Origin of the sequence: Nocardia colli, assembly GCF_008704205.1 — a bacterium.
GTDB lineage: Bacteria > Actinomycetota > Actinomycetes > Mycobacteriales > Mycobacteriaceae > Nocardia > Nocardia colli.
Window position 1 is genome coordinate 115,343 of sequence record NZ_VXLC01000025.1, and the last position, 57,570, is coordinate 172,912.

The 57,570-nt window shown below is 67.3% G+C and carries 32 protein-coding genes (1 of these 32 running past the window's edge); 21 read left to right on the plus strand and 11 right to left on the minus strand.

Annotated features, from left to right (window positions below):
* A protein-coding gene (locus F3087_RS37155) for an FAD-dependent oxidoreductase (protein ID WP_150406810.1) crosses the window boundary here: on the plus strand, positions 1-872 show its 3' end. Its footprint begins 1,081 nt before the window's first position; only the last 872 of its 1,953 coding nucleotides appear in the window; the start codon falls outside the window, past its left edge; it ends in the stop codon at positions 870-872.
* Here the strand turns inward: F3087_RS37155 and F3087_RS37160 are convergent.
* Together F3087_RS37160 and F3087_RS37165 are read right to left on the minus strand one after the other, a co-directional pair.
* Positions 869-1,867, minus strand: coding sequence for an endonuclease/exonuclease/phosphatase family protein (locus F3087_RS37160; protein WP_150406811.1), 999 nt, complete (start codon positions 1,865-1,867; stop codon positions 869-871). The genes F3087_RS37155 and F3087_RS37160 overlap by 4 nt on opposite strands.
* A 7-nt stretch (positions 1,868-1,874) precedes the next feature.
* Positions 1,875-2,762: an MBL fold metallo-hydrolase gene (locus F3087_RS37165; RefSeq protein WP_150406812.1), complete on the minus strand. Its 888-nt coding sequence runs from the start codon at positions 2,760-2,762 to the stop codon at positions 1,875-1,877.
* A gap of 111 nt (positions 2,763-2,873) precedes the next feature.
* Here F3087_RS37165 and F3087_RS37170 point away from each other — a divergent pair, with 111 nt between their 5' ends.
* The 5 genes from F3087_RS37170 (at position 2,874) to F3087_RS37190 (ending at position 12,002) form a co-directional block, all read left to right on the plus strand.
* Positions 2,874-3,539, plus strand: coding sequence for a TetR/AcrR family transcriptional regulator (locus F3087_RS37170; RefSeq protein WP_150406813.1), 666 nt, complete (start codon positions 2,874-2,876; stop codon positions 3,537-3,539).
* A gap of 213 nt (positions 3,540-3,752) precedes the next feature.
* On the plus strand, positions 3,753-4,139 hold the full coding sequence (locus tag F3087_RS37175) for an SseB family protein (RefSeq protein ID WP_150406814.1): 387 nt from the start codon (positions 3,753-3,755) through the stop codon (positions 4,137-4,139).
* A gap of 20 nt (positions 4,140-4,159) precedes the next feature.
* Positions 4,160-4,780: a hypothetical protein gene (locus F3087_RS37180; protein WP_150406815.1), complete on the plus strand. Its 621-nt coding sequence runs from the start codon at positions 4,160-4,162 to the stop codon at positions 4,778-4,780.
* A 2-nt stretch (positions 4,781-4,782) separates the two neighbouring features.
* Entirely contained in the window at positions 4,783-11,589 is a 6,807-nt protein-coding gene (locus tag F3087_RS37185) for a putative T7SS-secreted protein (RefSeq protein WP_150406816.1), read from the plus strand.
* Positions 11,586-12,002 carry a hypothetical protein gene (locus F3087_RS37190; protein ID WP_150406817.1) on the plus strand — a complete coding sequence of 139 codons (417 nt, stop codon included), beginning with the start codon at positions 11,586-11,588 and terminating at the stop codon, positions 12,000-12,002. Before F3087_RS37185 ends, F3087_RS37190 begins: the two co-directional genes overlap by 4 nt.
* Before the next feature lie 94 nt (positions 12,003-12,096).
* On the opposite strand, the gene F3087_RS37195 is transcribed toward F3087_RS37190, so the two are convergent.
* Positions 12,097-13,425 (minus strand): DoxX family protein, encoded by a 1,329-nt coding sequence (locus F3087_RS37195; protein ID WP_150406855.1) that lies wholly within the window; start codon positions 13,423-13,425, stop codon positions 12,097-12,099.
* Positions 13,425-14,030 (minus strand): M15 family metallopeptidase, encoded by a 606-nt coding sequence (locus tag F3087_RS37200; protein ID WP_150406818.1) that lies wholly within the window; start codon positions 14,028-14,030, stop codon positions 13,425-13,427. Before F3087_RS37200 ends, F3087_RS37195 begins: the two co-directional genes overlap by 1 nt.
* A gap of 89 nt (positions 14,031-14,119) precedes the next feature.
* On the opposite strand from F3087_RS37200, the gene F3087_RS37205 reads away from it, so the two are divergent.
* Genes F3087_RS37205 through F3087_RS37215 form a run of 3 tightly spaced genes read left to right on the plus strand, consistent with a single transcriptional unit; the run spans position 14,120 to position 16,792 of the window.
* Positions 14,120-14,803 carry a response regulator transcription factor gene (locus tag F3087_RS37205; RefSeq protein WP_150406819.1) on the plus strand — a complete coding sequence of 228 codons (684 nt, stop codon included), beginning with the start codon at positions 14,120-14,122 and terminating at the stop codon, positions 14,801-14,803.
* Positions 14,796-15,908, plus strand: a complete 1,113-nt coding sequence (locus F3087_RS37210) for a sensor histidine kinase (protein ID WP_150406820.1) — start codon at positions 14,796-14,798, stop codon at positions 15,906-15,908. Before F3087_RS37205 ends, F3087_RS37210 begins: the two co-directional genes overlap by 8 nt.
* Positions 15,905-16,792, plus strand: coding sequence for an LLM class flavin-dependent oxidoreductase (locus tag F3087_RS37215; protein WP_150406821.1), 888 nt, complete (start codon positions 15,905-15,907; stop codon positions 16,790-16,792). The genes F3087_RS37210 and F3087_RS37215 overlap by 4 nt, the downstream gene beginning before the upstream one ends.
* Positions 16,793-16,815: 23 nt before the next feature.
* Here F3087_RS37215 and F3087_RS37220 read toward each other — a convergent pair whose 3' ends face one another.
* Both F3087_RS37220 and F3087_RS37225 read right to left on the minus strand, forming a co-directional pair.
* Positions 16,816-17,685 (minus strand): MmyB family transcriptional regulator, encoded by an 870-nt coding sequence (locus F3087_RS37220; protein WP_150406822.1) that lies wholly within the window; start codon positions 17,683-17,685, stop codon positions 16,816-16,818.
* 95 nt (positions 17,686-17,780) lie between these two features.
* Entirely contained in the window at positions 17,781-18,353 is a 573-nt protein-coding gene (locus F3087_RS37225; protein WP_150406823.1) for a TetR/AcrR family transcriptional regulator, read from the minus strand.
* An 86-nt stretch (positions 18,354-18,439) separates the two neighbouring features.
* Between F3087_RS37225 and F3087_RS37230 the strand changes: the two genes are divergently transcribed.
* The 5 genes from F3087_RS37230 (at position 18,440) to F3087_RS37250 (ending at position 23,110) form a co-directional block, all read left to right on the plus strand.
* Complete coding sequence (locus F3087_RS37230; protein WP_150406824.1) at positions 18,440-19,333, plus strand: NADP-dependent oxidoreductase; 894 nt, start codon at positions 18,440-18,442, stop codon at positions 19,331-19,333.
* A 75-nt stretch (positions 19,334-19,408) separates the two neighbouring features.
* A complete protein-coding gene (locus tag F3087_RS37235) occupies positions 19,409-21,166 on the plus strand; it encodes a CocE/NonD family hydrolase (protein ID WP_150406825.1) in 1,758 nt (585 codons plus the stop codon).
* Positions 21,167-21,194: 28 nt separating this feature from the next.
* Complete coding sequence (locus F3087_RS37240) at positions 21,195-21,536, plus strand: putative quinol monooxygenase (protein WP_191094332.1); 342 nt, start codon at positions 21,195-21,197, stop codon at positions 21,534-21,536.
* 210 nt (positions 21,537-21,746) lie between these two features.
* Positions 21,747-22,550, plus strand: a complete 804-nt coding sequence (locus F3087_RS37245) for a BPL-N domain-containing protein (RefSeq protein WP_223885640.1) — start codon at positions 21,747-21,749, stop codon at positions 22,548-22,550.
* Between the two features lie 110 nt (positions 22,551-22,660).
* Entirely contained in the window at positions 22,661-23,110 is a 450-nt protein-coding gene (locus F3087_RS37250; RefSeq protein ID WP_150406827.1) for a DUF6299 family protein, read from the plus strand.
* 14 nt (positions 23,111-23,124) lie between these two features.
* On the opposite strand, the gene F3087_RS37255 is transcribed toward F3087_RS37250, so the two are convergent.
* Both F3087_RS37255 and F3087_RS37260 read right to left on the minus strand, forming a co-directional pair.
* Positions 23,125-32,154, minus strand: coding sequence for a non-ribosomal peptide synthetase (locus F3087_RS37255; RefSeq protein WP_150406828.1), 9,030 nt, complete (start codon positions 32,152-32,154; stop codon positions 23,125-23,127).
* A complete protein-coding gene (locus F3087_RS37260) occupies positions 32,154-36,017 on the minus strand; it encodes a non-ribosomal peptide synthetase (protein ID WP_150406829.1) in 3,864 nt (1,287 codons plus the stop codon). Before F3087_RS37260 ends, F3087_RS37255 begins: the two co-directional genes overlap by 1 nt.
* A gap of 253 nt (positions 36,018-36,270) precedes the next feature.
* Here F3087_RS37260 and F3087_RS37265 point away from each other — a divergent pair, with 253 nt between their 5' ends.
* Genes F3087_RS37265 through F3087_RS37275 form a run of 3 tightly spaced genes read left to right on the plus strand, consistent with a single transcriptional unit; the run spans position 36,271 to position 38,884 of the window.
* A complete protein-coding gene (locus F3087_RS37265) occupies positions 36,271-37,326 on the plus strand; it encodes a GSCFA domain-containing protein (protein ID WP_150406830.1) in 1,056 nt (351 codons plus the stop codon).
* Positions 37,289-37,984 (plus strand): hypothetical protein, encoded by a 696-nt coding sequence (locus tag F3087_RS37270; RefSeq protein WP_191094333.1) that lies wholly within the window; start codon positions 37,289-37,291, stop codon positions 37,982-37,984. The genes F3087_RS37265 and F3087_RS37270 overlap by 38 nt, the downstream gene beginning before the upstream one ends.
* A gap of 27 nt (positions 37,985-38,011) precedes the next feature.
* Entirely contained in the window at positions 38,012-38,884 is an 873-nt protein-coding gene (locus F3087_RS37275; protein ID WP_150406831.1) for a TauD/TfdA dioxygenase family protein, read from the plus strand.
* Here F3087_RS37275 and F3087_RS37280 read toward each other — a convergent pair.
* Entirely contained in the window at positions 38,859-39,455 is a 597-nt protein-coding gene (locus F3087_RS37280) for a SpcZ (protein ID WP_150406832.1), read from the minus strand. The two genes, F3087_RS37275 and F3087_RS37280, sit on opposite strands and share 26 nt — an antisense overlap.
* 382 nt (positions 39,456-39,837) lie before the next feature.
* Between F3087_RS37280 and hppD the strand changes: the two genes are divergently transcribed.
* From hppD to F3087_RS37300, 4 genes are read left to right on the plus strand one after another with little or no spacing between them, the layout of a single operon-like run.
* Positions 39,838-40,938: a 4-hydroxyphenylpyruvate dioxygenase gene (gene hppD, locus F3087_RS37285; RefSeq protein WP_150406833.1), complete on the plus strand. Its 1,101-nt coding sequence runs from the start codon at positions 39,838-39,840 to the stop codon at positions 40,936-40,938.
* Positions 40,935-42,044 (plus strand): alpha-hydroxy acid oxidase, encoded by a 1,110-nt coding sequence (locus tag F3087_RS37290; protein ID WP_150406834.1) that lies wholly within the window; start codon positions 40,935-40,937, stop codon positions 42,042-42,044. The genes hppD and F3087_RS37290 overlap by 4 nt, the downstream gene beginning before the upstream one ends.
* Positions 42,041-43,618 carry an aminotransferase class I/II-fold pyridoxal phosphate-dependent enzyme gene (locus F3087_RS37295; protein ID WP_150406835.1) on the plus strand — a complete coding sequence of 526 codons (1,578 nt, stop codon included), beginning with the start codon at positions 42,041-42,043 and terminating at the stop codon, positions 43,616-43,618. Before F3087_RS37290 ends, F3087_RS37295 begins: the two co-directional genes overlap by 4 nt.
* Positions 43,618-45,138, plus strand: a complete 1,521-nt coding sequence (locus tag F3087_RS37300; RefSeq protein ID WP_150406836.1) for an AMP-binding protein — start codon at positions 43,618-43,620, stop codon at positions 45,136-45,138. Before F3087_RS37295 ends, F3087_RS37300 begins: the two co-directional genes overlap by 1 nt.
* Positions 45,139-45,169: 31 nt before the next feature.
* Here F3087_RS37300 and F3087_RS37305 read toward each other — a convergent pair whose 3' ends face one another.
* Both F3087_RS37305 and F3087_RS37310 read right to left on the minus strand, forming a co-directional pair.
* The gene (locus F3087_RS37305) at positions 45,170-45,595 is read right to left on the minus strand and encodes a hypothetical protein (RefSeq protein WP_150406837.1); all 426 of its coding nucleotides are present in this window, start codon (positions 45,593-45,595) and stop codon (positions 45,170-45,172) included.
* Between the two features lie 8 nt (positions 45,596-45,603).
* A partial coding sequence (locus F3087_RS37310) for a non-ribosomal peptide synthetase (protein ID WP_150406838.1) occupies positions 45,604-57,570 on the minus strand: 11,967 nt, incomplete at its 5' end.

Genomic DNA, 57,570 nt, shown 5'->3' on the forward strand with positions numbered 1-57,570 from the left:
AGGTGAACAACGGCCGTGCCGAAGGCATTTCGGCGATCACCGAGTCCGGCGCGCAGATCGAGGTGCGGGCCCGCGCGGTGGTCGTCGCCGCAGGCGCGGTGCAGACACCGGCGCTGCTGCGCCGATCCGGTTTACGCAACGAGAACATCGGACGCCACCTGCGCCTGCATCCAGCCGCCGCGGTGTTCGGCGTCTTCGACGAGGAGGTGCGAGGCTGGGAGGGCGCACTACAAGGGCGTATCTCCCGTCAGCACGCGAATCTCGACGGCAACGGCTACGGCGTCATCTACGAGACGGGCCCGGTCCATCCGGGCCTGGCCCTCGGCTTCATGGGCTGGCGCGGCGCGGACGCGCACCGCCGCACCCTGCTCGACTTCGCGCACACCACCCCGATCGGCGTCATCACCCGCGACCGCGACTCGGGCACCGTCGCCGTCGACAAAACCGGCGAGCCGATCGTCAACTACCGCCTGTCCGACTATGACGCCGCCCACCTGAACACCGGAATCGAAGGCGCCGCAAGCATTCTCGAAGCGGCGGGCGCTCGTCGCATCTTCTCGGGCCATCAGGCAGGCGTGGACTACGAACCCGGCCGCCGCGGTTCGCACGCCGACTTCGCCGCCGCCTGCCGCGACGCGGGCTACGGACCGGGCCAGTGCGCGATGGGCGCCCTGCACATCATGGGCTCGGCCCGCATGGGCGGTTCTCCGCAACTCTCGGCCACCAACCCCGACGGCGCGACCTGGGAGGTCGCCAATATCGTTGTCGCCGACGGCTCTTGCTTCCCCACCGCGTCCGGCGTCAACCCGATGGTCTCGATCGAGGCGATCGCCTATATGAACGCGAAGCGGCTGGCAGCTCAGTTGACCTAGTCGGCGAGTTCGTACGTGGCGAGAATGCCTTTGTGGTCGCTGCACCACCGCGCGGGCGAGGCGGCGAAATTGTCCTCGGTGGGTTCCTCGTGGCGAGTGCCGCGCACGATGGTTCCGCGGGGCCCGACGATGCCGACGGTGGACAGGGTCAATGCGGTCCCGCGAGCGAAGACGAAGTCGACGCGGTCACGTTCGTCGGCCTCAGGGGCCCAAGCGAGTTCGGAAACATCCACCTCGACGTTGTCCGAGGGCCAGGTGAGTCCGGGGTGGGTAACCGGATCGGGATACGTCGATCGGTAGGCATCGATGAAACCGGCTTCGTGCAGGAGCCGAGTGGACTCCCAGGCCACCACCACACCGTTGTGGTCGAACATGTTCGCGGTAGCGGGTGTCCAATCCAGCTCCGAGGGTTCGTTCAAGTCACCGGCCATGATGACCGAAGCCCCTTGTGCGGCCTCGGTTTTCGCGTCGGCGAGAAAGCCGCCGATGACGTCGGGGCGTCCCGAGGCCGCGTTGACGCGCTGGATCACCGCAGAGTCGGTCACCGGGCCGCCCGGCAGCTTCTCGAAGTTGTACTCGGCGAACTCATCCGGTTGCGGGACCCCCGGGCCGTAACCCCGGGGCAGGTTGCAGGCGTACCAGCGAAACTCCAGATGCGCCGAGTAGACGGTGAGCCGCCGTCCGCCGATGTCCAACCGCGCCTTGACCATCCATCGCAGATCGGCACTGTCCTCGACCGGAAACACGGTCAGAATGCCCGTGTCGTGCGAGCTGACCGCGTTGAATTCGTGCCCGCGCCGGGCCAATTCGGCCGCGACCGCCGTGGTTGCCTCGGTCGCCTCCGACAGCAGCACGATCGAGGCCCGAGTCTCGACTATGAGGTCGGCGATCAACTCGGTGCCGTGCGAGACCTTGCTACCGCTGTGCCACACGTTCAAGGCGAGCACCCGGAACTCCCGTACCGGCGAACCCGAGTCGTCAGCGTTTCGCGTCATCGAACCATCATGGCTGCAGAGTCCGCTCTGGGGCGTGCACCGGCAACGTGTCGTAGCCGGATGAGTGAGCTGGTGCGAAGCGATCGAACTCGACGGGGTCGTGCGCGCAGAAGATGTCCGCCTCGCCGGTGGTGGCGAGTTCGCGCAGACGTTCGACGTTGTGCAGGCGGTTGGATCTGTTGGACTGCATGGCGTATTGGAAGACTTTGAATCCGAGCGGGCAGGTCGGATCGGCGGCGAGTTGACCGTGGAAGTCGTAGGAATCACCGGCGTGCAGCAACCAGCGCGGGCCCTCGGTGGCGCCGGTGTCGATCGCGACACCGGCGTGGCCGCGGGTGTGGCCGTCCAGTGGGACGAGCAGGATTTCGGCGGGCAGGCCGGGTAATTCGCGCACGGCACGGAATCCGAACCAGTCGGCGCCCTCGGCCCGATGCTCGACCCAGTTCGGGCCGTGCGCCCAGGACGCGCCCGCGTAGCGCCGCCGTTCCATGAACGTGAGCGGCCTGCGCGCCGCTTCGAGTTCGTCCGCGTTGACGTGCACCGTCGCGTGCGGGAAATCCGGTAGGCCGCCGGTGTGGTCGATGTCGAGATGGGTCATCACGATGTGCCCGACATCGCGGGCCGAATAGCCGAGTCGTTCGATCTGCCGGATCGCGGTTTCCTCGGGATCCAGCACCGGATGGACACCCAGGACGAACTCGGCGCCGAGAGTTTCCTTCGGTCGCGCGATGTCGTTGGTGCCGATGCCGGTATCGACCAGCACGAGTTGATCCTCGGTTTCGATCAGCAGGCAATGGCAGACGCATTTCCCGCGGCCGAACAGCGAACCGGTCCCATTGACCAGTCGCGGTGACGGTGGACGCAGTGTTCCGCAGTTGAGGTGATGTATCCGCATTGATACTCCTGCCGTTGACGGGCGTTTCAGTTTCCCCAGCATGCCCGACCCTTTCAGCAAAGTCTAGAAAATCTTCCAGACTCCAGCTTCCGAACGGCTAACATCAACGTCATGGCCCCTGCCGATCCGAATCGCGCCTCCACCGCCCGCACCCGGCGGCATCGCGCCGCGGGCGCGGCCCGCCGTGACGCGCTGGTCCAGGCCACGGTCGCGGTGGTAGCCGAGCAGGGCATGGCCGGCGTCACCCACCGCGCGGTGACCGAGCGCGCCGGAGTACCCCTGGCCACGATCAGCTACTTCTTCGAATCGATCGACGCGCTCGCCGAAGAGGCACTGCGCGTCTTCATCGCCGAGCGAGTGCGGGTGCTGACCGCGCTCAGCGACGCGCTCGCGACAACCGACCACGACATCGCCGACCTGGCCACGCTGTTCGCCGACGCCGCGGCGGCGGATCGCACCCAGAGCATGGCCATGATCGAGGCGGTGCTGCACGCAGGTCGTCATCCCGGACACCGCACCGCAGTCGCCGCGGCGCTGGACGCGCTACGGCAGGTCGCGGTCACCACGCTCCGCGCCGCCGGAGCGAACGACCCCGAGACCACAGCCGAATCCTTCGTCGCCCTGATCGACGGCTTCGCCCTGCACGCCCTCGCCGCAGAAACCCAGCAGGTCGATCGAATCGCCCTCCGCCGCGCCATCCAGGCCCTGTTCCTCGGCGAACTCGTCGCGGCAGGCCGAATCGAAGACGCCACACACCTGGCCGCGCAATCGACTTAGACCGGCGGCGCGCCCCCAGTTCCATTGGCATCGGCGATGCCCGAGAATTGCCGAAAGCTGTGTCAACCGGTCTTGCAGCCCAGCTGAGAATGACTGTGCCACAAAAACTATGGGCACTTCGGAGAATTTCCAGCGCACCCGGAGCGCTGATGGGTATGCGTACAATATTGGGTTAACCGTTCCGCAGGCAATGCTGAGGGGAAGGTCCGGGGGATGTCTGATACCGACGGCCGGGGAGCTCTGCGCAGTGAAATCGCGGCGTTCTATGCCGGTTTCGGTCAGTCCGACGCCTTGCAGGCCGCATTTCGGCAGGCGGCGCTGTTCGTGCCGGTGACCGAGGAGGAGCGCGTCACCATTTCCCAGCTGGGTGGCGTCGATTGGCTGTGTGCCTTCACCAGCATCGAGGAATACGCCCGCTACATGATGGCGCGCGGCTATCTGACCGAGAACGGCATCGGGGCCGACCGCGAGTATCGGTATCACACGCTCGCGGGGTGGCGGTTGCTCGAATACGCCGAGTCCCGGGAGCAGCCGACCGGCATCACGGTCGACATCGTCGGGTCGGCCCCGATGGCATTTCCGCCGGAAGTGACCGAGTAACAAAAGAATCGAGGGGGCACATGGCACAGCAGGTGAAAGTCGACCCGGCGGTTCTCCAGCAGGCCGCGAAAGGAATCGAATCCACCATCGGCGAGCTGTCGAACATGGGCATCGGCGAAACCGGGAATATGGGCCGCGGGTTCTCGCTGCTGACCATGTCGACGCTGGAGGCGGGCAAGCAGACGGTCCAGAAAACCTTCGAGGAGTTCACCGAGCGGTGGTCGTGGGGCGTGCGCGCGCTGGTGCAGGCCGGCAACTCGATCGCCATGAGCCTCGGGCTGGCGGCCGGACGCTATCACGAGATGGACACCAAGCTGCAGGACCTGGGCAAGAAGATGTGGACGCACCTGGCGGGTAACCCACACCTCACCGATGAACAGATCACCAGCCGGTCATGGGGAGATACGTTCTCCGACAACGCGTTCAACCACATCCGCAACGCCGACTACAGCATGGCGTCGTTCGACAAGGCGAACCAGAAGATACAGACGAATTGGAAAGTGATCGAAGCGGTCGGCCCGCAGGCGTACGCGAACCTGTCCCCCATCACCGGCAGCCTGATCACCGGTGAGACACCCGGCTGGAACACCGGCGCGGCGCAGAAGGCGGCCGACATCATGAAGGAGTCGGGGGGACAGTAACTTTGGGGTTCTGGGACATCGTCGACAGTATCGGCGAAGCGATCGAGGATGGCGTCGAAGCGGTTGTCGAAGGGGCCGGCCAGGTCATCGACGACACGCTGGACTTCGTCGCCGACGGCGCGAAAGCGATCGGCCTGGACGGCATCGCCGAGGGATTGGATGATCTAGGCGACAATATCGCCTCGGCCACCGGCGGCGACGTCGAAGAGGAAGAGCTCGGCGAGACGGAAGATCCGAAGGAACTGATCCGCGGCGACCCGTCCGAAATCCACTCCACCGCAGAGACATTGCAGAAGATGGCCGCCGCCGTCGAAGCCACTGGCCAGGCGCTCAAGCAGATCGACGCCGCCGAATGGGTCGGCGAGGGCGCGGACGCGTTCAACGCGGTCTACGACAAGCAGCCCAAGCTGTGGTTCGACTGCGCCGACGCGTTCACCTCGGCGGCGATGGCGATGCGGGCCTGGCACAACGAGGTCAAAACCGCACAGGACAAGGCCGCCGACGCCATCGACAAATGGAAGGCCGCGGACGCGGAGGAGCGCAGGCAGAAGAACTGGTGGAACTCGCTCACCGGCGAGCAGCAGGCACAGACCACGCTGGTCGACACCTGGACCCCGATGCGCAATGATGCGCGAGAGATATTGCGCGGCGCGCGAACTCAGCGCGACAACGGTGCGTCCATCGCGGTGAGCGCCTTCACCGCCGCCACCGAAAAAGCACCGAAGGAGCCGCCTTTCAGCGACCGCTGGATGGCCAACGTCTCGGATCTGTACGGGGTGCTCGAACACGGGGCATTGAACTTCACCTCGGGCCTGCTCACCAGTTTCACCGGGCTCGTGCAGTTCGTGCGCCAGGTCAACCCGACCGACATCTACAACCTGACCCATCCGGCCGAATACGCGGCCGGTCTGTCCGATCTAGCGACGGGATTGGTTGTCGCAGCGGCAGATCCGGGCGCGACGGTATCGGCGATACTGTCCGACGCCAGGAAGAACCCGTTCGAATTCCTCGGTGCGTTGACCGGTGACGCGCTACTCACCGCGGCCACCGGCGGTGGCGGCAGCGCCAAGACCGCGATCAACGCGCTGCGGAAGATCAAAGATGCCAGCCGGCTCACCCGCATTGCCGACGATGTCGGTGACGTCGGACGCCACCTGCCCCGCTCCGCCCCGCGCCCGACGCCGACGCACGAACCGCCCGGCACCCCTTCGCATCTGTCGATGGAGACGTCGCAGCATCCCGCCCCGACGACTGTCGACAACGGGCACACACCCACCAATTCGCACCCGATCCAGGCGAACAGCCATCCAGAGGCACCGGCGACGAGGGCTGAGCCGAGTCCGAATCGACCGGAGTCCAGCCCGACTCAGCACACGCCCGAACAAGCGCCCACGCAACACGCGCCCGAACATCACGCGCCCGAGCCCGCGCCGACACATCACACACCTGACCCCGCGCCGACTCGACACGCGGATCCCGATCCGACACCGGCGCCGCACGCGGATCCATCGCCTGGCCCGAGTTCGCATGCCGATCCCTCGCCGACGCCGAACCAGCATGTGGATCCCGCGCCCGACCGTTCGCCCGCCCCACACCCGGACCCGGACCCGGCGTCTTCGCCGCACACCAGGCCGGACCCGGAACCGGCGTCTCGTCCGAACCCCGATCCCGATCCCGATCCGACGCGCACCGATCCGCGCCCGGAGGCGGCGAATCCGGCAGCGCACGTGGACAACACCCCGTCGCCGCACGCCGGGCCGGAACACGCGCCGAGCCCGCGGAGTGAGGTCGATTCGACACCGGCCCCGCATGCTGATGCGCCTGCACGTCCCGAAGGGACCACCGCTCCGCATACAACTCCCGAGACGACATCGCCACACACCAATCCCGACACAACGTCGCCACACACCAATCCCGACGCGACGTCGCCGCACACGAATCCTGAGGCGACACCCTCCGCGCGCGCGGACGCGGACCGCACTCCGAGCACACGCGTGGATCCCGACTCCGCTCCGGCGTCACACAACCAGCCTGATGGGGCAGCGCCGGGTCGCCCGCACACGCCCGAGGGACAACCCGCCGCCACTCGCCAACCCGATCCGGTCCCCGCATGGCATGGGAATCCCGCGCCCCATGTCGATAGCCCAGCACCTCACACCCGGCCGGACGCAACACCGGGAGCGCGCCCCCAATCAGATCCCACACCCGCGAACCGTCCACACTCCGACGCCCCGCGCTCCGATCCCGCGGCCCGCCCACAGCCCGATCGAGCACCCGCGGCACGCACGAATCCGGATCCGACACCCACGACGCGTTCCCATCCCGACAGGGCCCCGACAGCCCGACCACAGCGCGACCCGGTACCGGCAGGCCGCGCCGACCCGCATTCGTCGCCTTCTGCCCGCACACAACCACATTCGCCATCGCACACACGTCCAGACCACCCACCGCAGCGCCCACATACCGACCCGCCGACCCGCGCCCACCCGAACGAACCGCAGCGTCATCCGGACTCGCCGACCAGCCGCCGTCCGGATGCCGACGCGAATCCGCGAGCGCCACATCATGATCCGGACCGTGCAGCCGATCGCAGGGATGGCGACCGTCCACATGGACCGGATGATCCGCCGCGAGATCGTCATCCGGATCGAGATCACGAGACAGACCACGAGCGCCGGACGGACCGCGATCGCGGTCCGGACCGGGATCGCGGACCAGAGCACGACCGCACGCCTGACAACCACCGCGAACACCAGCCAGACCACGAGCGCCGACCGCATGATCGCCAGCCTGACCGTGATCGTGGACCAGACCGGGATCGCCGACCCGAGCACGACCGCCAACCGGATCACGAACGTAAACCCGACCACGATCGCAAACCAGATCGCGACCACAAGCCCGACCACGACCGCGAACCAGACCGCGACCACAAGCACGATCGCAATCACAAGCCCGACCACGATCGTGACCCGGAGCGCGACCACCGATCTGATCATGACCGCGAACCGAATCGCGATCCCGACCACGATCGCCGACATGACCACGACCGAGACCACCCGACGGCACAGGACCGAGCCGACGCCGACCGCAACGCCCACGATCACGCGCGCGAATCCGGCCCCGAAACCGATCGGACGCCGGAACAGAAGACCTGTTCCGAAGACCCCGTCGACATCAGCACCGGCGAATTCCTGCTTCCTGAAACAGATCTCGACCTACCCGGCGTCCTCTCGCTGACATTGCTGCGCGCTTACCACTCGAACTACCGATTCGGTCGCTGGTTCGGCCCGTCGTGGTCCAGCACCTTGGACGCGCGGATCGTCGTCGAAGAGGCCGGTGTCACGTTCATCGGCGAGAACGCGATGATGCTCGCCTACCCGCATGCCGAGGTCGGCGTTCCCGTGCACCCACTGTCCGAGGGCCAGCAATGGTCACTGACCCGCACCGACGCCGGCGGCTATCGCGTACGGGATCAACGCCGAGAGCTGATCTGGCACTTCGCCCCCGAGCTCGGATTAGACGGCATCGAAGCCAGATTCGGCAACTACGCGGTCTCGGCCATTACCGACCGACACCACAATCGCCTCCGTTTCCACTACGACGCCGACGGTGTCCCGGTCGGCGTCACGCACTCGGGCGGATACCGCGTCCGCATCGACTCCGACCGCGCCCGGATCACCGGCCTCTCCCTCATCACCGACGACCCGGATATCGGCGAGTTCGCTACGCCCATACTGGAATTCACCTACGACGACACGAATCTGATCGCGGTCACCGACGCCGACGGCGCCACCACCCGCTACACCTACGATGCCGACCACCGGATGACGTCCTGGACCGACTCCAACGGCAACCAAATGGTCAACACCTACGACGAGTCCGGCCGCGTCGTCTTCCAACGCGGCACCGCCGGAATCCTCAACTGCGACTACGACTATCTCCCCCTCCCCGACGGCTCCGGCCGCCTCACCACCATCACCGACTCACTCGGCGCCACCACCTCCCACGGCTTCGACCGCGAACTCCAGCTGCGCGACATCATCGACCCGACCGGCGGCCGCACGCACATCGACTACAACGCCGACCGCAGACCACTGGCCATCACCGATCCCGACGGAGCCGTTACTCGCTACGTATACAACGCTGCGGGCGACCGATCGAAAATCATTCGACCCGACGGGAATTCGATCGAGATCGAATATCTCTGGCGCAACCGCCCCAGCACGATCACCTCGCCCGACGGTTCCGTCTCGCGTCGCGAATGGACCGAGGACGGCGACCTCGCCGCCGCCATCGACCCCGCCGACAACCGCACCGAATTCACCTACCATCCCAACGGCGCTCTGGCCACCATCGTCGGATCCAACGGCGCCCGCACCGCTATGGAGGTGGACGCGGCCGGTCTCCTGGTCCAAATCACCCAACCCGACGGCGCGGTAACCCACATCCGGCGCGATGCAGCAGGGCGCCCGACACACATCATCGATCCGCTCGGCTCAGTGACCCGCTTCGAATGGTCCGCCGCCGGAAAGCTACTCCGCAGAACGGATCCCGACGACCACACCGAATCGTGGGCCTACGACGGTGAAGGCAACACTCTCGCCCACACCGACCGCGCGGGTGGGTCGACCCGGTTCGCTTACGGCGCTTTCGATCTCCTGCACTCCCGCACCGATCCCGACGGCTCGATCACCCGGTACACCTGGGACAACGAACGCCGCATCACCGCCGTCCACAACCCGATCGACCAAAGCTGGACCTACGAATACGACAGTGCCGGAAGGTTGGTCGCCGAAACCGACTACGCCGGAACCACAACCCGATACACCTTCGACCGAGCCGGCCGAATCGGCGCGATCACCCCGGCCACCGGCACAACTCGGCACCAACGCCACGACATCCTCGGTCGCCTCACCGAGATCACCGCCGGGGACGCCTGGATCCGTTACACCTATGATCCGGTGGGACGCGTCCTATCTGCGGTCAACGGCGTCGGTGCCGACCCCACCCACTCGCTCGAATTCGCCTACACCACAACCGGAAGCGTGGCCGCTGAGCAGCTCGATACCCGGGCGCCGATGGTGTTCGAGCACGATCAGCGCGGCCACCTGGTCCGCCGGACCACCCCCTCCGGATCCGTAGCCACCTGGCATCATGACGTCTCCGGTCGCCTGGATCATTTCAGCGCCGACGAGCATGACGTCACCTTCGACTACGATCCACTCGGCCGGCTGACCAGCTGGCGCATCGGCGAGCTGGCGGTGACCCGTGGTATCACCACAGTCGGCCAGGTAGCCCACCAAGAGGTGACTGCGTTTCCTGCCAGGTCCCTGTCCCTCGGATCCGGCATGTCCGCTCGACCCGCCCCGCATCTACTCCGTCGCGACGACTTCACCTACCGCCCAGACGGATACCTCACCGCACACACCGTGGTCCGCTCGCAGACCGACGTCCTACAGCGCGACTACAGCCTCGACGCCGCCGGTCGGGTCACCACCGTTTCCACCAACGGCACGCCCACCGAGCGCTATGCCTACAACGCTCTCAGCAACATCACCGACTCCACCACTCCCGCGTCCGGCGTCCACCCGACTTCGACACCCGTTGCCGCACGGCCTCTCCCGGCGCAGGACGGCCGCCGCGAATATCGCGACAACCTCCTCATCCGCGACGGCCGAACGCGCTACCGCTACGACCGAGCCGGTCGGCTGATCCGCAAAACCACCGTCCGACTGTCCCGCAAACCCGACGTCTGGCACTACCGCTACAACGCCTTCGATGAACTCACCGACGTCTGGACCCCGGACCGCCAATGGTGGCACTACACCTACGACGCCCTCGGCCGTCGCACCACCAAACAGCACCTCGCCACCGACGGCACCATCCTCGAGCGCATCGATTACCTATGGGACGGCCTACATCTCATCGAACAGGCCACCAGCACCTCGACCACACGCTGGCAGTACCAGCCTGGCTCACACACACCGCTCACCCAAACCACCGACGGGGCCATGATCGACCGCGAGTTCTATGCGATCATCACCGACCTCGTCGGCGCCCCTACCGAACTGATAGATCCCGCCACCGCCCACCCCGCGGCAACCGCAGGCGCCGACCTCTGGGGCCGGACCGAGTGGCACGGCAAAACAAGCTCCCCGCTACGGTTTCCGGGGCAAATCCATGACCCCGAAACCGGGCTGCACTACAACATGTTCAGGTACTACAACCCGGACACCGGTCAATACCTCACACCCGACCCACTCGGCCTCGCCCCGTCACCCAATCCCTATGCCTATCCCAGCAATCCGCTCAGGTTCATCGACCCGCTCGGTCTGACACCGACCGCGTGCGAGCGGCTGGCCAACTTCGATCGACAGGTCACGCCCGGGGAGCTCGAACGTGCGCCGGCCCCATACCCGGGCGGCGACATCGGGCACGCACTCGAACGACACGGCGTCACCCCGGAGGTCCAGGCGTCCATCCTCAACAACCCGGATCGGGTCTTCAGCGGACGGTACGAGGGTAAACACAAAATCACCGGTGAGCCCTATACGCGCGACGTCGATGTCTACTACCAGGCAGGAACGAACGAATACACCAGGGGTTCGGTGGTGATCACCGAGGCAGGTAACAAGAGGTCCGTCATCACTGCCTATGGTTTGATCGACAAAAGGAAGCCAAAGGTGCGGGGAGCCAAGCTGGAAAACTGGGCGGGCCACCCGAATTACGTCGAGATCCGCACAACTGACGGCGCCCACGAAGTGGTGTATCCCAACCGGGAGCTCTGGGAAAGGAACGGCTGGCCATGACGATCGACAACGGCGCCGAGGACGACCCAGCACCCGGCCGGTGGAGGTCGGCGATCGATGCCCTCGCCGAGAGTCTCGCCCGCCACCTCGGCGAGCCGGTGACCGTGGTCAACACCACCGAGATCGAGCAGGGGTTCTCCTGTCTCGTCCGGGGAGCTGAGCCGTCCGGGCCATCCCTTCAGCTGGCGTGGGAGGGGGTACTCGGCATGGGATACAGCGATGGACAGCCGGACATCAGCGTAGTGCTTTTCCTGTACAGCCGAGGCCGTCGCCTACGGCTCGACGACCAGTCCGGCAGTTATCTCGAGATCGTCTACGAGGGCCCGTTCGACGGCTCCGGAACCTGGCGTGATCTGGGCTGGCTACAGGACGACCTCGGCGAGTTCGAGGGCTACGACAGCTACGGCGACTGACCGACCATTGCGACCGCAGGATCGGCCGTAGCGGGCGGGAATACTCGACTCGCTCCTTCCCGCCTCGACCATGGTCAGCATGACCACGACGTCGCTAGCGGAAGTACGGATAGTCCTGCACCCAGTGGAATCCGCGGCTGCGCAAGGTGAAGCTGTTCAGATCCATGCGTTGCAGGGTGATCGTGACCGGATGGTCGTTCAGGTTTCCGCGGAGTAGCAACTGGTCGGCGGTGGGTCGTTCGGTGGACAGCATCGCGAAGGGTGTTGGGCGTCCGGAATTTTCGTCGGCTACGAGTTCAAGTTGTCCGTTGGGCAGGAAGTCGGCGCGCACGGGTACCAGTTCGCCGTTCATGCGTTGGTAGGTCGCCGCTTTCGGGTCGTCGAAAACTAGCCGCTGCCAACGGTTCTGGTCGGTGGTCAGCGGTGGCACCGATTGTCCGTCGAGGGTGAAGTCGCGTACGTCCCAGATTCCGTACAGCTGGGACTTGGGACTGGCGGGGCCGTACTGGTCTTGCCAGACCACCCAGCGGTCATAGCCGCAACCCAGAGCGACCCAGATACCCAGGGCCACTTGAATCCACAGCGCGATGCGATTCTTCCGGCCGTCGGCGAACAGCGCGGATTGGGTCAGCGGCGCGCAGTCACGTTGCCGCACAAACACATCGACCAGGCGCCGCAGGTACGGGGCGAGCAGGACCACGCTGATCAGCAGCAGATGGGAGGCGAGCACCTTCTCGGGTATGTCGAACGTCAGGTTCGTCAGCAGAACCTGAGCCATACTCGCCAGGCTCACCACCGCGCCCAGCACCGCGGTCCTGGGCACGAACAGCAGCAACCCGGCGACGACTTCCACTGCGCCGAGCGCCATTTCGTACGGATAGGAGCTGCCGATCTGCAACCACAGCACCGACGCCGGACTGAAATCGCCGTACGGCTGCAACAACTGCGCCAGCGTCGGGCCGGGCATCTGGGTGGGGATCAGCTTGGCGAACCCGAACGACAACATCATTCCGCCCAGGCACAACCGCAGGAACAGCAGGAACCAAGCCAGCAGGCGGGGATGAGACGCACGGCGGTCCAAGGCCGTCCACACCGCGGTGACCACCACCGCGACAACCAGGAGGCAGAGCAGCAGCACCCACACAGCCGCCTGGTCGCCGGCTCCGGAATCGTCGTGCTGCACCGCGTCGATCCCGAAGAACGTTCTGCCCACCCAGCCGGTCACGGGGTCGGTCATGGACATGTCCCACGGACTGACGTATCTGCGGACCCAGCGGCCGAGGATGCCGAGCAGTGCGAACGGAATATAGGTGAGGAGCAGGCACCAGAGGCCGAGATAGACGAAACAGAATCGGAACGCACTCTGCGCCAACGGATTCCAGACAGCAGGCGTCGTGGTTCCGGCGGCAAGCGTATCCGTGATCACTGCTGCATCCTCGGGTCCTGCGTGGGGTCGGCATACCGGGCCGGGCAGCCGCGATGGTTGGCCTCGGGACGTAATTCGTAGTGCCAGGGTTCGTTGGCATAGATCTGGCATAACCCGTATTCGGCACCGTGACTGGACAACCACGCCGCGGCCTCGGAGGGACCGATGTCGACCGCCTCCCCCGATACATGCGCAGACGTGTTCGGCGTGGCCACCCATCGGGCGGCCTCCCGCTCCGATCCGTACTTCGAGACCGCCGCGCGCAGTAGCTGCTGCTGGTACTCCGGCGAGCGCCAGCCACTGTTGACGACGAACTCGAGCCCGTCGTCCGCCGCATCCGTCGCCGCTCGGCGCAGCGCATCGAGCAGATCGGGGTCGAGGTTGGCCACGGACGGAACTCCGTCATCGAAGACCGTCACGCCGGCCGGGACCGCACCGTCGTCGACAAGCGGACCGGGCTCGTCGCCGAACCGCGCGACCAAGGAGGATAGCGAGGGCGACGACTGGTAGACAACGACGCCGACGAGCGTCGCGCTGACAACTACGACGGCAGCAAGGACACTCGACCGCAGCCGGCGAGTCGCTGTTTCGCTGTGATTCATGCTTTCAGTCAAGGCAGCGCGGCGTTGCCGTCCTGTATGCGATTTTCGATACGCCGACGATATGTCCCAGCTGGGAGAATCGAGGCCCTATGCGTGTGCTGATCGTCGAGGACGAACCTTATCTGGCCGAAGCCATCCGCGACGGCCTGCGCTTGGACGCGATCGCGGCCGACATCGCCGGTGACGGCGACACCGCGCTGGAACTGCTGAGCATCAACGCCTATGACATCGCTGTTCTCGACCGGGACATTCCCGGGCCGTCCGGCGACGAGATCGCCGAACACATCGTCGCCTCCGGCAGCGGCATGCCGATCCTGATGCTCACCGCCGCCGACCGGTTCGACGACAAGGCCACCGGGTTCGGGCTCGGCGCCGACGACTACCTCACGAAACCCTTCGACCTCCGGGAACTGGTGCTCCGGCTCAGGGCACTCGACCGAAGGCGCGCCAACAATCGGCCACCGGTGCGGGAGATCGCCGGCCTGCGGCTGGATCCGTTCCGCCGCGAGGTCTATCGCGACGGCCGCTATGTCGCGCTGACCCGGAAGCAGTTCGCCGTGCTCGAAGTTCTGGTCGCGGCCGAAGGTGGCGTGATCAGCGCCGAAGAGCTGCTGGAGCGGGCGTGGGACGAGAACGCGGATCCGTTCACCAACGCCGTGCGCATCACGGTCTCGGCGCTGCGCAAACGGCTCGGCGAACCCTGGGTCATCGCGACCGTGCCCGGCGCCGGGTACCGCATCGACACCGGACGTGCGGAAGGATCCGATGGATAGGCAGCCCGGGTTGAGCGTTCGGCTCAAACTCACCCTCAGCTACGCCGGGTTCATCACTCTGGTCGGCGGCTTGCTGTCGATCGCCGTGTGCGTGTTCTACCTGTGGTATCTGCCCGAGGGGTGGATCAATACCAGCGGCAATTTCTGGATCGACCGCTCCGCCCTGTTCCGCGCCTTCGCGCCGTTCGTGGCCACCGTGCTGGCATTTCTGCTGGTGATCGGCTTGGTGGGCGGATGGCTGCTGGCCGGTTGGATGCTCGCCCCGCTGACCCGCATCACCGCCGCCACCCGGATGGCGGCGAACGGCTCACTCTCGCACCGGATCCGGCTCCCGGGCCGCAGCGACGAGTTCCGCGAACTCGCCGACGCCTTCGACACCATGCTCACCCGGCTCGAGGCGCACGTCACCGAGCAGCAGCGGTTCGCCGCCAACGCCTCGCACGAGCTGCGCACTCCGCTGGCGATCACGCAGACGCTGCTCGACGTGGCCCGCAACGATCCGACCCACGATCCGGATGAACTCGCCGCCCGCCTGCACGCGGTCAACGCCAGGGCGATCGACCTCACCGAGGCGTTGCTGCTGCTCAGCCGCGCCGACCGACGAGCGTTCACGCCCGAACACGTCGACCTGTCCCTGATCGCCGAAGAAGCCACCGAAACCCTGCTCCCCCTGGCGGAACGGCACGGCGTCACGCTCGAGACGTCCGGCGACATCACCCGCACCCTCGGCTCGCACGCCCTGCTGTTGCAGCTGACGATGAACCTCGTGCACAACGCGATCGTGCACAACCTGCCGGAGCGGGGCATCGCGTGGGTCATGACCAGTGCCTCCCCGGAAGCCGTGCTGCTCACGGTCGAGAACACCGGTGACACCCTCACTCCGCAACTGGTATCCACGCTGGTCGAGCCGTTTCAGCGCGGTACCGAACGCGTCCGCACCCATCACGCGGGTGTCGGGCTCGGCCTGGCCATCGTCGACAGCATCACCCGAGCCCACGGCGGCACGCTCACCCTCACGCCCCGCCCGGCGGGCGGGCTACGCGTGACGGTCCAGCTACCGGTGCCGCGAATCGCGGCCGAGCGAACTGGCATGATCGCGATGTGAGTTTACGCTTCGGTATTCAGTTGGCGCCGACCGCGACCGAGCTGCCGCAGTTGCGCGCGCTGGCCAAGGTCGCGGACCGGGAGGGCCTGGACCTGCTCGGCATCCAGGATCATCCGTACTCGGGCGGACTGGCCGACACGTTCGCCGTGATCGCCACCGTGCTGGCCGAAACCGAACGGCTGCGGGTGTTTCCGGATGTGGCCAGCCTCCCGTTGCGCGGGCCGGCGATGCTCGGCAAGCAGGCCGCGACGCTGGATCTGCTCAGCGGCGGCCGATTCGAACTCGCCTTGGGCGCGGGCGCGTTCTGGCCGGCGATCGGCGCCATGGGCGGCCCGGTGCGGTCGAATCCCGAAGCGCTGCAAGCACTCGAGGAAGCCACCGAGATCATCCGCGCCATGTGGCTGCCCGGGTCGAAGGCGAAAGTCCATGGCACGCACTACACCGTGCACGGCGTGCAGTCCGGTCCCGCGCCCGCACATCCGGTCGGGATCTGGTTCGGCAGCGTCGGTCCCAAGGCCAACGCCCTCACCGGCCGCATCGCCGACGGCTGGGCCGCCCCCATCCCGCACTACCTGCCATACGAGAAATGGCAAGCGACACAAGACATCATCTCCGCCGCCGCCACCGACGCCGGCCGCAACCCGGCCGACATCACCCGCATGGCCCAGCTCGTCGGAACGATCACCGACACCCCGGGACCGGTCACCCTGCGCGGCGAAGAACCCATCCGCACCGACGCCCCCGGCTGGGCCGCCATCCTCGCCGACCTGGCCAACGAAACCGGCTTCGACACCTTCACCTACTGGCCCGAATCCCCCGACGACACCCAACTCCGCCGCTGGATCGGCGACGTAGTCCCCGCCACCCGAACCTTGTGCGCCTGAAGGCATTCGAGGCCTGGCGGTCGTTAGCGTTGCTTCTCCTGGCTGGCCGCCCACGACGCCAACAGGGCTAGGCCGTCTGCGGTCGCCGTGCCGGCGGGTGCGGTGTAGACGTTCAGGAGCAGGCCGGGGTCGGCGGGCAACTCCATCGACTCGACGTCCAGGTCGAGCCGGCCCACGACCGGATGGTGGATTCGTTTGCGTCCGGATCGGTGGAGCCGGACGTCCCGAGATGCCCAGCGCTGCCGAAATAGCTCACTGCGCGTTGATAATTCACCGACCAGGGTGATGAGTTCCTCGTCGTGCGGATCGCGGCCGGCTTCCATGCGTAGCTTCGCGGCCACATCGCTGACGATTCGGTCGTAGTCGATGAAGAAAGTGCTTGCCGCCTCGGGATCCAGGTATACGAAACGCGCGGTGTTCGCGGGCCGTCGCGGGTCGGCGAACACCGGCGAATACAGCGCGCGGGCAAGGTGATTCGTGGCAAGCACGTCGAAACGGCCGCTGCAAATCCAGGCCGGCGCATCGGTGATGGCGTCGAGCACCTGCCGAAGCGCCGGACGCACCGTCGCGGCGGGTCGCCGGCGGCGGGCACCGCTGGGCGCCTTGGACTGTCGCGCAAGGTGGAACAGGTGATCGCGCTCGGCCTCGTCGAGTTGCAAGGCAGCGGCCAACGCGTCGAGCACCCCGTCGGACGCGCCGGAGAGGCTGCCGCGCTCCATTCGCACGTAGTAGTCGACCGATACTCCCGCCAGCAGCGCCACCTCTTCGCGACGCAGACCTTTGACCCGGCGGTTGCCGCCGTAGGCGGGCAGTCCGGCCCGCTCGGGCGCGATCCGCGCGCGCCGCGAGCTCAGGAATTCCTTGATCTCGGTGCGCAGATCGATCGTGGTCATCCCTTCACCGTAGGCCCCGCCCGCAGGCGAAGGGAGGTCCTGCCGGTACCCCCGACGGCTACGCGCTGCCCCACTCGACGTGCACCCACCGAGGCCTAGGCGACCTTCCAGGCGGCCTCGATCATCGGGAAGATCTCGTCCAAAGCGGTGTCCGGGTCGGAAGACTCGCGGGCCAGTGCGTAGGCATCGATGACGAATCTGGCAATTGCCCGGCAGGATGCGCCGGTCGAGGGGTGGTTACGGTCGGCGGCGATGGCGGTGGCCAGTGATTCGGCGTAGCGCAGGCGCATCGACTGCTCGTATTGGCGCAGGTCGGGGGAATTGTTGATCATGCGCCAGAGGGGGGTGGCCTCGTCGGAGGCGCAGTGCCGGACGATGGCCTGGATTTCGCGGCGCAGTGCCGGGATGAGCGGCTCGTCGGGCGAGCGGTCGGTGACGGCCTGGGTGAGGCGCCGGTCGAAGTTCTCTTCCTGCTCGAAGACCAGGGCCTCTTTCGAGGCGAAATGAGAGAAGAGGGTGGTCACGGCCACGTCTGCCTCGGCGGCCACGTCCCGGATGCCCACTGCGTCGTAGCCGCGTTCCAGGAACAGCCGCAGGGCGGTCTCGGCGATCTTCTGGCGGGTCGCGGCCTTCTTTCGCTCACGACGTCCGACGGTCGGCGCTGTCATGAGCTGATGCTATCAGGTATCAATCAGCACCTGATCCAAATAACTAACCGTTGCAAAACACTAACGGTTAGCGTTATGTTCGAGGCATGAAAGCAGTGCGCTTCGCCGAGTACGGCGGCCCGGATGTCCTGGAACTGGTTGACGTGGCCGAGCCCCACCCGGGCCCTGGTCAGATACGAATCGCCGTGCGTGCGGCGGGAGTGAATCCACACGATTGGCGGGTGCGCGAGGGCCAGTTCCAGCGGATAAACCCGATCCCATTGCCCGCGGGCGTCGGACAGGACGCGTCCGGAGTGGTGGACGAGGTCGGCATCGGGGTCACCGGCATCGCGATAGGCGACTCCGTGCTCGGCCGCGGTTCGAGCACCTACGCCGAGTTCGCCGTCCTCTCCTCCTGGACCCGCCTGCCCGACGGGTTGAGCTTCGCCGAAGCGGCCGGCTACCCGTCGGTGGTCGAGACCGCGCTGCGGATCATCCGGCTGGTCGGCGTTCGACCCGGGCAGACGCTGCTGGTCAGCGGCGCGGCCGGCGGTGTCGGCTCGGCGGTATTGCAGATCGCCCGCGACCGGGGCATCGCGGTGATCGGCACCGCCGGGCCCGCGAACCAGGACTACGTGCGCAGCCTCGGCGCCCGCGCCACCACCTATGGCCCGGGCTGGGTCGAGCGGGTCCGTGCGCTCGGCCAGGTCGACGCGGCGCTGGACCTGAACGGCGCGGGCGTGCTCCGCGGCCTCCTCGACCTGACCGGCGACCCGGACAAGGTGATCACCATCGCCGACCTGGAGGCGCCGATGCTCGGCATCCGCTTCGCCGGCGTGGGCGGCAACATGCCCGCGGCCCTCGCCGAAGCCGTCGACCTCATCACCCGCGAGAAGCTGCACATCCCGGTCGCCCAGTCCTATTCACTCGCCGAAGCGGCGGCGGCCCACGCGGACAGCCAGGCCGGACACACCCGCGGGCGCCGGGTCCTGCTCGTCTGATCCGAATCATCCAGTCGCGCAGCTGGATTCGACGCGACAATCCGGTTCACGATCGACTTCCCCAGGAGATCCACCATGTACCAACCTCGCATCGACGCGGGCATCCAGATGACCACGCGGGACGGCGTAACCCTCACCGGCGACCTCTACCGACCCGCCGACGACGGCCGCTGGCCGGTCCTGCTGCACCGAACCCCCTACGACCGCAAGGACTCCTACCGAGTTTCCGGGATCGTCGCCGACCCGTTGTGGCTCGCCCGGCAGGGGTTCGCGGTACTCGTCCAGGACACCCGCGGCCGGTTCGACTCAGGCGGCGAGTTCGACTTCATCACCCAGGAATACAACGACTCCTCCGACGCAATCGACTGGGCCGCAACACAATCCTGGAGCGACGGCAACGTCGGCAGCTACGGCTCGTCCTATCTCGGAATGGCCGTCTTACAGGCGGTCGCTGCCCGAAATCCACACCTCAAAGCCGCGGTCGCCATGGTCGCCACGGCCGACATGCGCCACACCGCCCGACCCGGCGGCGTGTTCGAGCTCGGCTTCCTCACCACCTACGGCCTCGTCCTGAGCCGCGAAGGTCTCGACCACACATCACTGAATTCTACTGAGCGGGAACATGTTCGAAAGCTGATCGGCGAAGCCTTCGCCGACCCGCACGCCACCCTGAGCCGCCTGCCCCTGACCGGCATCAGCCCGCTCGACGACGAACGGGTCGCGCCGTTCTGGGCCGACTGGCTGCGCTCGCCCCACGACCCGTTCTGGGACCGGCCCACCCTGCTCACCGAGCCCGAACGCGTCACCATCCCGTTCTTGCAGGTCACCGGCTACCTGGATTTCACAAGTCCCACCCAGTTCCGGCTTGCCACCCGGCTGGCCGGGAACGACAACGCCCAGCTCGTCGCCGGACCGTGGAACCACTTCGGCGCGTACTCCCCGCCGGGGCAGGTCGGCGCGCGCGTACCCGCCGACGCCACCGCCGGGGTGCCCACCTGGAATCCGGTGCTCGCCGGCTTCTTCGACCGCCACCTGCGCGGCGGCGACGGCTCGGCTTACCCCACCGCCGACCGATACCTGTCCGGACCGGGCCGGGTCACCTACTTCGTCGGCGGCTCGGACACCTGGGCGCACGCACCCGCCTGGCCGCCCGCGACGACGGTCGCGGAATGGGTCCTCGGCTCCGGCGGCGACGCTCGCACCGCTACCGGCGACGGAACACTCATTTCCCCAGGCGCGGAACATGATTCAAAGATCGGCTCCGACACGTTCACCGCCGACCCGCACGACCCGTTCCCCACCCACGGCGGTGCGATCACGGTCGAAGGCGACCCCGCGACGACGCCGCAAGGCATCCAGGACCAGCGGGCCGTCGACGGGCGCGCCGATCTGCTCGTCTATACCAGCGATCCGCTGACCGAGGACCTGACCATCGCCGGACAACCGGAACTGCGCACCTTCCTCAGCAGCACCGCCCCGGACGCCGACGTCTGCGTCACCTTGGTCGACGTCGAACCCGACGGTTTCGCCCGCAACGTCGCCGACGGGGCCCAGCGTGCCCGGTACCGCAACGGCGGCGACACCGATTGGCTCGATGCCGGCGAACCCGGCCGCGTGACCGTCACCCTCAACGACGTCGCCCATCGATTCCGCGTCGGCCACCGGATTCGCGTGCAGATCGCCGGATTCAGCTTCCCGCGCTTCAGCCGAAATCTGCACACCCGCACCATTCCCGAGTTCGGCACGCTCGACGAGGCCGTCACCGCACAGCACACCGTGCATTACGGCCCAGCCACCCGGTCCGCCCTGCGCCTGCCGGTGCTCGGCGGATGACCGTAAACACCAGCAGAAGGAGTCCCCAGTGTCCGAAATCGTCGTCATCGCCAGTCTCCAGGCCAAACCGGAGCGCGGCGCCGAATTGCTCGCGCTGCTCGCCGAACTGATCCCCCCGGTGCTGCACAGCGAACCCGGCTTGCAGCGTTATGCCTTCTACGTCGAACCCGGCACGGATCCCTTGCGCGTCACCGTGATCGAGAAATACGCCGCCGAAGCCGACCTGGAAGCACATAACAGCGGCGTCCTGGTCGACTATCTGCCGCGGCTGCTCGATCTGGTCGATCCGGCTCCGCACACCGTGGAACTACGCCCGGCATCGCTGGCAGTCACCGTCAGCGACAGCGACGCCGCGCGGCTGACCATCTAGCACCTGTATCGAATCGCGCAGACCAACTGCGTAACCCGACCCCGCCGGTCGGCGGGACTGCCCCCGCTGACCGGCGGGACTGCGTCGCCGCCGAAGCGTTTTCGCGACTCGCGATGGGACCGTGGTGGAGATCCGAGTGGATCGACGCCGCATACCGTTGCGGGGAATCTCCCACCGGCGCAGGCCCGGCCGGGGACAGACAGGAGAACTATGTCCGGCACGAAACCGAGCGGCGATATGCGCTCGACCGTTGTAGACCGACGCCGGTTACTCCTCGGCGTGCTCCCGGCCGCCGCGTTGCTGGCGGCCGGCTGCGGCGAGTCCGATGCCGACAAGCAAAGCGCCCCAAGGCGACTCGCGCTGATCTATAACGGTCCGCAGGGCTGCCCCGGCTGTGCGCCCGCGATCGCCGACGTGCTGCGGCACGCCCCGCACCCGTTCGAGGTCGAATACGTCGGCCCCGGCACCGGAACGCCGCTGACCGCAGCCGCGCTGGCCGAAGCGCAGCTCTACGTCCAGCCCGGCGGCGGCGCCGACCTCGACGGAACCTGGCGGACCCTGCGCGACTCCGCCGACCTGATCCGCGACTGGGTCCGCAACGGCGGCAGCTACCTCGGCTTGTGCTTCGGCGGCTACCTGGCCGGCCGCGACCCCGGCTTCGACCTGCTCCCCGGCGACACCGACGGATACGCCGGCTCCCCCGGCGCCACGGTCCCCGACGATCGCGACACCGTCGTCGCCGTGACCTGGCAAGGCAAGCCGCGGCACATGTACTTCCAAGACGGCCCAGCCTTCCTCCTGGACAACGGCGCCGACGCCACCGTGCTCGCGACCTACCCCAACGGAATGGCAGCCGTCGTCGTCGCCCCCTACGGCAAGGGCCGAGTCGGAGTCAGCGGCCCCCACCCCGAGGCCGACGAATCCTGGTACGCAGATAAAGGATTGACCAACCCCGACGGCATCCACCTCGACCTGGCCTACGAATTGATCGAGGCGACCACCACCCGCCGGTGAACCCGCTTGGGGCAGGACCGTACTTTCTGGGGATTGGTGCGCGGGAATCCCCCGCATACGCTTAACTCACCATTCACTCGAATTCTTTCCTGCACAACAGGAGTCACGTGATGATCGAATCTCGCCGGTTTGCCATGCCCAGAATCCGGAGCATCCGACTGGCCGTCGCCACAGCGGCAGCACTCGCCGGCTCCACGGTGCTCGCGGGACCGGCACTGGCCACACCTCAGGTTCTCACCGTCGAAGACAATCAGCATCTCAACGCCGACGGCACCGTGGACGTCATCGGAACCTACCGCTGTAGCGGCGGTCCGAGCAACATCCTCTTGGGCGACTCGGTATTGGACCAGCAGAGCGACAACGTCGGCTCACCGTCGACCACGATCCCGGGCACCTGCGACGGCGCCGCGCACCCCTACACCATCCACTTTCCGGCCGGGAGCTACTTCTCCTTCCAGCCGGGCCCGGCAACCTTCACCAGTATCTGGTCCTTCTACGACGCAGCGGGGAATCCCACTGCGGCCGAACTCGTCAATGCCCCGATCACCTTGCGGCGCTAAGTGTTTCGCGACTCCTATCGTTCGGGCGCCTCGTTGATCGTTTCGGCGATCAGTGAGGTGTGGGGTGGTCGCACGATTCCGTAATGCGTGGTGTCCAGTCGATGCCACTGAGTCTTCGGCCCCAAGTGCGTGGGCCAATCCTGCTGCTGCGCAGCTGAACTCGGCCCGTCGACACCCGCCTGTTCGGCGAGCCAAAGTTCGCTCGGGGTGTGCGCCAGGTGCGGAAGCCTGTGTTCGACCATGCTGTTCAGGTTGGCGCGACAGCATCGGGCCAGCCGTTCGGCGTAGGCGGTTGCCGCCGCGGCACCTGCGTGGTCCAGCTCCTGAGCGAAAACGTCATCGAGTCGCGCCTGGTCGTACGCGCGCACCACAGCGCTCGCTCCCGGAGGTGGCGGATCGATCAGATGCAGCCCTTGCGCAGGCCGCCCCGCGGCCTCGGCTTCGGCGGCCATCCCGATCGCCACCCAGGCCCCGAAGGACCAGCCGGCCAATTGCCATCGCCATTCCTCAGCCGGGAAACGGGTCCGCAGGGCGACGTAATAGTGGTGTGCGCGCTCGGTCAGCGTCCAGGTCGGCGCGGTGGCCTGCCGCAGCGCCGGGTCGGCGATGAGGCACACCGTGAGGTGCGGCGCCAACGCGGAGACGAGCGCCCGATAAGCCTGAATGTCACCGCCCACCGGATGCACCAGGCACACCACGTCCGATCCGGTCCCCTCCTGCCAGACGTCGAGCACGACGTCCTCCGGACCGGCCGTCCCCGCCGCTTCGGCGAGCCGGGACAGGACCTCGTCCAGACTCACCCGGTGGCTCAGCCGAGCCAGGTCCAGCTCGACGTTGAAATGCTGTTTGATCGTGTCCAGCAGATCGAGCATGGTGAGCGAGTCGGCGCCCAGGTCGTAGAGCGATGCGTGCGGATCGAGATCGTCCAGGCCCAGCGCGTCGCACAGCTCCGCACGTAGCAGCCGTTCCGCCGATTCGACCACCACACCACCGCCCGCCGGTGTCGTGGCTGCTGCGGGAGCGGCATAGAAGGAGCGGGCCTCGTCGAGATCGGTGGTACAGACCAGCAGTTGCGGCAGTTGCACGCCGAGGGCGCGCGCGAACACCCGTTGCCCCTCGTGATCGGTGAGGCCGACGGCCAGGTGCGCCCGATGCCGGGCGTCTGTCGGCAAGGCCCGCACCGCCATTCCGGTTTCTCGCCACACATCCCAGCCGATGCTCACCCGCAGCGTGGTGTCGTCTGCTCCGCTCCGGTATCCGGCGAAACCGTCCAGCAGCGCGTTCGCGGCGGCGTAGTCGAGCTGGCCGATTCCGCCGAACCGGGCCGCCATGGACGAGCAGTACACGGCGAGGGTGGGCCGGTGCTGCTGGATCAGGCGCTCCATCAGCAGAGCTCCCCGCAGCTTTGCTGCGATCCCCTGCCGCGCCGTGTCGGGATCTCGGCGCGCGATCAGCCCGCCGGCCGCCACGCCGGCCGCATGCACGATGCCGTCGAGCCGGTCCAGCCGATCGCCGATGCGCCGCACGAGCACGTCGAGATCGGTCTCGGCCAGATCCGCATCGATGGTCTCGACCCGATCGGCCCAGGGCGCCAACACTTCTGGGAGGTGTGCGTGCCTGGCCAGCAGTGCGACCCGGCCCGCGCCGTTGTCCAGCAACCAGTCCGCCACACTCGCGCCGATGCCGCCGGTCCCGCCGAGAATCAGATACGTGCCGCCCGCGACAGTAACGACGTCTCCCGTATCCACGGAGACGGGCGACACCAGCTGCTGCCACCAATATCCCTGCCGCAGAGCGAGATCCTTCGGCACCTCGGCATCACTGTCGAATCCGCTCGTCAATTCCGCAAGCGCCGCGGCCCATTCGCTCGGAGCCGTCCCGGGCAGATCGATCCAGGACCCGGGCACACCGGTCTCCTGCGTCCCCACCTCGCACACCCCGGCAAGGAGATTCGGCTCCGGCCGTAGCACCGCCCCATCCACCGGGCGTGCCGCCGCCGACAACCACCACACGCGAACACGTTGCGCGACCCGGTGATCCGCCACCGCACGGAGCAACGCGGCGGGGGTATCGACACACGCCCAGTTCGCTCGTTCGACACTGGCCGGTCCGACTGGTCCGTCGACGCCCAAGGGCAGCGCGTGCACCCAGTCGATCCCGTCGCAATCGATATCGGCGAGCACGTCGAGCAGCTGCCGAAGCGATCCCGAATCTGCGGGGTCGACGTCGAACACGTCTTCTCCCGCGTGCCGGTAACTGTCTCGGGCGACGACCTGGACGACGCGGAGGTGCGCCCGCCCGAATGCCGCCACCAATGCGGGGTCGGATGGACCGTCAGTCATCAAGACCAGCAGTCGATTCCGTGGCGATGCCGCCGGAGCACCGGCGCGACGCAGCCGCACCCAGTGCGGCTGATGCAGCCAGTCGGCTTTCGGCAGCCGTCGCGGTCCGGTCTCGGCGACCGATTGCGGCTGCTGCACTGCCGGTTTCGCGCGCGGGAAGTCGAACTCGGCGAGATCGAAAGCCGGCGGCGGAAAGTTCCACGGTGACTGCGCCGGTCCGCTCGGCCACGCGATGGACCGACCGGACAACCAGGCCTCCACCAGCTCACCCGGCGCCGAAGTAGCGGATACCGGGTCGGCGACCGTCTCCACGGCGACCACCTCGCCCGCCCGCAACCACCGCACGGCATCGGCCGCATCGGTGCAGACCACGGCCATCCGCCACCGTCGATCGGGCCGACCTGCCTGCAAGTGGCGCAGCACCTGCGCGTAAGCCTGCGGGTACTCCGCCAGATACTCGGCGACCCGCGCCGCATCGGCCCGCAGCGCGACTTCACTACTGCTCGAAAGCATCAGGCAGGCAACAGACTCCGGCGCGGAACCAGTATCCGGACCGGCCTCGAGCACGACATGCGCATTGACACCACCGATACCGAAACTGCTGACCGCCGCCACCCGCGGCCGGTTCACCGGCCACGGTCGCGCCTCAGTAGGCACGTAGAACGGCTCGAGGTCGTCGACTAGCTGCGGGTTGGGCGCCCGGAAATCCACTGTCGGCGGGATCAATTCATGGTGCAGCGCAAGGGCGGCGCGGATCAGCCCGATCACCCCGGCCGCCGCGCCGAGATGGCCCAGCTGACTCTTGACCGACGACAGCGCACACCCACCCGATTCGGCCGAGTCCAACGCCTGCCGCAGCGCCCCGACCTCCACCGGATCACCGAGCCGGGTACCCGTACCGTGCGCCTCGACGTAGGCGACCTCGTCACCACGACGACCGCTGCGGCGCAACGCGGTCCGAATCACCGCCCGCTGCCCGGCCAGCCCCGGAGCGCTGTACCCGAGCTTCGCCGAGCCGTCGTTGTTGACGGCGGACCCGGTGATCACGCCGTACACGGTGTGGCCGTTGCGGCGCGCCACGGACAGCCGCTCCAGCACCACCACACCCACCCCGCTCCCACCGATCGTGCCGCCGGCATCGTCGCTGAACGGACGGCAATGCCCGTCGGGCGAGAAGATGTGCTGCGGGCGGTATCGATACCCGTCCGCGAGCGTCGGATCGACCAGCACCCCGCCGGCGAGCATCACCTCCGCCTCGCCGTTGCGCAGCATCCCGGCCGCAAGGTGCACGGCGACAAGCGAACTCGCGCACGCCGCCTGCGCGGTGAACACCGGACCGGTCAGCCCGAGATGGTAGGCCACCTTGGTGGCGAGGAAGTCCTTGTCGTGGTGCTGCGCGAGCTGGAACTCGTCGGGCAGCAGCGCCGGATCGGCCTCGCGCAGCAGGGTCTGGAAGTAGGTGTTCTCCCCGCACCCGGCGATCAGACCCACGAGCCGATCGGACGGGTCGGCGATGCCCGCATGCGCCAGTGCCTGTACGCAATTCATCAGCAGGTGACGCTGTTGTGGGTCCATCACCGCGGCATCGCGCCGGTTGATGCCGAAATGCGCTGGGTCGAAGGCCAGGAGACCCGCCATTTGACTGCGCGCGCCCACCACACCGGTTGGGGCGTCGAAGAATTCGATACCCCGCCCGGCGCTCTGCACCATGTCCCAGAACGCTGCCACATCGTCCGCACCGGGGAGCCGGACCGCCATGCCGACGACGGCGATCGGTTCGTCTACCGCGGCCGCCTCTCGCGGCCCCTGCGCGGCAGGCACATTCGCCCCGTCCACGAACCGCGCCAGCGCACCGATGGTGACATGCTCGAACAGATCAGCAACGGTGAACCGGAGACCCAGCGCGGCACTGCAATGCAGATGAAAACGCATCAACGCCAAACTTGTTGCGCCCGCACCGAAATACGTCTGCTCCGGCCCGATCGGCACACCGGTCGACGCCTCGAACGCCGCCGCCAGCTCCGCTTCGCGCGCCGACCACAGGGTTGGCGCAACGGTCCGGATCAAGTCCTCGCCGGGGGCGCTCGCCGCCGCCCGCCGATCCAGCTTGCCGCTCGGCGTCCGCGGCAGCTCCGCCACCACCCTGAACCGATCGATGCTGACCGGACCGGGCAGCAACCGCGCCAAATGTGCCGTCAGCTCGGGCACTTCCGGTACCGCACCGCGACACTGCAGGCAGGCCACCAGGGCACCACCGTCACGCACCACCACGGCCTGCACGACCCCGGGATAGCGCAGCAGCGCCACCTCGAGCTGCCCCAACTCGACTCGATGCCCGCTCACCTTGATCTGCTCGTCTTCCCGACCGACGAAGTGCAGCAGGCCTTCTCGATCGAAGAATGCTCGATCACCGCTGCGATAGCACAACCCGACTCCGGCCACCTCGACTAACCTGTCCGCGCCGGAATCACCCAGATAGCACCGAGTCGCCATCGAACCACCGATCAGCAGCTCCCCCACCGCCCCCGGCGGCACCACCAGACCGGCCTCGTCCACCACCCGCAGCACCGCGTTGTCGATCGGTCGCCCGACCGACGGCCGTTCCGGCCACCGCATCGGATCCGAGTCCAGGGACAACGTGCTCACCACGTGCGTTTCCGTCGGCCCGTAGTGATTGAACAGCCGCGCCCCCGGCATCCCCGCGAACCAGCGCCGAATCGCGTCGGTGGATACCAATTGCTCGCCCGCAGTAATCACCTCGCGCAGCCGCGCCGGATACCGGCCGGACTGGACGCCGTGCTCGGCCAGCAGCTGTAATGCCACGTAAGGCAAGAAGATTCGCTCGGCACCGGCCGAATTCAGCTGATCCAGCAAGGCGGGCATGTCGTGTCGCCACTGCGGCTGCGTCAGGTGCAGACATCCCCCACCGCACAGCGTCGAGAAGATCTCTTGGAACGACACGTCGAACGACAGCGCGGAGAACTGCTGCGTCACCGCCGCGGCACCCAGTTGCCCCGAATCCGACTGCCACCGAAGCAGATTGCACAGCGTGCGATCGGGTACCTGCACGCCTTTCGGCGTCCCCGTAGAGCCGGAGGTGAACAGTAGGTAGAGCGGCCACTCGCCGCTTGCCACATTTTCGGTTGCACCGCTGCGCAATTCGTCACTCGGCTCGGTATCCGAGGACAGCGTGACCGGGTGGCGGGCGACGACTCCGTTGTCGATGGCGTCCCAGGCCTCGACCGAGTTCGGCGACAGCAGTACGCACAACGGTTGAGCCTGCTCGAGCATCTGGTGCAGGAGCGCGGGCGGATAGGCGGGATCCAGCGGTAGCGCGGTCAGGTGCAGGCGAGCCAAGGCCAGCAAGGACACCACATGTTCGATCGACGGCTCGAAGAACAGCGCGACACAGCGGAGCCCGTCCTCGCCTGCCGAAAGTGCTCGGCTTAACGAGATTTCACCGGCCAGGCCGGCCGCGAAGGCGTCGAGCTCGGCGTAGCTCACCGTGCGCCCGCCGACGCTCAGTGCCGGCGCGTCCGGAGTCAGCGCGACCTGCCGGGCGAATCCCTCGGCCACCGTGGTGAACGACAGCGGCACCGACGCACCGCGCCCGCTCTCCGGCAATGCGCTGCGGTAAGACGCAGCGAGGTCGGACGGCTTTTCCGTGCCGTGATCGAGCACCACGTCCAGACCGCGCTCGAACAGCCCGGCCAGCGCCGTCACCTCGGCCTCGTCGAAATGATCCTCGGCGTACTCCCACAGCAGGTCCATGCCGTCGGCGCGCTCGACCACCGACAGCGTCAGCGGGCATTTGGCCTCGGGCGCGGCGACCCACTGCGGGCGGGCCGTACAGCCGGGCAAGCTCAGCGCCCCGAAATCGGTGTTCTCCAAGACGAGCAGCGTGTCGAACGGCGCACTGCCACTGGCGAATTCGGTATCGGCGAGAACGTCGGCCAATGCCACGTCCTGCCGGTCCAGCACCTCCCGGACGCACTCACCCAGCCGCCGCAGCTCTTCGCTCGCCTCGGCGCTCGGCCGGACGGTCAACGGAAGCAGCACCGTGTTGGCGAACATCCCTACGCTGGTCTCGAATTCCGACAGTGCCCGATTGGCCACGGGCGCGGCGATCCGCAACCTGGTCCGCCCGGTCACCGCGTACAGGCTCCACGCGAAGACGCCGAGCAACACCTGAAAACGCGTGAGCCCCAGATCGGCGCACAACCGGTCCACCCGGCCGTGGCGATCGGTGTCGAGCGAGGTGTGCAGCAGCCGTGCGGTGGAGACAGTCTGCTCCCGCGCCGGTCGCAGCGGATCGTTGGCCGGCTCCACATTCGCGTAGTAGCGGGCTAATTCGCTCCGTTGCGCCCGATATACCTCGGCGGCGAACCATTCTCGCTGCCAGACCGCGAAGTCGAGCGGAGTCGGTGCGGTGCCGCGGGTTTCGGATAGCCCGCCCGCATAGCCGGCCGACAGGTCGGCGAACAGCACACCGAGCGACCAGCCGTCGACCGCGATGTGATGCAACCGCAGCAGCAGCGTGCCGCCACCGTCGTGCGCGAGCCAGCACGCCGCCAGCATGCGCGGCCGCGCGAGATCGAAAGCGACACCGAAGAATCGATCGGCGAAGTCCTGTCGCGTGTGCTCGTCGCGCGACGCCCCGGCATCCGGCTCCACCCACGGGTCATACGGGTCGCCGACCACTTGCCGCAACCCTTCGGGCGCGGCCGTGAACCCGGTCCGCATCGCCGGGTGCCGAACCACCAGTGCACGCAGGGAATTGCGCAGCGCCTCGGCATCCAGCGCACCGTCCACCTGGAACACCAGCGGCACGTTGTAGGCCCGCGACCGCGGTGATCGCTGCTGCAACAACCACATTCGCTGCTGTTCGCTGGTGGCCGGCGCCGCGCCTGCCTCGGCGGGAATCGGCAGCGCCGCATAGGACGAATTGCCGCGCGCCGTGTCGACGGCCGCGGCCAGCTCCGCGAAGTCCGCCTGCAACACCAGCCCCTGCGGAATATCGCAACCCCAGCGCCGCTGGACCAGGTGCCGAAACCGCAACGCCGCCAGCGAATCACCGCCACAGGCGATCCACCGATCCCCCGGCCGCGGATCCGCCAGACCCAGCACCTGCCCGATCACATCCAGCACCACCCGGTGCCGCGGAGCGACCTCCGCTGCCACGGTGTCCGCCCGCCACGGCTGATCCGCACGGCTCAGCAACGCGGCCTGGTCGACCTTGCCATTGGCGGTCAACGGCAGAGCGTCGACCCGGTAGAGACGATGCGGTCGCATGTAGGTCGGCACGGTGGCCGCCAGATGCCGATCCACGGCGGCGAACGCCAGCTCCGGCTCGGTCACCAGGTAGGCGAGCAACTCCACCGGCCCGTGCTCGTCGGTGCGCCGGGTGCACGCGAACGCGTGCCGGATTCCCGGGTGCGCGATGAGCTGTCGCTCCACCTCGCCGGGCTCGATCCGGAAGCCACGCACCTTCACCTGCCGGTCGACGCGCCCGACGTATTCGATGTCCCCGTCCGCATTGCGGGACACCAGATCGCCGGTGCGATAGAACCGTTCGCGACCGCCGTCGTGCCATGGCAACCGCACGAAACGCCTGTCGGTTTCCTCGGGCAGGTTGCGGTATCCCACCGCGACACCCGCGCCGGACAGATACAGCTCGCCGACCTCGCCCACGACGGCCGTCCGTTCCGTGTCCGGCACGACCACCAGCGCCCCGGTGTCCGGCAGCGGTCGCCCGATCGGCACCCGATCCGCCGAGTACTCCCGCGGAATCGGATAGCAGAGCGCGAAAGTCGTTGTCTCCGTTGGCCCGTACACATTGTGCAGCTGGGTGGTCGCGTCGGCGTTGTCCCGATACCACCGGCGCATCAGGGTGACGTTGAGTTGCTCCCCTCCGACCAGCACCTGATCGACCGTCGCGAAACAGTCGGGGACCGCGTCAACCATCGCGTTGAACAGGGCCGTCGTCGTGAAGACGGTGTCGATGCGTTCGCGACGCAAGGTGGCGGCCAGCCGGTCCGGCGTCTGCGCGGTGACATCATCGATGATCACGCAGCACCCGCCGGTCACCAGGGGCACCCAGACCTCGAAGCTCAGCGCGTCGAACGCCGGATTCGACAGGCACGCATAGCGTCTGCCCGGCGCGATCGGAAGGTATCCGGGCCGAGCCAACCGCAGGATTCCCGCGTCGCGCACCTCGACGCCCTTGGGCAGTCCGGTCGTGCCCGAGGTGTAGAAGAGAAATGACGCCGAGGCCGGTGGACCCGGCGATCCGGCGACTACCCGATCGCCGGCCAGCAGCGTCGAGACCTGGAGCGACAGCAGCGATTCCGCGAGTGCCACCCCGTCCTCGTGCACGACCGCCACCGCACCCGAGTCCCGGAGAATGTGGCGGCGGCGATCCGGCGGGCTCTGCCGATCCAGCGGCACCACCTGAGCACCCAGTCGCAGTAGACCGAGCATGACGCAGATCAGCTGCCACCCACGCGGCAGCGCCACCGCGACCGCATCGCCGGGCCGAATACCCCTGTCGGCCAACGCCAGCGCGGCCGTTGCGCCGAGCGCGTCGACAGTCGAGTACTCCAGCCGACGTTCGCCGTCGCACAGCGCGACCGCGTCGGGCGTGCGCTGAGCCTGAACGTGCACAGCGGCGGCCAGGCTCGCCGCCGCCGGTTCGGCACCCATCACGACTCCATCGCGGAGGCCGAAAGCTCAGCCAGCTCAGCAACAATGAGCTCGGCCACCCGGGGCAGCTGATCGCCTTCCAGCATCTCCCAGTGACCGCACTCCACCGGCACCACCGACAGGCCGCCCGCGGCCCGCTCGCGCCAGAAGTCCGCCGCCGCGGCATATTCCGGCGTATCGGCGGGTCCGGTCACCGCTTGCATGAAGACCACCCGCGCCGCCGACAGCGGCGGCCGGTAGTTGCACCCGGTCATCCGATTGTGGTTGTAGATCTGCAGGTACCGCTCGATCTGCGCATCGTCGATGCCCGGGTACATGCCGTTGAACCGGACCAGCTTCTCCCGGAACTCCGCTGCCCCAACGGGTTCGATCGCCGCGGGATCGGCAGTACCGTTCGTGTCGAGCAACACCACACTCACCTGGGCATGCCCGCGCGCGGTCAGCTGGCGGCCCATCTCGTAGGCCACCAGTCCGCCGTAGGACAGACCACACAGCACCACCGACTCCGCGGGATCCGGATCGATCAGCTTCAGGTATCGCTCGGCCATCGCCTCCACGCTGGGCAGCGGCGTCTGTCCTGGATCGATCCCGGGCGACTGCATCCCCTGCACGGTCATCGTCTCCGGAAGCGCCGCGGCCAGCGGCAGATAGCAGAACGCGGTGCCGCCGGCCGGATGCACGCACACCACCCGCTGCGGCCCGGTGCCCGTGCGCAGCTCGATGACGGTGCTGTCCGGCGCGAGGTCGACGTCCGCGCGCAGATGGGCAGCGAACGCCTCGATCGTCGGATACCGCATGAGGTCCGGCACCGGTACCGGCCGGCCGAACTCCGCGGCGATGGCGTCGGCCACCCGGATGGCCGAGATGGAGGTGCCGCCGACGTCGAAGAAGTTGTCGGTGATCCCGATCGTGGGGTGGACCAGCACCCGTCGCCAGATCCGATACAGCGCCATCTCCACGTGCTCGCGCGGGCTGCTGGTATTCACCCGCGCCGCGTGTTCGGCACGGATCCGCTCCAGCAGCGCCGGACGATCCAGTTTTCCGCTGCGGTTCAACGGAAACGGATCGATCTCGGCGACAACCGCGGGAATCATGTAGTCCGGCAACAGATTCGACAGAGCGGTCCGCCAGTCGTGCGAAGAACGGCCCGCTGCGGTCCCGGCGACGGCGGCGACCAGACGCGGCTCACCGTTCGGCGCGCGATCGAGCAGCATCATCGCCTCGCGTCCGCCCGACACCGCGAGCAGCGCCGCCTCGACCTCCCGCGGCTCGATCCGGAAACCGCGGACCTTGACCTGATCGTCACTGCGGCCGACGAATTCGCCGGTGCCGTCGTGCCGCCAGCGGGCCAGATCCCCGGTGCGATACATGCGCTCGCCGACCACCGTCGGATCGGCGACGAACCGTTCGGCGGTGAGATCGGGCCGGTTGAGGTAGCCCCGGGTCACCCCGGCCCCGGCGACGTACACCTCGCCCACCACCCCGGCGGGCACCGGTCGCAGTCGCTGATCGAACACATACATGCGGGTGCCCGGCAGCGGACGACCGATCGGGCACGGCCGTTGCCGCGGTTCGGGATCGATGTGCGCCGAGCTGTAGACCGTGGTCTCGGTCGCCCCGTAGCCGTAGAGCACCCGCAGTCCGGGCAACACCTGCCGCAACCGCGCCAGCGCGATCTCCGAGAGCGCCTCGACCCCGGACTTCACCTGCCGCAATGCAGATCCGGCCAACCGCTGATGCGGGTCCTCATCGATCCATCGAACGAAGGCAGGGGGCAGAAAGGCCTGTTCGACGCTGTGCATCCGCAGCCAATCGAGCAGCTCCGCCGGATCGCCCCGCAACTGCTCGGGCACCACGTGCAGAATCCCGCCGGTGGTCAAGGGCAGCAGCATCTCCTGCAACGAGGCGTCGAAGCCGATGCTCGACCAGGCCGACGCCGGTACACCGGGCAGCGCGCCGAACCGCTGCAACCACTGGTCGAGCAGGTTGACCAGGCCGCGGTGCGGCACCGCGATACCTTTCGGCCGGCCCGTGGACCCCGAGGTGTACACGACGTAGGCCAGGTTCGCCGCCGCGACCTCGACGCCGGGGAAGTCGTCGCGATCGGACTCCTGTTCGACCGCGGTCACGTCCAGCCACCACGGTGGCCGGCTCTCGACGTCGCTGAGCACCAGGGCCGGTCCGGCGTCGGCGACCATCGCAGACAGCCGGTCCTCCGGCTGGGCGGGATCCAGCGGCAGGTACGCCGCGCCCGTCTCGAAGATGGCGAGCATGCCGACCACCAGCGCCGACGAGCGGCGCACGTGCAGGCCGACCACCTGCTCGCGGCCGACGCCGCGGGCGATCAGGGCGTGCGCGAGCCGGTGCACCCGCCGCCGCAGCGTGGCGTAATCGAGCTGCTCCGGTCCGCACACGAGCGCGAGCTGCTCCGGCCGTTCCCGCGCCTGCTCCTCGAACCGGCGGATGACGCCACCGGGCGCGAACGGGGTCGTCGGCTCGCCGATGCTCCACTGCCCCAGCACAGTTCGCCGCTCGTCCGGATCGAGCAGGGCCAGGTCCGCGACCGCACGGCCGGGGTGCTCGACCATCTGCTCCAGTGCGCGCAGCAGATAGCGGCCGTAGCGTTCGATCGTCGTCCGTTCGAACAGCGCCGTGGCGTATTCCAGCTCGATGCCGAGACTGCCGTCCTCGTCCACCAGTCCGAGCGCCAGATCGAATTTGACCGGGGCGTCGTCGATGTCGAGCGGTTCGACGTCGACGCCGGGCAGTTGCAGCCGCCCGCGCAGCGGGGGGAACTGCGCGCACGCGGTCTGGAACAGCGGCGTGTGCGCCGGACTGCGGGGTGGATTGATCAGCTCCACCACCTGCTCGAACGGCAGGTCGGCGTGTTTGAGCGCACCCCGTAGCGTGCGATGCACCTGGCCGAGAAGCGTTGTTGTATCAGGTGATTCGGAGAGGGTGACCCGCACCGCGACGGTGTTGACGAAGAACCCGATCGCTTCCGCCAGCTGCCCACGGCCGCGGTTGGCCGTCGGCACCCCGATGACCAGGTCGGTCTGGCCGCTCAGCCGGGACAGCAACACCGACCATCCGGTTAGCACGGTCGTGTACAGGGTGGTGCCGTGCGCGTGGGCCAGCGCGCGCAGGCCGGCGGCGAGGCGCTCGTCGAGCGCGAACCGCACCCGGTCACCCCGATGGTCCTGTTCGGGCGGTCGCGGCCGGTCGGTCGGCAACTCGAGCAACGGCGGGGAACCGGCGAGAGTCCGCGCCCAGTAGGCGGATTGGACGGCGGGCTCGTCGCCGTCCAGCCATTGCCGCTGCCACCGGGCATGATCCGCGTATTGCTGCGGTAGCGGCGGCAGGTCGGCTTCGACGCCGCTCAGCGCCGCGGCGTACAGCACGCCGAGGTCGCGCAGCAGAATCGTCCTGGACGTGCCGTCGTAGACGATGTGGTGCACCGTGATCAGCAGTACTCGGCGATCCGGGGCCAGTACGGCCAGGTGGGCCCGGGCGAGCGGACCGTATACCGGATCGAACGGTGCGCCGGCGTTGTGCAGGCGCAGCTCGGCCAGACGTGCTGCGGCATCCGGAGATTCGGTCAGATCCACGATCTCCAGGGCGAAGCCGGTCTCGGGCGGATCGATCACCTGGTGCACCGCCGCATCGCTCGGAACCAGGCGGGTGCGCAACGCGGCATGGCGCGCGGCCAGCGCGTCGAAGGCGCGGCCGAGGGCCTCGTGATCCACCGCCCCGCGCAGCTCGAACGCCGCCGCCTCGTTATAGGCCACGCTGGCCTGGCCGTGCTCCGTGTGGATCCACAGTCGCTGCTGTCCGAAGGCGAGTGGGGCCTGCTCCAAGTTCATACGATCCACCAAACTCTTTCCAGCCGAGCCCAATTCGGGCATGGTCAATCGCCCGCCGGCGGCCGGCGATGGCCGTGTCCTGGATGCTCTCACGCCGAAAATCATTCGGGCATCACATAAAAATCAGTGACGTTGTAAGACAGGGTTATTGCCCTGTTATAGAGCAGTTTCCAATTATCAACTAACGCACGGAGTTCGGATTCGGTGGCTAGCATGGCCGTCCAGCACCAGGTTCGACGACGGCGAGGCTTCGATGACCGAGACAACCGGAAATCCCTATCAGTCGCTGCCGGTGCGCGCATTCTGGCGTCCGGCCGTCGCCGAGCCCGACATATCCGCCATCACGGGGGTGTGGTCGCCGAAATTCGCGCTCGGCCAAGATGATCCGATCATCACCGCAGGCTCCTGTTTCGCGGCCCGGCTCGGGCGGGCCCTGATCGAGCACGGAATGCATTGGTTCGATGCCGAACCCGCCCCCGCGGGACTGACCACCGAGCAGCGCCGAAGCGGCCACTACGGCGAATTCTCCTTCCGCACCGGCACTATCTACACCGCTGCCGTGCTGCGGCAGTGGCTGTCCTGGGCGTTCGGGTATTCGGCGCCGCCCAGGGATGTCTGGCAGGCCGACGGCCGGTTCTACGATCCGTACCGGCCCGCCGTCCAACCGGACGGATACGCCTCGGCGCAGGAAATGCTCGACGCGAGGGCGGTCACCCTGGCGGCGATCCGCGACGCGGTCACGGCGGCCAGTTGCTTCATCATCACCCTGGGGCTGACCGAGACCTGGCGCGACAGTGTCCACGACACCACCTACCCCGCCTGTCCGGGTACCGTGCGCGGCAGCTTCGATCCGCAGCGACATATCTTCCGCAACAACACCTTTACCGAGGTCTACACCGACCTGACCGAGGCGATCGCGCTGGCCCGCACGGCCAATCCGGGGCTGCGGGTACTGCTCACCGTGTCCCCGCAACCGATCACCGCCACCGCGACCGGCCAGCACGTGCTCGTCGCCAACGCCGACACCAAATCCCTGCTGCGCGCGGTCGCCGGGCAGGTAGCGCGGGAAAACCACGACATCGACTACTTCCCCTCCTACGAACTGATCACCAGCCCGCCCTTCCGCAGCATGTTCTACGGGCCGAATCTGCGTGAGGTGACACCGGAGGGCGTCGACTTCGTCATGGGCCATCTGCTGTCCGCCCTCGCCGGCCAGACCGTGGAACCGCAGCTCGCTCGCACCGGCGCACAACTGACGGGAGGAGATGTCTGTGACGACGCCGTCCTCGACTACTACGCCCCGCGCTAGGTTCCTGCTGCTCGGGGATTCCCATGCCGGACCGATCGGCAAGGCCGCCGAGGCGGCCCGAATCCCGTTCCGGGGCGGGCCGATCGGCGCCGGGCGCGAGTTCACCGACGACTTCTTCGCACCCCGCGCCGACGACGTCGTCCTCGGTAAGCCGGAGGCCGAGCAGTACTACCGAAAGTTCCTCGGCGAGTTGGGCATTACAGCGCTGGGCGAGTTGACCGTGCCGTTGGTGACGACGTTCGGCTTCGCCGCGCATTTCGTCGCCACCACGGAGAACTGGGCGTTGTATCGATTGAGCGACAACGCGTTCGAGCCAGGATTCCTGCGCAGTGCGCTGTTCGACGCCATCGTCACGGCCATGGTCCGCGACGCGCTCGCCTTCTACCGGCACACCCGGGCGCTCGGCCTGCGGGTGCTGGCGGTAATGCCGCCGCAGCGGGTGCCGCCGCTGTCCGATCCAGAGGTGTTCCTGGCCGCGCAGGAAACCATCCGCCGCGCGGTCACCGCCCTGGACGTCGAGGTGATCGACCTCCGGGCCCGCATCACTGACGCGAGCGGTTTCCAACGCCGCGAGCTGTGCCAGGCCGACGACGAAATCCACGGCAATACCGCCTGGGGCCGGATCGTGCTGCGCGAGTTGCTCGACCGCGGACTCTGACCCAACCATCGCAATCAGGAGGAATCTGTGCAGCGCTATGAACTAGAGGCCATCGAACGCATTACCACCAGAGCCCCGCGGACCTACCGCACCATCGAGGTCGAGACGCTCACCCCGATCATCGGCGCGCAGATCTCCGGCGTGGATCTGTCCGAAGAGCTGTCGGAAGAACAGCTCACCGAGGTCAAGACCGCGTTCCTCGATCATCACGTGCTGGTCTTCCGCGATCAGGTCATCTCGGCCACCGATCACAAGCGCTTCGCGGGCTACTTCGGCGAGCTGCGGGCGGTGAATCCGCCGCCGCCGGAGGGTGATCCGTACATCCTGGAGATCGCCACCTCCGCCGAGGCGGCGAATGTGGCGGGCAACGGCTGGCATGCCGACGGCACCGACAACCCCGAGCCCGCGCTCGGCTCGATGCTCTACCTGACCCGCGTCCCGGAGACCGTCAGCGGCGGCGACACCATGTTCGCGAACATGCATCTGGCCTACGAGATGCTTTCGCCGGCCATGCGGGAGTTCCTCGACGGGCTCACCGCCATCCACGACGGCCACGTCGCGCTGAAGGATTTCGTCGCACCGCCCGGATATGTCATCCCGCGCAACGAACATCCGCTGGTGGTGCGGCATCCGGAGACCGACCGCAAGGTCCTCTACGTGAATCAGGGCTACACCGAGTCCATCCCGCAGCTCTCCGCCGACGAGAGCCGGGCGGTGCTCGACATGCTGTTCCGGATGGTGCCGGATCGGGCGCTGCTGAGTTGCCGGGTCCGCTGGTACCCGAACACCCTGGTGTTCTGGGACAACCGATGCGTTCAGCACCATGCGACCTACGACTACTACCCGCATACCCGTTACGGGCAGCGAGTGGCGATCAATGGTGGTCCGCTGAAGGGGTGAGCGACTGCGCGAAGCCGTCGGGCAGCTCGGTATCTAGCCGATTCCAGATCGATTGTGCCCGTGCCGCATCGCCTCCGGCACAGGCCAGTACCGCGGCGCGCAGTCGGGCGGACGGGTAGGTCGCCGCGTAGGCGTGCGGGTCTCCGGTCGCGAAGGCGGCCGCCGTTGCCGCGGCATTGGCGGCCGCGTTCGCCTCGGCGTGGACGCGGGCATTGGCGGCGGTGTTCATTTCGGCGTAGGTGTCGCCGAATTGCCTGGCCTCTGCCGCGGTGTAACCGTGCGCCGCGGCATAGGAACTCGCGTCCGTCGCCGCGGCGGCGTACGCCTGGGCATACGGGTAGGCATGCCTATAGATCTGCCGCAACGCGGGCTCGAGGGCGGCGATCCAATCGGTTGCGGCGATCCGATCGCCGGCCGCGGCGCGAGTATGCAACGTCCGCAAGGCTTCCTGTGCCAGCGCCGGCTCACCCCAACGCGCGCACGCCTCGATCAGCATCGGACCGAGCGTGCGGGCGTACAAGTCGTGCACCTCGAAAAGGGTTATCGGTCCGGCGGACTCGTCGATGGTCACTTGTTACCTCCTCGGTACGAGTCGTCGATCATAGTGCTCGATAGCTTTTCGATGTCGTCGCAGGAACCGACACCGAAGTCGCCGGGGCCGGCAATCACAAGAACATCACATGCGCATCACTTTTATTGGGACACATAACATTTCCCCAGCGTAGCGGCGTCGGCTCGGGAATCGGATCGAGCAGCCGAATCCGTTGCGGTCACATAGCATGGGCCGACCAGCTGATCATCTAGGCGTAGCCGCCGACCGTACGGCGTCGCGCTTGTCGAATTCACTTACCTGACCACCGAATTCGTTCACCGAGTCACGAAGGAATCCTCGGTCCGTTCAGCCAAGGGGCCGGCGCCGCGCTGACATCCGCACCACTGCAAGGAGATACGTAATGGACGACACGTTGCCAGCGGCCCTGACCGGGCTGGCGGTAAACCATGTCGAATTCTATGTGGACGATCTCACCGCGCATACCGCGGAACTGGTTGACGGCTACGGCTTTACCGTCGCGGGCGTCACCGATCCGGCCCGCACGAGCGTGGACAGCGGTTCGGTGGCGCTGCGTCAGCGCGATATCACCGTCGTGCTGACCGAGGGCTACAGCAATGACCACCCGGCCACCGACTACGTCGCCGTGCACGGGACCGGTGTCGCCGATATCGCGCTGGTCACCGCCGATGCCCACGCCGCCTTCGAGGCCGCCGTCGAGCGCGGGGCCCGCCCGGTACTCGAGCCGGTCGTGCGGCACGACACCGGCGCGGTGACCGCGACCATCGGCGCGTTCGGAGATGTGCTGCACACCTTTGTCCAGCACGGCCCGGCCACCGCGCATCGCCTGCCCCCGGGCCTGCGCACCGTCCCGCCGCTCGACCGCTCCGAGACGAACACCCGGCTGTCGACCCTGGATCACGTCGCCGTCTGCGTGGAATCCGGCCGGCTCGAGTCGACCGTCGAGTTCTACCGGCAGGTGCTGGGCTTCCGCGCCATCTACGAGGAGCGCGTGGTCATCGGCGAGCAGACGATGTTGTCGACGGTGGTGCAAAACGACTCCGGCACCGTCACTTTGGTGTTCGTCGCACCCGACGGCGCGGACGCACCGGGGCAGGTCAACAACTTCCTGCGCGACCACGGTGGCCCCGGCGTCCAGCATCTCGCCTTCAGCACCGACAACATCCTGACTTCCGTTGCCGCACTGCGTGATCGTGGCGTCGCCTGCCTGCAAACGCCGGCCACGTATTACACGCTCCTGGTCGATCGCCTGGAACCCGACGCCTACACCGTGCCCGAGTTGCAGGCCCTGGACATTCTCGTGGACGAGGATCACGACGGGCAGCTCTTCCAGATCTTCACCCGCTCGACCCACCCGCGCGGCACCTACTTCGCCGAGATCATCCAGCGCCGCGGTGCGCGAACCTTCGGTAGCGGCAACATCAAAGCGTTGTATACGGCCGTCGAACTCGACCACGCGAATCACCGCGCACCGACCCGATGACCGACGTGACCTCGGCCCACTCGATCGCCGGTCTTCGGCGCCTCGCCGAACAGCAACTGCCGACACCGGTGTGGGACTTCATCGACGGCGGCAGCGGCGACGAGGTGACCGTCGCCGCCAATCGAACCGCCTTCGACGCGGTGCAGCTGGTTCCTCGCGTCCTGGTCGACGTGACCCAACCGGACTGCCGCACAACGCTGTTCGGGCGCGAGTCGGCCATGCCGGTCGCCGTGGCGCCGATGGCCTACCAGCGACTGCTGCATCCCGACGGCGAACTTGCCGCCGCGCGCGCCGCCGCGACGGCCGGAATCCCGTTCACCGCAACCATGCTCAGCACCGTCGCGGTGGAGCAGATCGCCGAGACCGGCGTCGATACCTGGTTCCAGCTTTACTGGCTGCGCGATCGCGGCCTGATGCTCGACCTGCTGCATCGCGCCGAATACGCCGGATGTTCGGGCCTGATCCTCACCGTCGACGTCCCGGAGATGGGCCGCCGTCTCCGGGACATTCGCAACGGCTTCGCCCTGCCCGACGGCATTCGAGCGGTCCAACTGCCCGAGGCGACCACCCGCCTCGCGCACGCCGGATCGGCCGACAACTCCGCGGTGGCGGCGCACACCAGTGAACTCTTCGACCCCGGGCTGAACTGGGCGGGCCTGGAATGGCTGCGGTCGAACACCAAGTTGCCGATCATGCTCAAAGGGGTGCTCGACCCGCGCGATGCGGCGCTGGCGGTGCAGCACGGCGTCGAGTCGATCGTCGTGTCCAATCACGGCGGCCGCCAGCTCGACGGCGCGATTCCCAGCATCGACGCGCTGCCGGACATCTGCGCGGCGGTCGGTGATCGATGCAATGTGCTGCTGGACAGCGGGATTCGCAGTGGCACCGACGTGCTCCGGGCACTGGCCATCGGCGCCCGGGCGGTCCTGCTCGGCCGGCCGGTGCTGTGGGGGCTGGGCGTCGCCGGAGAGATCGGGGTCAGCGCGACGCTGTCGATGCTGCGGGCGGAGTTGCACACCGCGATGCGGCTCACCGGATGTCCCGATCTCGCCGCGGCGGCCGCGCTGCGTCATGCGAATCCGCGGAAGGGTGTGCTGTCCCGATGACCGAACTCCGTCTCGACGGCCTGCACCCGGTGCTGACCGATCCCGCGCTGGAGACGATGAACTTCCTCAACGAGGTGGTCAACCGGTTCCCCGATGCCGTGTCCTTCGCGCCCGGGCGCCCGTTCGAGGGGTTGTTCGAGATCGACTCCGTACCACGCTATCTCGACACCTACTGCCGCTATCTGCGGGAGCGGCGTGGGTATTCCGAGGAGCAGATCCGGCGGACGCTGTTCCAGTACGGACGCACCAAAGGGATTGTGCACGAACTGATTGCCGAGCAGCTGCGGCTGGACGAGGGGATCGACGTCGATCCGGAGTCGATCGTCGTCACGGTCGGTTGCCAGGAAGCCATGGTCCTGGTGTTGCGCGCGCTGCGCGGTGACGAGCGGGATGTGGCGTTGGCGGTTGCGCCCACCTATGTCGGATTCACCGGGGCGGCCCGGCTGGTCGATATGCCGGTGCTGCCGGTGGCCGGTGGCGAGCGCGGGGTCGATCTCGCCGATCTGCGCGCTCAGGTGCGGGCGGCGAAGCAGGCCGGGCAGCGACCGCGAGCGCTGTATCTGGTTCCCGATTTCTCCAATCCGAGTGGGATCAGCCTCGATCCGGAGACCCGGCGAGAGTTGCTGGATGCGGCCGAAGGGCTGGATCTGCTTGTGCTGGAAGACAATCCGTACGGGCTGTTCCATGCGACCGACGCTGCGCACGTTCCCACGCTCAAAGCGCTGGATACGCGGAACCGGGTCGTCTATCTCGGATCGTTTGCGAAGACCGGTCTGCCCGGCGCCCGGGTGGGGTACGTCGTCGCGGACCAGCCGGTCACCGCCGGCGGGCAGTCCGTGGGATTGCTCGCCGATCAACTGGCCAAGATCAAGAGCATGCTGACGGTGAACACCTCACCGATCGCGCAGGCGGTCATCGGCGGCAAACTGCTGGAGAACGATGGCAGCATGGTTCGGGCGAATGCCGCGGAGATCAAGCTGTACCGCCGCAACTTGCATCACCTGCTGGACGGATTGACCGCCAGATTCGCCGGTTCCCAGGTGCGCTGGAACATTCCGCAGGGTGGCTTCTTCGTCGTCGTGGACGTCGGATTTCCGGTCGACGACGAACTGCTCGAACGGTCCGCCGAACACTACGGGGTGCTGTGGACGCCTATGTGCCACTTCTTCGCTCGCGATGTGGCCCTGAACCAGTTGCGGTTGTCCTGTAGCTCGCTCACCACCCAGCAGATCGATATCGGTCTGGACCGGCTGGCGGCCCTGGTGCACGACCAGACCTCGAAACTCGCTGTACCCGATCGAAAGGATCCCCCCATGTCTTCGCCGAATGAACTGGCTACGGAAAGCCGTGTGCGAAAGATAATGTCCGAGGTCCTGGAGATCGCCGATACGCAGATCGACAAGGGCGCGGACCTGTACGACGATCTGGCCGCCAACTCGCTCGACAAAGCGGAAATCCTGGCTCGGCTCGAGAAGGAGTTCGACATCCAGCTCGATCCGGAGCAGTCGGCCGCCATTATGAGCCTCGGTGATGCGACTCGCGTCGTGAGTTCGTTCGACGGGAAGCGGTCGTGATGCCGGAAACGATAGATCTGGTCGAATCGTTCGTCGGTAAGCATGTGGTCGCCGGGCACGGGGATCGGATTTCCTACATCGACGCCGATCTCGGCAAGGTGAGCTATCAGCAGCTCTATCACGCGGCCGGACTGTTCGCCGCTCGGCTGGCGGCGAGGGGCATCCGTTCCGGGTCGCGGTGCCTCGTGGTCGCCGATGATTCCGCGACGGCGGTCACCGCGATCATCGGATTGTGGTGGTACGGCTGCATTCCCGTGCCGGTCAGCCCGTACCTGACCGAGAAGGAAATCGGGTTCATCGCCGAGGACAGTTCTGCGGCATTTGTCTACTTGGATGTGCCGTCGGGAAAGCGAACGAGTCTCGCTGCCTTACTGTCCGGGCTCGAACAGTTCGACAGTGCGCTCGTGGTGGATGACCTCGCGAGTGCGGCCGCGGGACAGGTCGGTGAACTGCTTGCCTGTGCGCGGTCGTCCGGCAGGCAAGAAGCATTGGTGCAATACACCTCGGGGAGTACCGGTCTCGCGAAAGGCGTGCTGCATTCCGCCGCGGCGCTGTTGGAGGTGTCGGCCGGGTTCGGGCAAATTCTCGCCCTCGATCCTTCGGACACCGTTTTGTCCACGGCCAAGCTGTCATTCGGGTACGGCTTCGGGAATTCCGTGCTGCTTCCGTTGACCGCGGGTGCGTGCACGGTCCTGTTGCGCGGCGGTATCGACGCCTATGTCGTCGCGAGCGCGATCCGCACCCACCAGCCCACCGTCCTGTGCTCGGTGCCGCGCATCTATGCGGCACTCCCCCGCATCTTCAGCGCTGGCGAGACGAGTAATCACGCTCTGCGGCTTGCCATTACGGCCGGCGAACGTTGCCCGGCGGAGCTGATCGAGGCAACCGAGCTGCTACTAGGAGTCCCCGTGCTCAACGGCCTCGGCGCGACCGAAGCCCTGCACATCGTGATCGCCACCACCGACCGCTCCGAACCCGGAGCAACGGGCTGCGCGGTTCCCGGCGCGGTCGCCACGGTCCGCGGCGATGACGGTCAGGTGCTCCCGGACGATACCGAGGGCAGATTGCACATAGCGGGCCCCACCGTCGCCGCCGGCTACCTCAATCGACCGGACGCCGAACGGCGAACCTTCGCCGACGGCGGCGTCTACACCGGCGATATCGCCCAGATATCCAGCGAAGGCTCGATCCGATACCTGGCCCGAACCGACGACATGCTCAACCTCGGCGGCCACAAGGTCGCCCCCGGCGAAATAGAAACCGTCATCCAAGCCGTCCCCGGCGTCGCCGACTGCGCCGTAATCGCCGCCCACAACGCCGACGGACTAGACGAAGCAGTCGCCTACGTAGTACCCGCCGCCCCCGACTCCCCCACCCTCCGCAGCGCCGTAATGTCCGCCCTGCGCACCGACCTCGCCCCTTTCAAGCGCCCCAACAGAATCGAAATAGTCGAATCCCTCCCCACCACCTCAACCGGCAAACTAGCCCGCTTCCAACTCCGCACACTGGCCGCCAACTGATTCCCCCGAACCCACCACGGCCGAAGGTCAATCATTCAGAGGCAACAACGAGCCTCGACAGAACTCCCTCAGGATCACTGAGATACACATAACCTTCGCGGTTCTCGAACATCGCCATCAACTCGGCCAAGCTATCCCGCTCGGCCGGGCTAATCGCGATCCGCCGCTTAACCAGGCTCGCACACAGCCCATCAACCAACTCCCCCCACTCCCCGACATCGCTATACGTCCGATACTGGGCAAGCGTTTCCGGCCCCAGCCGATCCGCCAGCCGGTCCAACAGACTTCGCGACCCCTCGTTCAACCGCGTGAGCCGATCGATCTGCTCCTGCGTCCGGACCGGCCTATCGCGTGCCCTGCGGCGGCGCTCACTGGACTCCATATTCTCCCTCGCCATCGGTTGATTGGGCGGTTCGATCAGCGGCGAAGGTCGTGGATCGCCGCTGATCGGTCGCATCTCACCTGTCACATCTTCTTATCGCGTTCTCGGAGCAGCGTGTTCAGGGTGGGGCCGATTTGGGCGGCGCCTTCTGGGTTCATCATGCCGGTGTGCCATTCGTCGATCGGGTATTCGTGGATGGGGCCGGTGATGTGGTTTTGCCAGGTTGCGGCGAGCTGGTCTCGGTAGGGCTCGCGGGTGGCTATGAAAAGGGCGGCGGGGCCGGTGTAGTGGGGTGGGGTGTGGGGGACGGGGGTCATGAAGCTTTCGGTTACTCGTTCTATTTGCTGGGGGGTGAGGATGCCTTCGCTGGTGAGGCGTTCGGCGAGGAGGGGGAACAGTTCGGTTGGGTCGTCGATTTGCTGGTCGTCGGGCAGGCCGAGGAAATCTCGCCAGCCGCGGAGGAATTCGGCGAGTGCCCGGCGGTCATCGTCGGGGGCGGATTCGGGGAGGTGTTCGAGGTTTTCCGCGATGCCGGTGTCGACGAGGGCGAGGAGTCCGGTCGGGTGGCCGAGTTGTTGCAGTCGGGCGGCCATGGCGTGGGCGATCTTTCCGCCGAGCGACCAGCCGAGCAGGTGAATGGTGTTGTTGGGGAAGGCTTTCCGGATCTCCTCGACGTAGCGCTCGGCGTAGGCGTCCACCGACGCCAGCCGCGGTCCGTCTTCGACGATGTAGGGGTCCTGCAAACCGTAGACAGGGCGATCCGGGTCCAAGTGGCCTGCGAGTGCGCCATAGACCCACGCGAGGCCGCCGCCCGGATGGACGCAGAACAGCGGGGCTTTATCGCCCGCCGAACGCAGGGGTGACAGGACGCCGAGGGACACGCCCAGCTCGGATGGCTTCTCCAGGTATCTCGCGAGTGACGCCGGTGTCGAGTCGGCGAACAGCAGTCGATAGGGAACTGCCGTCCCGGTGCGGGTACGGAGGTGGGACACCAACTTCATTGCGACGACCGAGGTTCCGCCCAACGTGAAGAAGTCATCGTCGACACCTACCCGCTCTACTCCCAGCACCTCCGCGAACACCGCGACCACGATTTCCTCGAGCGGAGTCGAGGGCGCTCGATAGGTCGTGACCGCCCGCTCCGGGGCAGGAAGCGCACGGCGATCAACCTTTCCGTTCACGGTCAGCGGCAACGCATCGAGTACGGTGACGGTGTCGGGAACCATGTACGACGGCAACCGTTGCGCCACCGTCTGCCGGATAGCTGCCGAATCGAGGCCGCACGACGGCGCGGCGGTGACATAGGCGGCCAATCGCGAACCGCGGGCCGACCCGAGGTCGTGGACGGTAACTACCGCCTGCTGCACCTCGGCCAAACCTGCCAGCGCCGTTTCGATTTCGCCGAGCTCCAGGCGCTGGCCGCGAATCTTGACCTGGAAATCGTTGCGGCCCAAGAACATCAGCGCACCATCGGCCGTCCACCGCACCAGATCTCCGGTGCGGTACATCCGCGCGCCCGGCGCTCCGAAGGGATCGGCCACGAAGGTCGTCGCGGACAATCCCATCCGGTTCAGATATCCGCGCGCCACACCGGCGCCGGCCGCGTACAACTCGCCGACCGTCCCCGCCGGTACCGGCCGCAGCGATGAATCCAGCACCACCAACCGCACTCCGGGAATCGGACCACCCACCGACACCGGATCACCGACGTCCAATTGCGTACCGGTCATCCAGATCGTGCACTCACTCGGCCCGTACAGGTTGTGCAGCTTGCGGACACCGGCGGCGTCCGTGCCCGACCATCGGCGCACCAACTCCGGCGGACAGGCCTCGGCCCCGGTGAGGACCACTCGCAGGTCATCCAGCCCGTCTGGATCGATCGAAAGGCCGACCGCCGGCGACAGGAATGCGTGTGTGATGCGCTCACCACGGATCAACTCCGCCAACGGTTCCCCGGCGAAGACATAGTCCGGAGCGACGACCAAGACCGCGCCAGCTGGTACCGCCAGCAGCAGCTCCAACATTGCGGCGTCGAAAGTGCGCGCAGCAACTGCCAGTACACGCGAGTCGTGAGTCAGCTGATGTCGCGAACGCTGGACAGCGGCAACGGCTGCCAACCCGGCATGGGTAACTGCCACTCCCTTCGGCGTACCGGTCGACCCTGAGGTGTAGACGACGTAGGCGGTGTTGACTGGCCGTACCGTCCCACCTCTGTCGCTGTCGTTGACCGGTGTTGCGCTGTAACGGGAAAGGTCGACCCGATCTAGGTCGATCACCGAGATCCCGGCACCGTCCATCCGGTCGCGATCCGAATCGGTTCCCCACGACACGATTTCACCACTGGTGAGCACGATGCCAGCAGCGCAATCGGCGAGAATGAACCGATTACGCTCGACAGGATGCGCGGGATCGATGGACACGAACGCAGCACCGGTCTTGGCAACCGCCCACACCGCGCGCACCCACTCCGCTGACCGTGGAATCGCTATCGCAACAACGGATTCCGGCCCGGCACCCGACACGATCAGCAGTCGCGCACAGCGATTCGACCACTCATCCAGTTCCCGATAGGTCCACGCGCGACCGGATTCTACGACCGCCGGCCGGTCCCCGTGCTCGGCGGCGGTTCGACCCAGCATCTCGGCCAAAACAGCCTGCTCCGGGCCCACCCCACCATCACCCCACTCCGACAACAACAGTCGTTCGCCCGAATCGAGCACCTCGATATCCCGCAATCCCATCGCATCATCGGCAACCACCGCGCCGATGACGCGCTGCAACCGCCGGCTCATCGCGGCGATCGTCCCCTGATCGAAAAGATCGAGGGCATAGCTCACCCCGACCAGCAGGCCGCCATCCGCGTCCGGCGTATCGGACACCGTGACGGTGAGATCGAATCGTTCCACCCCGCTGCCGAGATCCATTGGCGTGCAACGAATCCCTGGCAACAGCGCGTCCGAAGGAACGAGGTCGAGGTTCTGGAACGCCAGCATCACCTGGAACAGCGGATGATGCGCCTGGGTCCGGGGCGGATCGACCACTTCCACCACGCGCTCGAACGGAATATCGGCGTGCGCGAACGCTTCCAGATCGACCCGGCGGCACTCGTCCAGCAGATCACCGAACGAGGCGGCGTCATCGACCCGGGTACGCAACACCAAGGTGTTGACGAACATGCCGACCAGCCCGTCCAACGCCGCGGCACCGCGCCCCGCGATCGGCGTACCGACCGCGATATCGCCGCTCCCCGACAGCCGCGACAGCACCACCGCCAGCGCCGCATGCATCACCATGAACACGGTCGCGTGGTGTGCGCGCGCGATTCGATGCAGCCCGGCCGCCGTATCCGCTTCTACCGCAAACGAATACGTGCCGCCGCGATGCGAGGCCACCGCGGGCCGCGTCCGGTCGGCAGGCAACTCCAGCCGATCCGGCAAGCCAGCCAACTGCCCGGTCCAATACCCGGCCTGCCGCGCCGACACGCTCTCCGGGTCGGCCTCCGACCCCAGAACCGCACGCTGCCACAGCGCGTAGTCGGCATACTGCACCGGCAACGGAATCCAATCCGGGAACCGCCCCGCCCGCCGCGCCGAATACGCCAGCGACAGATCCTGTGCCAACGGTGCCAAGGACCAACCGTCCGCCGCGATGTGATGCAGGACCAGCACCAGGATGTACTCGCCGGAACCGTTGTCCAGCAATGTAACCCGCAACGGCGGCACCGTCGACAGATCGAACCCACGCCGCACGAGCGGCAGCACCGCATGCTCCACCCCGGCCGCGTCGACGGTCCGCACCTCGACCGTGGCGGTCGCCTCGGCCACCGGCACGATCCGCTGGTAGGGACTCCCGTCCCGGTCCGGGAAGACCGTGCGCAGCGTCTCGTGCCGCGCTACCAGATCACCGATGGCAGCGGTCATCGCCTCGATATCCAACTCGCCGGTCAACCGCAGCACGAGGGGGATGTTGTAGGCCGGCGAGTCCGGTTCGAGCCGGTTGATGAACCACATCCGCCACTGCGCGAACGACAGTGGCAGATACTCGGGCCGGTCGCGAACCACAAGCTTCGACCGCACCGGGTCGTCGCCGGCGTCCGAGCGCTCGGCGAGCACCCGCGCCAGCTGGGCCGCGGAGGGCGCGTCGAACACATCCCGCACGCCCACCTCGGTGCCGGCCACCGCGGATACCCGGGACGCCACCCGCGTCGCCGACAGCGAATGCCCGCCCAGTGCGAAGAAATCGTCGTCGACGCCGACCCGGTCCACGCCGAGCACCTCGGCGAACACCGAAACCACCATCTCCTCGAACGGCGTCGAGGCAGCCCGATACGGCACTGCCACCCGGTCCGGAGCGGGCAACGCGCGCCGATCCACTTTGCCGGTCGAGGTCAGCGGCAGTTCTGCCAGCACGGTGACGGTGTCGGGGACCATGAACGACGGCAGTCGTTGCGCAATGGCATGCCGGACCGCCACGGGGTCGGGCACCTGTCCGGGTGCCGGGGTGACGTAGGCAGCCAATCGCACTGTCCCGCTCGACTCCGGGCCGGTATGCGTGACGACCACCGCGTCCCGAACCTCGTCCAGCTGCGTCAATGCGGTTTCGATCTCGCCGAGTTCGAGGCGCTGGGCCCGAATCTTGACCTGGCGATCGGCGCGACCGGCGAACATCAACGCCGGACGCTCACCCTTGGTCCACCGGACCAGATCTCCTGTGCGATACATCCTCGACCCGGCAGGCCCGAACGGATCGGCCACGAACGAACCGGCCGTCAACCCCGCCCGGTCGAGGTATCCGCGCGCCACACCCGGACCGGCGGTGTACAACTCCCCCACCACGCCTGCCGGTACCGGACGCAGCCATGCGTCCAACACCGCCACACGGACTCCGGAAATCGGCCCGCCCAACGAAACCGGTTCGTCCACAAGCAGTTCGGTCGCGGTCACCCAGATCGTGGCCTCGCTCGGCCCGTACAAGTTGTGCAAGCTACGAGCTCCGGCGGCATCGGTGCCGGACCATTGCCGCACCAGCGCCGCCGGGCACGCTTCCCCGGCGACCATCAACACGCGCAGATCATTCAGCTGCGCCGCATCCAACGTGGCCGCCACTGCCGGAGTCAGACACGCATGCGTGACACTCTCGGCCTGCATCAACTCTGTCAGCAGCGCTCCGGCGAAAACATCCCTGTCGGCGACGATCAACGCCGCACCGACCGACACAACCGCCAGCAATTCGAACACGGCCGCATCGAATGTTCGTGCGGCGACGACCAATACGCGGGAATCCACATCGAGACCGAACTGCTGACACTGCGCCGTAGTGACGGCGGCCAGCCCGTCATGGGTGACGGTGACACCCTTCGGCTTACCGGTCGTCCCCGAGGTGTACACGATGTAGGCGGTATTGCTCGGCCGCACGGCACCGCGACGATCGCCATCGGTCAGCGGCGCGTCGCTGTACTCGCGCAGATCGAGCCGATCCGGATCGATCACCGAAATCCCGGCTTCGTTCAACTCCGCCGTACCCAATCCAGTTGTGCCGTCCGAGTTTCCGCTGTCGGCAAGCACTACCGTCGCAGCGACGTCGGTGAGGACGAACCGGTTCCGTTCCCACAGGTGGGTCGGATCCACGGACACGAAGGCGGCACCGGTCTTCGCCACCGCCCATACCACCCGCACCCAATCCGCCGAGCGCGGAAGCGCAATCGCTACAACTGTTTCCGGACCTGCACCCCGCTCGATCAGCATCCGTGCGCACCGGTTCGACCAACGATCCAGTTCCCGATAGGTCAGCCGACGGTTCGCATCGACGACCGCGAGCCGATCCGGGAACTCCGCAGCCACTCGGGAGAGCATCGAGTTCAGCGTGATCGGAGGCGGTGCTACGCCCCCATCACCCCACTCCCGCAACAACTTCCGCTCACCCGAATCGAGCACATCCAACTCACGCAATCCGATCGCGGGATCCGCCACCGCAGCGAGCAGGATTCGCTTCAGCCGACAAGCCATCTCCGCGACCGTCGACCGATCGAACAGCTCAGAGGCATAACCGATGACGACCGGGATATCGCCGTTCGAGTCCGGAAGGTCGGCGACGGTGATGGACAGATCGAATCGTTCGACACTGGCACCGAGATTCATCGGCGTGACCCGAATCCCCGGCAGTTGCGCGGAGTCCGGATCCAGGTCGAGATTCTGGAAGGCCAGCATCACCTGGAACAGCGGATGGTGCGCCTGGGTCCGCGGCAGATCGATGGACTCCACCACGCGCTCGAACGGGATATCGGCGTTGGCGAAGGCATCGAGATCCACCTGCCGGACCTGTCCGAGCAGATCGATGAACGAACCGGCCTCGTCGATCCGCGTCCGCAACACCAGCGTGTTGACGAACATGCCGACCAATTCGTCCAAGGCCGCCGCACCACGTCCCGCGATCGGCGTGCCGACCGCGATGTCACCGGCGCCGGACAACCGCGACAGCAACAGTGCCACGGCCGAGTGGACGACCATGAACACCGTCGCCCCAACGGCATTCGCCAACTCACCTATGCGCGCGAACAATCCCGCGTCCAGCACGAACGAATAGCTGTCGCCGGCTTGCGAGGCGACCATCGGCCGTGGCCGATCGGCAGGCAGCTCCAGCCGATCCGGCAGGCCCACCAAATGCGTTGTCCAATAGTCGAGCTGACGCATGAGCGTCGACTCCGGATCGGACTCCGCACCCAAGGTCGCACGCTGCCACAGCGTGTAGTCCGCGTACTGCACCGGCAACGGAACCCATTCCGGCGCCCGCCCCGACCGGCGCGCCGCGTACGCCGTCGACAAGTCCCGTGCGAGCGGCGCGATGGACCACCCGTCGGCGGCGATGTGATGAATCACCACCGTCAACACGAATTCACCGGAACCGCCGTCCAGCAATGTCACTCGCAGCGGAAGGTCGGTCGCCAGGTCGAACGCCTGCCGGGTCGACTCGATCACGGCAGCGTCGAGCTGAGCCGGATCCACCGACCGCACATCGACACTTACCGTGGCCCGGTCCGCGGCCAGCACCTGCTGGAACGGTGTCCCGTCTTCGTCGGGGAAGACCGTGCGCAAGCTCTCGTGCCGTGCCACCACATCGCCGATCGCGGCGACCAAGGCCTCGGTATCCAGCTCGCCGGTCAACCGCAACACCAGCGGAATCGTGTACGCCGCTGCCGCACCGTGGAATTGGTTGATGAACCACATGCGCAGCTGCGCGAACGACAACGGCACCCGCTCCGGCCGCTCCTGGACAACCAATGCCGGCTGCGTCGAGCCATCGTTACCGGCATCCAGCACCCGCGCCAACCGCGCGGGCGTCGGCGCCTCGAACACATCACGCACCCCGATACGGACACCCACCACCGCGGACACCCGCGACGTCACGCGCATCGCCGACAGCGAATGCCCGCCCAGCGCAAAGAAATCGTCGTCCGCGCCGACCCGTTCGACCCCGAGCAACTCGGCGAACACGTCCGCCACCGCCTGCTCGGTCGGCGTCGACGGCGCGCGATATGCCCGGGTGACCTGTTCCGGCTCCGGCAAGGCCGCGCGATCCAATTTGCCGCTGACGGTCAACGGCAGCTCGGACAGGACCGAGCACGCATCGGGAACCATGTGCGCGGGCAATCGATGCCGAGCGGCAGCCAGTACCTGCTGCGGATCGAGATCAGCGCCGACGAGATAACCGATGAGCCGATCGGATTTCGAGTGATGCACCACCACGGCTCGCGTCACCCCGGCCTGTTCGGCGAGCACCGCCTCGATCTCACCCAGCTCGACCCGCTGGCCGCGAACCTTCACCTGGAAATCGTTGCGTCCCAAGAACTCCAGGTCGCCGCGCTCGTTCCAACAGACCAGGTCGCCGGTGCGATACAGACGGGAACCGCTGAGCCCGAACGGATTCGCGACGAAGGACGCGGCCGTCAGCTCCGGCCGGTTCGAGTAGCCGCGCGCCTGCTGGATGCCGCCGAGATACAGCTCACCACGCACACCGACCGGCACCGGACGTAACCGCGCGTCCAGGACGACGGCCTCGACGCCACGGATGGGCCCGCCGAGCGTCACCGGCGCGGCAGGTTCCATCGCCTCGCTGATCGTGGTGACGATGACCGTCTCGGTCGGCCCGTACGCGACGTACAGTTCCCGATCCGGCGCCCAGGCCGCCACCAGCTCCGCGGGTACCCGCTCGCCACCGGTGACGAGCACCCGCAGCGATTCCAGCCCGGCAGGCGACATGGTCGCCAGCACGCTCGTGGTCACGAAGGCATGCGAAACCCGCTGCTGCCGAATAATTTCCGCGAGCGACGCACCGCCGAAGACGTCCGGCGGCGAAACCACCAGCGCGGCCCCGTTCGGGTGCGCCATCAGCAGTTCCATCATCACCGCGTCGAAGCCCGGCGCGGAGACCGCCAGTATCCGGGAATCGGTGCCCACGCGGTAACGCTCGCGCTGCTCGGCAGTGAAGTTCGCCAAGCCGGCATGGGAGACCACAACACCCTTCGGGGTGCCGGTCGACCCGGAGGTATAGATCACGTAAGCGGTGTGGTCCGGCCGCAGCGGGCGGACCCGGACCGTGTCGGTGACCGCGGTCGTGGAGAATTCGCCAAGGCGCGCAGGCAGATCCGGCCCGTCGAGCATCAGCCGCTCGATGGTGCCTGGCACGGTGCCCACGGTGTCTTCCACCGACAGGGCAAGGCACACAGCGGAATCCGTGATCATGCCGGCCACCCGATCCGCCGGATGGCGCGGGTCGATCGGTACGAAGGCCGCACCGGCTTTGGTCACCGCCCACAACCCGACGAGGAACTCGGCACCCCGGGGCATCGCCAGCGCGACCGCGTCGCCCGGCCCGATGCCGCGGCTGATCAGCAACCGCGCCAACTGGTTCGAATAACTGTCCAGCTCGGCGAAACTCAGCGTCAGCGCACCCGACACCACCGCGAGGCCCGCCGGATCGATGGCGGCTCCTTCGACGAGCAGGTCCGCCAGCGGTCGCGGCGACTCTGCCGCAAGGCCTCGCACCGGCACCAGTCGTACCCGCTCGGCCGAGGACAACAGGTCGATCGACTCTGCCGGCACCGACGGATCGGTGGTGATCGCCTCCAGCACGCGGGCGAGCCGATCTGCACAGTTCTGCACCCACTCGTGCGCGAATACGCCTGGCTGGTACTGCAACTGAGCCCGGAACGGTTCTCCCTTCACCACCACCAGTGCGAGGGGATAGTGCGCGGAGTCGTTCGAGCGCAGTTCCTCGACGCTCATGCCACCGATCGCGGCAGCCTGGGCCGCCAGCGCAGCCTCGTCGACGGGATAGGACTCGAATACCAGAACCGTGTCGAACATGGCCGAAACATCCAGTGCGGCATGGATATCGGACAGTCCGATGTGGTGATGTCCCAACAAGCCGGACTGTTCGGCCTGAACCCGGTTCAGCACCGCGGCGATCGGCTCGCCGGAGTTGTGCCGGACCCGCACCGGGATGGTGTTGATGAACAGTCCCACGGCGGACTCGATGCCGGGCAGATCCGCGGGGCGCCCGGACACCGTCGCGCCGAATACGACGTCGTCGCGCCCGGTCAGATACCCGACGACGATCGCCCACGCGACCTGGAAAAGGGTGTTCACCGTGACCCCGGCGGATGACGCCGCACTGACCAACCGATCGGAAAGCCCGTGCTCGAATTTTATTGCGACGGAGCTCATTCGATCTGCCGCGCCCTGAGCCCCAGCGTGCGGAGCCAGCACGGTCGCCTCCGCGCCGTCGAGCGCGTGCCGCCATACCCGCAGCGACTCCGCCGGATCCTGGCGGCTCAACCAGTCGAGGTAGGACCGATACGAGCCCGCCGGTTCCGCGATCGCCGCGTTCGGCGCCGCATACACCGCCAGCAGGGTTTGCAGCAGCGACGGCATCGACCAGCCGTCGAACAGCACGTGGTGATACGACAGCAGCAGCGTGAACCTGCCTTCGGCCACCGTGATCAGGGTGCAGCGCATCAGCGGCGCCGTTTCGATGTCGAACGGCTCGGCCTTGTCCCGCGCCAGCACCTCCGCCAGCGCGGATTCGGGCTCCGCACGCAGATCGACCGCACGCCACGGCAGCACCACGTCGTCGGCGACGATCTGCACGCCTTCGCCCTCGGCGGTGGCATCGAACGCCACCCGCAGATTCGGATACCGCTCCAGCAGGAACCCGGCGGCATGGCGCAGGCGTCCGGCGTCCACTGCTCCGGTCAGGGTGATGGCGAGCTGCACCGCGTAGACGTCGACCATGGACTCGGCCAGCCGGGCGTGGAACAGCAGCCCGGTCTGCAACGGCGACAACGGCCATACGTCGACCAGGCTCGGGTAGCGCGCCTCCCAGGTCGTGATGTCGGATTGGGTTGCGCGTACCAACGAGAAGTCGGAGGGCGTGTGTCCGCCGGAGTGCGGTTGCCGAATCCGGGCGGCGACGGCATGCAGCGCGTCGACCCAGAACCGGGCCAGCTCATCGACTTCCGCTTCGTCGAGCACGTCTTCGCGGTAGCCGAAGGTGGCCGACAAGCGCCCGTCGGTTACGGCCGCCGTGATGTCGACGACCGCCGTCGCCATCATATGCAGGTCCTCGTCGGCGATCGGCGCGCCGAGTTCGTCGGTGACAGCGAACGCGGATGTGGTTGTCCCGGTAGATGATCGGTTCGGCGACAGTTGGCCGAGGTAGTTGAAGGCGATCTGCGCGGGCAGCCCGGCAGGCAAGGCCGGCGCGGTCTCCGGGTTGAGGTAGCGCAGCAGTCCGTAGCCGATGCCGTGGTCGGGGATCGCGCGCAGACGCTCCTTCGTGCTCTTGACCGCCGTCTCGATCGCCGGTCCACCGGCGTAGGCATCCTCGAGATCGATTCCGGCCAACGGGATTCGAACCGGATACACGGTGGTGAACCAGCCGACCGTCGCGGTCAGGTCGGCACCCGGGAGGGCCTGTTCTTCGCGTCCGTGCCCTTCCAGCCGCAACAGCGTCGATGACTCCGGCACTCCCCTACCGGCCCGCCAGCGCATCACGGCCAAGGCCAGCGCCGCAACCAGTGCGTCTTGTACGTCACCGTGGAATGCTGCCGGCACCCGAGTCAGCAATGCCTCCGTGATGTCCGGCGAAATCTGTACTCGCCGTGCACGTATCGCGCCTGTGGCTTCGCGGACCGGCGAACCGAGCACTGGGTCCGGCCCGTCGACGATCTGCTGCCACAGCGGCAATTCCGCGACCCGCTGCGGCGATCGTGCCGCCTCGACCATGCCGTGGGCCCACCGTCGCATCGAGGTTCCCACCGGAGGCATCGCCACCACACCACCGGCGCGGTACTGCTGCCACGCCGACATCAGGTCGGGCAGCAGGATGCGCCACGAAACACCGTCCACCACAAGGTGATGCGCGATGACGATCAACTGACCGGCTTGCGCCGCATCCGCGGGAGCGAACCAGAGCACCTGCAAGACAACGCCGTTGGCCGGATCCAGTCGACCCAGCGCGGCATCGACCTCCGCCGTCACGCGGCGATGGCGTTGCTCCGGAGCGATATCCGGGGCCAGCACGATCGGATGCACCAGCGACTCGACGTCTATCAGCCCGCTCGGCCGCGTCTCCAGCTGCCAGTCCCGGCCGTCGTGCCACAGCCGGGCCCGCAACATGTCGTGCCGGTCGATCAACGCGGTCACGATCGCCGTCAAGCCGGCCCGATCCAACCCGACCGGCGCGGTGAGCACCAGGGTCTGATTGAAACGCTCGAATTCGCCTCGCTCCACCATCCATCGGGCGATCGCGGTCAGCGGCAGCGCACCGACGCCAGCGCCGGGCAGCTCCGCCAGAACCGCTGCGGGCGCGACGGATTCGGCGACGCGCGCCAGCGCGGCGACCGTCCGGGCCTCGAACACCTGCCGTGGTGTGAACACCACCCCGCGGTCCTTCGCGCGGGCGACCAACTGGATCGAGACGATGCTGTCGCCGCCCAGGGCGAAGAAGTCGTCGTCGGCACCCACCTGGTCGAGCCCGAGGACCTGCGCGAA

Excerpts from the sequence above, each read along its gene's own strand:
- F3087_RS37160 (WP_150406811.1), bottom strand. The coding sequence starts at position 1,867 with ATGACGCGAAACGCTGACGACTCGGGTTCGCCGGTACGGGAGTTCCGG.
- F3087_RS37165 (WP_150406812.1), bottom strand. The coding sequence starts at position 2,762 with ATGCGGATACATCACCTCAACTGCGGAACACTGCGTCCACCGTCACCG.
- F3087_RS37170 (WP_150406813.1), top strand. The coding sequence starts at position 2,874 with ATGGCCCCTGCCGATCCGAATCGCGCCTCCACCGCCCGCACCCGGCGG.
- F3087_RS37175 (WP_150406814.1), top strand. The coding sequence starts at position 3,753 with ATGTCTGATACCGACGGCCGGGGAGCTCTGCGCAGTGAAATCGCGGCG.
- F3087_RS37180 (WP_150406815.1), top strand. The coding sequence starts at position 4,160 with ATGGCACAGCAGGTGAAAGTCGACCCGGCGGTTCTCCAGCAGGCCGCG.
- F3087_RS37190 (WP_150406817.1), top strand. The coding sequence starts at position 11,586 with ATGACGATCGACAACGGCGCCGAGGACGACCCAGCACCCGGCCGGTGG.
- F3087_RS37200 (WP_150406818.1), bottom strand. The coding sequence starts at position 14,030 with ATGAATCACAGCGAAACAGCGACTCGCCGGCTGCGGTCGAGTGTCCTT.
- F3087_RS37205 (WP_150406819.1), top strand. The coding sequence starts at position 14,120 with ATGCGTGTGCTGATCGTCGAGGACGAACCTTATCTGGCCGAAGCCATC.
- F3087_RS37210 (WP_150406820.1), top strand. The coding sequence starts at position 14,796 with ATGGATAGGCAGCCCGGGTTGAGCGTTCGGCTCAAACTCACCCTCAGC.
- F3087_RS37220 (WP_150406822.1), bottom strand. The coding sequence starts at position 17,685 with ATGACCACGATCGATCTGCGCACCGAGATCAAGGAATTCCTGAGCTCG.
- F3087_RS37225 (WP_150406823.1), bottom strand. The coding sequence starts at position 18,353 with ATGACAGCGCCGACCGTCGGACGTCGTGAGCGAAAGAAGGCCGCGACC.
- F3087_RS37230 (WP_150406824.1), top strand. The coding sequence starts at position 18,440 with ATGAAAGCAGTGCGCTTCGCCGAGTACGGCGGCCCGGATGTCCTGGAA.
- F3087_RS37235 (WP_150406825.1), top strand. The coding sequence starts at position 19,409 with ATGTACCAACCTCGCATCGACGCGGGCATCCAGATGACCACGCGGGAC.
- F3087_RS37245 (WP_223885640.1), top strand. The coding sequence starts at position 21,747 with ATGTCCGGCACGAAACCGAGCGGCGATATGCGCTCGACCGTTGTAGAC.
- F3087_RS37250 (WP_150406827.1), top strand. The coding sequence starts at position 22,661 with ATGATCGAATCTCGCCGGTTTGCCATGCCCAGAATCCGGAGCATCCGA.
- F3087_RS37255 (WP_150406828.1), bottom strand. The coding sequence starts at position 32,154 with ATGGGTGCCGAACCGGCGGCGGCGAGCCTGGCCGCCGCTGTGCACGTT.
- F3087_RS37260 (WP_150406829.1), bottom strand. The coding sequence starts at position 36,017 with ATGAACTTGGAGCAGGCCCCACTCGCCTTCGGACAGCAGCGACTGTGG.
- F3087_RS37265 (WP_150406830.1), top strand. The coding sequence starts at position 36,271 with ATGACCGAGACAACCGGAAATCCCTATCAGTCGCTGCCGGTGCGCGCA.
- hppD (WP_150406833.1), top strand. The coding sequence starts at position 39,838 with ATGGACGACACGTTGCCAGCGGCCCTGACCGGGCTGGCGGTAAACCAT.
- F3087_RS37290 (WP_150406834.1), top strand. The coding sequence starts at position 40,935 with ATGACCGACGTGACCTCGGCCCACTCGATCGCCGGTCTTCGGCGCCTC.
- F3087_RS37295 (WP_150406835.1), top strand. The coding sequence starts at position 42,041 with ATGACCGAACTCCGTCTCGACGGCCTGCACCCGGTGCTGACCGATCCC.
- F3087_RS37300 (WP_150406836.1), top strand. The coding sequence starts at position 43,618 with ATGCCGGAAACGATAGATCTGGTCGAATCGTTCGTCGGTAAGCATGTG.
- F3087_RS37305 (WP_150406837.1), bottom strand. The coding sequence starts at position 45,595 with ATGCGACCGATCAGCGGCGATCCACGACCTTCGCCGCTGATCGAACCG.